This window comes from Collinsella sp. AF02-46-1, assembly GCF_003465825.1.
Taxonomy (GTDB): domain Bacteria; phylum Actinomycetota; class Coriobacteriia; order Coriobacteriales; family Coriobacteriaceae; genus Collinsella.
Genome location: NZ_QSBV01000013.1, coordinates 1 through 56,156, shown reverse-complemented (window position 1 = coordinate 56,156; position 56,156 = coordinate 1). Strand labels below are relative to the sequence as shown.

At 59.5% G+C, this 56,156-nt stretch carries 57 protein-coding genes and 1 riboswitch; of the genes, 39 read left to right on the top strand and 18 right to left on the bottom strand.

Annotation, left to right across the window (positions count from 1 at the left end):
- Positions 1-18 precede the first annotated feature (18 nt).
- Positions 19-630: a DUF4143 domain-containing protein gene (locus DWV20_RS06745; RefSeq protein ID WP_233503776.1), complete on the top strand. Its 612-nt coding sequence runs from the start codon at positions 19-21 to the stop codon at positions 628-630.
- Between the two features lie 139 nt (positions 631-769).
- Here the strand turns inward: DWV20_RS06745 and DWV20_RS10130 are convergent, their stop codons facing one another.
- The gene (locus DWV20_RS10130; protein ID WP_255413317.1) at positions 770-895 is read right to left on the bottom strand and encodes a hypothetical protein; all 126 of its coding nucleotides are present in this window, start codon (positions 893-895) and stop codon (positions 770-772) included.
- A 258-nt stretch (positions 896-1,153) separates the two neighbouring features.
- Here DWV20_RS10130 and DWV20_RS06735 point away from each other — a divergent pair, with 258 nt between their 5' ends.
- Entirely contained in the window at positions 1,154-1,888 is a 735-nt protein-coding gene (locus tag DWV20_RS06735; RefSeq protein WP_118256655.1) for a 3'-5' exonuclease, read from the top strand.
- A 224-nt stretch (positions 1,889-2,112) separates the two neighbouring features.
- On the opposite strand, the gene DWV20_RS06730 is transcribed toward DWV20_RS06735, so the two are convergent.
- From DWV20_RS06730 to DWV20_RS06710, 5 genes are read right to left on the bottom strand one after another with little or no spacing between them, the layout of a single operon-like run.
- Positions 2,113-5,025, bottom strand: coding sequence for a type I restriction endonuclease subunit R (locus tag DWV20_RS06730; protein WP_118256654.1), 2,913 nt, complete (start codon positions 5,023-5,025; stop codon positions 2,113-2,115).
- On the bottom strand, positions 5,018-6,154 hold the full coding sequence (locus DWV20_RS06725) for a restriction endonuclease subunit S (RefSeq protein ID WP_118256653.1): 1,137 nt from the start codon (positions 6,152-6,154) through the stop codon (positions 5,018-5,020). Before DWV20_RS06725 ends, DWV20_RS06730 begins: the two co-directional genes overlap by 8 nt.
- Positions 6,151-6,690, bottom strand: a complete 540-nt coding sequence (locus DWV20_RS06720) for a restriction endonuclease subunit S (protein ID WP_199586795.1) — start codon at positions 6,688-6,690, stop codon at positions 6,151-6,153. Before DWV20_RS06720 ends, DWV20_RS06725 begins: the two co-directional genes overlap by 4 nt.
- A gap of 1 nt (position 6,691) precedes the next feature.
- Entirely contained in the window at positions 6,692-8,182 is a 1,491-nt protein-coding gene (locus tag DWV20_RS06715; protein WP_118256651.1) for a class I SAM-dependent DNA methyltransferase, read from the bottom strand.
- Positions 8,172-9,671 carry a class I SAM-dependent DNA methyltransferase gene (locus tag DWV20_RS06710; RefSeq protein WP_118256650.1) on the bottom strand — a complete coding sequence of 500 codons (1,500 nt, stop codon included), beginning with the start codon at positions 9,669-9,671 and terminating at the stop codon, positions 8,172-8,174. Before DWV20_RS06710 ends, DWV20_RS06715 begins: the two co-directional genes overlap by 11 nt.
- A gap of 130 nt (positions 9,672-9,801) precedes the next feature.
- On the opposite strand from DWV20_RS06710, the gene DWV20_RS10190 reads away from it, so the two are divergent.
- Positions 9,802-10,353 carry a restriction endonuclease subunit S gene (locus tag DWV20_RS10190; RefSeq protein ID WP_118256649.1) on the top strand — a complete coding sequence of 184 codons (552 nt, stop codon included), beginning with the start codon at positions 9,802-9,804 and terminating at the stop codon, positions 10,351-10,353.
- Here DWV20_RS10190 and xerA read toward each other — a convergent pair.
- On the bottom strand, positions 10,322-11,305 hold the full coding sequence (gene xerA, locus DWV20_RS06700; protein ID WP_118256648.1) for a site-specific tyrosine recombinase/integron integrase: 984 nt from the start codon (positions 11,303-11,305) through the stop codon (positions 10,322-10,324). The two genes, DWV20_RS10190 and xerA, sit on opposite strands and share 32 nt — an antisense overlap.
- 421 nt (positions 11,306-11,726) lie before the next feature.
- Positions 11,727-12,260 (bottom strand): hypothetical protein, encoded by a 534-nt coding sequence (locus tag DWV20_RS06695; RefSeq protein WP_118256647.1) that lies wholly within the window; start codon positions 12,258-12,260, stop codon positions 11,727-11,729.
- A gap of 8 nt (positions 12,261-12,268) precedes the next feature.
- Positions 12,269-12,359, bottom strand: a riboswitch (SAM riboswitch).
- 268 nt (positions 12,360-12,627) lie between these two features.
- Here DWV20_RS06695 and DWV20_RS06690 point away from each other — a divergent pair.
- Positions 12,628-13,950, top strand: coding sequence for an ATP-binding protein (locus DWV20_RS06690; protein WP_118256646.1), 1,323 nt, complete (start codon positions 12,628-12,630; stop codon positions 13,948-13,950).
- A 37-nt stretch (positions 13,951-13,987) separates the two neighbouring features.
- Here DWV20_RS06690 and DWV20_RS10155 read toward each other — a convergent pair whose 3' ends face one another.
- Positions 13,988-14,974 carry a hypothetical protein gene (locus tag DWV20_RS10155; RefSeq protein ID WP_158566338.1) on the bottom strand — a complete coding sequence of 329 codons (987 nt, stop codon included), beginning with the start codon at positions 14,972-14,974 and terminating at the stop codon, positions 13,988-13,990.
- 123 nt (positions 14,975-15,097) lie between these two features.
- A complete protein-coding gene (locus DWV20_RS06675) occupies positions 15,098-15,751 on the bottom strand; it encodes a transcriptional regulator (protein WP_233539791.1) in 654 nt (217 codons plus the stop codon).
- Between the two features lie 277 nt (positions 15,752-16,028).
- On the opposite strand from DWV20_RS06675, the gene dpaL reads away from it, so the two are divergent.
- The 5 genes from dpaL to hydA all read left to right on the top strand — a co-directional run bounded on the left by dpaL (position 16,029) and on the right by hydA (position 22,249).
- Positions 16,029-17,243 carry a diaminopropionate ammonia-lyase gene (dpaL, locus tag DWV20_RS06670; protein WP_055252227.1) on the top strand — a complete coding sequence of 405 codons (1,215 nt, stop codon included), beginning with the start codon at positions 16,029-16,031 and terminating at the stop codon, positions 17,241-17,243.
- A 74-nt stretch (positions 17,244-17,317) separates the two neighbouring features.
- Entirely contained in the window at positions 17,318-18,703 is a 1,386-nt protein-coding gene (locus tag DWV20_RS06665) for a YgeY family selenium metabolism-linked hydrolase (protein ID WP_055252228.1), read from the top strand.
- Between the two features lie 201 nt (positions 18,704-18,904).
- Entirely contained in the window at positions 18,905-20,107 is a 1,203-nt protein-coding gene (gene ygeW, locus DWV20_RS06660; RefSeq protein WP_055252229.1) for a knotted carbamoyltransferase YgeW, read from the top strand.
- A 150-nt stretch (positions 20,108-20,257) separates the two neighbouring features.
- Positions 20,258-20,872: a nucleotidyltransferase family protein gene (locus DWV20_RS06655; RefSeq protein WP_158566336.1), complete on the top strand. Its 615-nt coding sequence runs from the start codon at positions 20,258-20,260 to the stop codon at positions 20,870-20,872.
- Between the two features lie 9 nt (positions 20,873-20,881).
- Positions 20,882-22,249 carry a dihydropyrimidinase gene (gene hydA, locus DWV20_RS06650; protein ID WP_117786812.1) on the top strand — a complete coding sequence of 456 codons (1,368 nt, stop codon included), beginning with the start codon at positions 20,882-20,884 and terminating at the stop codon, positions 22,247-22,249.
- A gap of 79 nt (positions 22,250-22,328) precedes the next feature.
- Here hydA and yqeC read toward each other — a convergent pair whose 3' ends face one another.
- The gene (gene yqeC / locus DWV20_RS06645; protein WP_118256641.1) at positions 22,329-23,066 is read right to left on the bottom strand and encodes a selenium cofactor biosynthesis protein YqeC; all 738 of its coding nucleotides are present in this window, start codon (positions 23,064-23,066) and stop codon (positions 22,329-22,331) included.
- A 102-nt stretch (positions 23,067-23,168) separates the two neighbouring features.
- On the opposite strand from yqeC, the gene yqeB reads away from it, so the two are divergent.
- From yqeB to DWV20_RS06525, 24 genes are all read left to right on the top strand, one after another.
- The gene (gene yqeB, locus DWV20_RS06640) at positions 23,169-23,963 is read left to right on the top strand and encodes a selenium-dependent molybdenum cofactor biosynthesis protein YqeB (protein ID WP_118256640.1); all 795 of its coding nucleotides are present in this window, start codon (positions 23,169-23,171) and stop codon (positions 23,961-23,963) included.
- 9 nt (positions 23,964-23,972) lie between these two features.
- Positions 23,973-25,016: an XdhC family protein gene (locus DWV20_RS06635; RefSeq protein WP_118256639.1), complete on the top strand. Its 1,044-nt coding sequence runs from the start codon at positions 23,973-23,975 to the stop codon at positions 25,014-25,016.
- Between the two features lie 127 nt (positions 25,017-25,143).
- A complete protein-coding gene (locus tag DWV20_RS06630) occupies positions 25,144-26,457 on the top strand; it encodes a uracil-xanthine permease family protein (RefSeq protein ID WP_158566334.1) in 1,314 nt (437 codons plus the stop codon).
- 307 nt (positions 26,458-26,764) lie between these two features.
- Entirely contained in the window at positions 26,765-27,322 is a 558-nt protein-coding gene (gene rplE, locus DWV20_RS06625) for a 50S ribosomal protein L5 (protein WP_006235260.1), read from the top strand.
- Positions 27,323-27,401: 79 nt separating this feature from the next.
- On the top strand, positions 27,402-27,587 hold the full coding sequence (locus DWV20_RS06620) for a type Z 30S ribosomal protein S14 (protein ID WP_022094280.1): 186 nt from the start codon (positions 27,402-27,404) through the stop codon (positions 27,585-27,587).
- Between the two features lie 119 nt (positions 27,588-27,706).
- The gene (gene rpsH, locus DWV20_RS06615; RefSeq protein ID WP_006235262.1) at positions 27,707-28,105 is read left to right on the top strand and encodes a 30S ribosomal protein S8; all 399 of its coding nucleotides are present in this window, start codon (positions 27,707-27,709) and stop codon (positions 28,103-28,105) included.
- A gap of 33 nt (positions 28,106-28,138) precedes the next feature.
- A complete protein-coding gene (rplF, locus tag DWV20_RS06610) occupies positions 28,139-28,675 on the top strand; it encodes a 50S ribosomal protein L6 (protein ID WP_006235263.1) in 537 nt (178 codons plus the stop codon).
- Positions 28,676-28,750: 75 nt separating this feature from the next.
- A complete protein-coding gene (rplR, locus tag DWV20_RS06605; RefSeq protein ID WP_006235264.1) occupies positions 28,751-29,119 on the top strand; it encodes a 50S ribosomal protein L18 in 369 nt (122 codons plus the stop codon).
- A gap of 14 nt (positions 29,120-29,133) precedes the next feature.
- Positions 29,134-29,658 (top strand): 30S ribosomal protein S5, encoded by a 525-nt coding sequence (gene rpsE / locus DWV20_RS06600; protein WP_055252236.1) that lies wholly within the window; start codon positions 29,134-29,136, stop codon positions 29,656-29,658.
- 2 nt (positions 29,659-29,660) lie between these two features.
- Positions 29,661-29,843 (top strand): 50S ribosomal protein L30, encoded by a 183-nt coding sequence (gene rpmD / locus DWV20_RS06595; protein WP_006235266.1) that lies wholly within the window; start codon positions 29,661-29,663, stop codon positions 29,841-29,843.
- Positions 29,844-29,846: 3 nt separating this feature from the next.
- Entirely contained in the window at positions 29,847-30,296 is a 450-nt protein-coding gene (rplO, locus tag DWV20_RS06590; RefSeq protein WP_006235267.1) for a 50S ribosomal protein L15, read from the top strand.
- A complete protein-coding gene (gene secY / locus DWV20_RS06585; RefSeq protein WP_035137447.1) occupies positions 30,290-31,576 on the top strand; it encodes a preprotein translocase subunit SecY in 1,287 nt (428 codons plus the stop codon). The genes rplO and secY overlap by 7 nt, the downstream gene beginning before the upstream one ends.
- 18 nt (positions 31,577-31,594) lie before the next feature.
- Complete coding sequence (locus DWV20_RS06580; protein WP_006235269.1) at positions 31,595-32,221, top strand: adenylate kinase; 627 nt, start codon at positions 31,595-31,597, stop codon at positions 32,219-32,221.
- Positions 32,218-33,006 (top strand): type I methionyl aminopeptidase, encoded by a 789-nt coding sequence (gene map / locus DWV20_RS06575; protein WP_006235270.1) that lies wholly within the window; start codon positions 32,218-32,220, stop codon positions 33,004-33,006. The genes DWV20_RS06580 and map overlap by 4 nt, the downstream gene beginning before the upstream one ends.
- Positions 33,007-33,110: 104 nt before the next feature.
- Positions 33,111-33,329, top strand: a complete 219-nt coding sequence (infA, locus tag DWV20_RS06570) for a translation initiation factor IF-1 (protein WP_035137443.1) — start codon at positions 33,111-33,113, stop codon at positions 33,327-33,329.
- A 150-nt stretch (positions 33,330-33,479) separates the two neighbouring features.
- The gene (gene rpmJ, locus DWV20_RS06565) at positions 33,480-33,593 is read left to right on the top strand and encodes a 50S ribosomal protein L36 (protein ID WP_006363204.1); all 114 of its coding nucleotides are present in this window, start codon (positions 33,480-33,482) and stop codon (positions 33,591-33,593) included.
- A 14-nt stretch (positions 33,594-33,607) separates the two neighbouring features.
- The gene (gene rpsM, locus DWV20_RS06560; RefSeq protein WP_022094275.1) at positions 33,608-33,982 is read left to right on the top strand and encodes a 30S ribosomal protein S13; all 375 of its coding nucleotides are present in this window, start codon (positions 33,608-33,610) and stop codon (positions 33,980-33,982) included.
- Between the two features lie 14 nt (positions 33,983-33,996).
- On the top strand, positions 33,997-34,401 hold the full coding sequence (rpsK, locus tag DWV20_RS06555) for a 30S ribosomal protein S11 (protein WP_006235274.1): 405 nt from the start codon (positions 33,997-33,999) through the stop codon (positions 34,399-34,401).
- 19 nt (positions 34,402-34,420) lie between these two features.
- Positions 34,421-35,017, top strand: a complete 597-nt coding sequence (gene rpsD / locus DWV20_RS06550) for a 30S ribosomal protein S4 (RefSeq protein ID WP_006235275.1) — start codon at positions 34,421-34,423, stop codon at positions 35,015-35,017.
- Between the two features lie 32 nt (positions 35,018-35,049).
- Positions 35,050-35,991: a DNA-directed RNA polymerase subunit alpha gene (locus tag DWV20_RS06545; RefSeq protein WP_006235276.1), complete on the top strand. Its 942-nt coding sequence runs from the start codon at positions 35,050-35,052 to the stop codon at positions 35,989-35,991.
- Positions 35,992-36,021: 30 nt separating this feature from the next.
- Entirely contained in the window at positions 36,022-36,489 is a 468-nt protein-coding gene (gene rplQ / locus DWV20_RS06540; protein ID WP_055252240.1) for a 50S ribosomal protein L17, read from the top strand.
- 92 nt (positions 36,490-36,581) lie between these two features.
- Positions 36,582-37,406, top strand: a complete 825-nt coding sequence (gene truA, locus DWV20_RS06535; RefSeq protein WP_117854451.1) for a tRNA pseudouridine(38-40) synthase TruA — start codon at positions 36,582-36,584, stop codon at positions 37,404-37,406.
- 203 nt (positions 37,407-37,609) lie between these two features.
- Entirely contained in the window at positions 37,610-38,608 is a 999-nt protein-coding gene (locus tag DWV20_RS06530; protein ID WP_147346312.1) for a glycosyltransferase, read from the top strand.
- A gap of 132 nt (positions 38,609-38,740) precedes the next feature.
- A complete protein-coding gene (locus tag DWV20_RS06525; RefSeq protein WP_006235280.1) occupies positions 38,741-39,178 on the top strand; it encodes an arginine repressor in 438 nt (145 codons plus the stop codon).
- 184 nt (positions 39,179-39,362) lie between these two features.
- Here the strand turns inward: DWV20_RS06525 and DWV20_RS06520 are convergent, their stop codons facing one another.
- Positions 39,363-41,579, bottom strand: a complete 2,217-nt coding sequence (locus DWV20_RS06520) for a transglycosylase domain-containing protein (RefSeq protein WP_118256636.1) — start codon at positions 41,577-41,579, stop codon at positions 39,363-39,365.
- A gap of 162 nt (positions 41,580-41,741) precedes the next feature.
- Here DWV20_RS06520 and DWV20_RS06515 point away from each other — a divergent pair, with 162 nt between their 5' ends.
- From DWV20_RS06515 to DWV20_RS06500, 4 genes are all read left to right on the top strand, one after another.
- A complete protein-coding gene (locus DWV20_RS06515) occupies positions 41,742-43,718 on the top strand; it encodes a U32 family peptidase (protein ID WP_158566332.1) in 1,977 nt (658 codons plus the stop codon).
- 97 nt (positions 43,719-43,815) lie between these two features.
- Positions 43,816-45,027, top strand: coding sequence for a tyrosine--tRNA ligase (gene tyrS, locus DWV20_RS06510; protein ID WP_118256634.1), 1,212 nt, complete (start codon positions 43,816-43,818; stop codon positions 45,025-45,027).
- 359 nt (positions 45,028-45,386) lie between these two features.
- A complete protein-coding gene (locus DWV20_RS06505; protein ID WP_118256633.1) occupies positions 45,387-47,207 on the top strand; it encodes an adenine deaminase in 1,821 nt (606 codons plus the stop codon).
- 206 nt (positions 47,208-47,413) lie between these two features.
- Positions 47,414-48,208: a Cof-type HAD-IIB family hydrolase gene (locus tag DWV20_RS06500; protein ID WP_118256632.1), complete on the top strand. Its 795-nt coding sequence runs from the start codon at positions 47,414-47,416 to the stop codon at positions 48,206-48,208.
- A 144-nt stretch (positions 48,209-48,352) separates the two neighbouring features.
- Here the strand turns inward: DWV20_RS06500 and DWV20_RS06495 are convergent, their stop codons facing one another.
- From DWV20_RS06495 to DWV20_RS06470, 6 genes are all read right to left on the bottom strand, one after another.
- Positions 48,353-49,195, bottom strand: a complete 843-nt coding sequence (locus DWV20_RS06495) for a Cof-type HAD-IIB family hydrolase (RefSeq protein WP_118256631.1) — start codon at positions 49,193-49,195, stop codon at positions 48,353-48,355.
- An 87-nt stretch (positions 49,196-49,282) separates the two neighbouring features.
- Entirely contained in the window at positions 49,283-50,701 is a 1,419-nt protein-coding gene (locus DWV20_RS06490; protein ID WP_118256630.1) for a citrate synthase, read from the bottom strand.
- 77 nt (positions 50,702-50,778) lie between these two features.
- Positions 50,779-51,066, bottom strand: coding sequence for an ACT domain-containing protein (locus DWV20_RS06485; RefSeq protein ID WP_006235289.1), 288 nt, complete (start codon positions 51,064-51,066; stop codon positions 50,779-50,781).
- A 396-nt stretch (positions 51,067-51,462) separates the two neighbouring features.
- A complete protein-coding gene (locus DWV20_RS06480; RefSeq protein WP_255413318.1) occupies positions 51,463-52,170 on the bottom strand; it encodes a site-specific integrase in 708 nt (235 codons plus the stop codon).
- Between the two features lie 18 nt (positions 52,171-52,188).
- Entirely contained in the window at positions 52,189-52,440 is a 252-nt protein-coding gene (locus DWV20_RS06475) for a helix-turn-helix transcriptional regulator (RefSeq protein WP_006235292.1), read from the bottom strand.
- Positions 52,441-52,449: 9 nt separating this feature from the next.
- Complete coding sequence (locus DWV20_RS06470; protein WP_006235293.1) at positions 52,450-52,962, bottom strand: DUF2975 domain-containing protein; 513 nt, start codon at positions 52,960-52,962, stop codon at positions 52,450-52,452.
- A gap of 135 nt (positions 52,963-53,097) precedes the next feature.
- Between DWV20_RS06470 and DWV20_RS06465 the strand changes: the two genes are divergently transcribed.
- Both DWV20_RS06465 and DWV20_RS06460 read left to right on the top strand, forming a co-directional pair.
- Positions 53,098-55,320: a hypothetical protein gene (locus tag DWV20_RS06465; protein ID WP_118256628.1), complete on the top strand. Its 2,223-nt coding sequence runs from the start codon at positions 53,098-53,100 to the stop codon at positions 55,318-55,320.
- Positions 55,321-55,325: 5 nt separating this feature from the next.
- Positions 55,326-56,066 carry an ATP-binding cassette domain-containing protein gene (locus tag DWV20_RS06460; protein WP_117769450.1) on the top strand — a complete coding sequence of 247 codons (741 nt, stop codon included), beginning with the start codon at positions 55,326-55,328 and terminating at the stop codon, positions 56,064-56,066.
- The last annotated feature ends 90 nt before the right edge of the window (positions 56,067-56,156 follow it).

Genomic DNA, 56,156 nt, shown 5'->3' with positions numbered 1-56,156 from the left:
CTTTTGCGAGCTCTTGCCATGAACGAGAGCCAGGCTGTCACGTACAAGACGCTCATAAAGGACGCCTCGTACGGTGAGGCGGGCCCCGACGAGAGGACCATCGCTGCGCACCTGGATCTCTTCAACAGGCTCAAGCTGACCGAGGACCTGTGCGGATGGGAGCCGCCCATGCGCTCGAAGGCTCGCGTTCGCGTGCGCCCCAAGCGCTACTTCTGCGACCCGTCATTTGCGGCGGCGTTGCTGGGGGCTACCCCTGAGCGGCTGCTTGGCGATATGCAAACGCTGGGGATGCTCTTTGAGGACCTCGTTCTGCGCGACGTGCGCGTGTTCCTTTCCACCTACGGCGGTGTCGACAACAGTGTCCATTATTTCCGAGATGAGAAGGGCCTTGAGGTCGATCTGATCGTTGAGCACGACGGGCGCTGGGGAGCTATCGAGGTCAAGCTGAGTGATGCGAAAGCAGACGATGGAGCGAGAAATCTCAAGGCGCTGGAGAGGAAAGTGCTCTCCAATCCTGCCGCCCAGAATGCCGCGCCGGCGTTTTTGGCGGTCGTGGTTGGAAAGGGGAGCATTGCCTACACACGCGACGACGGCGTGGCGGTGATCCCCATGGCGGCACTTGGGGCGTAGCGGTTTTGCGGGCGTGCCGTGCTTCCTTTACCGAAAATCCATTTGGTAAACCCGGCGCCCGTGGGTAAAATAAGGTCGACGGCAGCCCAAGTAGTGAAGAGCTGGGCAGCGCCGTTGCTTGGATTAAGGGGTCATCGCCTTAGCGGCGTCGACCCCTCTTTTTATGCTTCGTACGCTGCTTGAGTGCCTCGGTAAGTCCGATAAGCGCCGTGAGGAGCGAGACCAAAGCGGTCAGGAGCTTCACGAAATCAGTCAGATCGGTCATGGGCATCACCTCCCGTCGCATGGAGGGCGCTGCCCGGCACATGGAACTGCCGTCAACAATAACCAGTCTATCAAACTGCAGCCATAAATACGAATATATGTTCGATAATAACAACGACGTGACCATTTCAAAGCGCAGCCTTACGCAAGGATGTCGGAAAGCTGCACTGTGCGATTTCATGTCCGCACGGACACTTATCCTTACGGCAATGTAGCTGCCTGTGAAACAGGCGGCAGTTGACGGAGAAAGGCCCTCACCGTGCCAGACAAAAAGACGCCGTGTATCTCGGCTATCGATACGACGAACTTTGCGCGTCAGATTGTGCTCGACTTCGAGTTTGCGCCGGTGTCAAGGCAGCGCCAGCGCCGCGGGTTGCGCAACGAGATTATCGAGGTCGGCGCGGTTAAGCTCGATAACCGCGGCAACGTGATGGGCGAGTTCTCGCAGTTTGTGCAGACGGAATATGCCGAAGGCGTTGCGTTCCCCGTTCGCGAGCTTACGGGGATATCGGCCGTGGACACCGCGATGGCCGATCCGCTCTACATGGTGATCAAAAGGCTCAGCGATTGGATCGGTCGCTACTCCGCCCAGGTGGTCTGTTGGAGCGGGGCGGACCGTCGACAGCTTTTGACCGAGTGCCAGGCAAAGCACATCGATCTTTCCGCATTTCCTGCGGACTGGGCCGACCTGCAGGCGTTTTACACCTCGATCATGGACGTGGGCAGCCACGGGCGCGTCTCTTTGAGTGACGCGGCAGCGTGGTTTGGCATCGATTTTGACGAGTCGACGGGCCACGCCCACAGCGCCCTTGCCGATGCGCGCGTAACCGCCAAGCTGCTCAAGCAGATGATGGACGGGGACTACCGTGTGAGCCCGCACGCCCAGGAGATCCGCCAGCGGTGGGGGATGGGCGAGCGAGCCCAGACGCGCCTTTCCAGCAGGTGCCCCGAGCTGGGCGACCTGCTGCTAAAGCTGAAGGCGGAGGGAAGGTAGGGGGCGGACATCATTGTCGTTTTCGCCTGCGAAGAAGGAATCAATTAACTACAAAGTGTGGATGGCTTCTAGTGAAGACTTAACCACCAGATTATGAAAGGGTTAGCGGGCCATTGGGGTTGCAGTGTTCACCCGTCGCAAGACGTCGCTCGTTCAAATTGGGACGCTCCGCATCCGATGAAATGGTTGATGCGGAGCGTCCCTAGAGACCTGTCTTCTGTTGCCTAATAGTAGAGTTCAATATACGAATACGCCTTATCAAAAAGAGCCTGGTCTTTGAGCTTGTAGCGCATCCAAAGAATGGCGCGTAGCTGCTTCTTGACTTCTTTGACGCCTGCTGTGGTTGCCTGCCAACCGTCGAATCGGGTGATCTTAACGATTTCGTCGATGTCGCCGACGATGTTTTCGACGATGATTGGCGTGTCCCCATTCTTTACACCATTGAAGAGTTCTGTGAGGGCCGCCTTGCCCTTGTCCTCCTCTTCTTCGGGCACGACTTCCTTTTCGGCCGCTCGAGCCTCTCTGGCGAGGTCGATGAGCATCTTGAGGAACTCGACGCTGTTGATGAGACCTTGCTCGTGACGTTCCCTCAGGTCCTCCAGGCGCTCGCCGAGCTTCTGGAACTTGCCATTCTTATCGTGCCTGCGGATTCGGGCGACGAGATCTATCTCCAGCTTACGCGTGATCTTCTCGGTATTGCTCTTGTCGTTGATGAAGTGCTCGATCATGTCCTCGTCGAGTTCAAGGATGTCGTCATCGTCTCGGACTCTCTCGACGGTGATGTTCTCGTGCACGAGCTCGATTGTCTTGGGCCCGAGCGCTGCCCAGATGAGCTTCCCGCGATTGTCTACCGGTCTCACGGAATCGTAGACCTGCGAGAGCCAGATGAAATCGGGCTTGTAGGGATTGAGACATGGGTCGGGCGAAAGGGCTTCCCACGCTCTGTTCAAGACCGAGAAGTCGGCCCCAAACTGGTCTTTCACCTTTGTCGTTGGCAGGCATTGTTGAGCTTCGAGAAGTGACTCCCAATCCGCGCTGCGGCGGTCTCTGACCGTTGAGAAGTACTCAAGACAGCAATGCATAAGCCCGGGTAGCTCGGCCTTTACCTCGTCGATGTTGGTTATAACCTTCTGCACCTCGGCCTCGTCGAAGTGCAGAGACTTGGCGACGTTGTCGAAGAGGCCGATATAGTCGACAATGAGACCGAATGTCTTCTTGTCGTTGTAGACGCGGTTGGTTCGACAGATTGCCTGCAACAGCGTGTGGTCGCGCAAGGGCTTGTCAAGGTACTGAGTTTGCAGGATGGGCGCATCGAACCCCGTGAGCAGCTTTGCAGTGACGATGAGAATCTTGAGCGGATCGTCCGGGTCGCGGAAACGGTCAAGGAGCTTTTCCTCGGCATCGCGATCTCGACGGTATGCCTTGTAGCGGTCTTCCTTGTCGTTGTTCGTGTCCATGACGATGGTGACTGCGTCAGTGCCCAAGAGCTTGTCGAGCTCCTCCTTATACAGCAGGCAGCACTCTCGGTCGTAGCAGACTACCTGCGCCTTGAAGCCGTCGGGCTCAACCTTTGACTTGAAGTGCCTGGCGATGTGCTCGCATACCTTGTGGATGCGGTCGGGGGCCTTCATGACGGACTCGATCTTGACGCGCCTGGTGAGTTCCGCCTTGTCCTCTTTGCTGAGGTCTCGGGTCATTTCGTCAAAGGCGGCGTTCACGACCTCTTGGTTGACGTGGAGCTCGACGGGAACGGTTTCAAAATGGAGCGGCAATGTGGCGTGGTCGCGGATGGAGTCGGCGAAGGAATAGCGGCTCATGTAGCCGGACTTGTCCTCTTTGGCACCGAAGGTGTGGAACGTGTTCTTGTCGGTTCGGTTGATGGGCGTGCCGGTCAAGCCGAAGAAGAAGGCGTTTGGCAAGGCGAGTCGCATCTTCTCGCCGAGGTCGCCCTCTTGGGTGCGGTGCGCCTCGTCGACCATGAGGATGATGTTCTCGCGCTCGTTGAGCGTCCCCGCAACCTCGCTGAATTTGAAGATGGTGGTGATGAGGATCTTTCTCATGTCCTGCTTGAAGAAGGACTCAAGCTCCTCCTTGCTGCCGGCGCTTGCGAGGTTGGGGATGTCGGATGCGTTGAAGGTCCCCGTGATCTGGGTCTCGAGGTCGATTCGGTCATCCACGATGACGACGGTCGGGTTCTTGGGTTCGGGGACCATGCGCAGCTTCTGGGCAGCGAATACCATGAGCAGTGACTTTCCTGAGCCCTGGAAATGCCAAATGAGGCCACGCTTCGGGTATCCTGCGCGGACGCGGTCCACGATGAGGTTCGCGCCCTCGAACTGTTGGTAACGACAGATCAGCTTGATGCGTCGATGCTTCTTGTCGGTGGCGAAGAGCGTGAAGAACTGGAAGATGTCCATGACGTTCGTGGGGGTTAGCATGGACGCCATGCTTCTCTTGACGTCGGCAAGTGTGCCCTCGCTCTTCTTGTCGCCCTCATGCCAGGGTCCCCACATCTCGGGAGGCATGTTCACCGACCCGTAGCGATAGCATTTTCCTTCGCTGGCGAAGTTGATGGCGCTACAGACGAACATCTGCGGGATGCTCTTCTCATATTTAGCGATGTCGCCAGCGCCGTCGAGCCAGGTTATCGAATCGCGCACCGGCGTCTTGAACTCGCCGATGACGAGCGGAAATCCATTGACAAGAAGGACGAGGTCGAGGCGCTTGCCGCCCTGCTCCTGGGGGTAGACCCACTGGTTGGTGACGATGTACTCGTTTTTGTCAAGATCGCCGTCCGCCGCCGTGCCAAAGAAGCGGATGGGGACCATGCGGCCGTCTTTGCCGTAGGGGAATGAGTTCTCCTCGATGACGAGCTTTTTGAACCGCTCGTTGGTGGAGACCAGGTTCTGCGGACTTGTGGACTGAATGAGGGCCCTGAGTCGGTAGATGATCTCGTCGGCGCGATCGGGGTCTTCTGCGATCTCCGGGTTAAGCCTGATGAGGGCGTCCTTGACCATGGGCTCGACCATGACGTCGGCATGGCGGCGCGGGAGGTCTTCGGCAGCAACGTATCTCCAGCCAAGGCTGGCAAGCGCCTCGACGCTCATTTGCTCGATGGTGTTGTCCTCGTTAAACATCTCCGAGTCCTAACTCCTGGTTCAAGATTTTCTTCGTCGTGGCGTTTAGCTCATCGAGGGCCTTTTGTACGGCAAATTTCGATTTGTCGACCTGAAGCACGAAGTCGGTGAACTCCTCCTGGAGTTCGAGCGGGGGAACTATAATGCTCGTCCTTCCAATTACGTTTAGATGGAGGTGTTTTACAGCAATCCCCTTAACGCCGCCTGTAAATTGGTCCTGCACTCTTGCGCTTTTTAGTTGTTCTCGTAGGAATACTCCATCAAGAATGTCGCGACGGTATTTGAGGACAGCGAGACTTTCGAATAGACCGATTGGAAAATCGACATCGACAATAGCCGGCATACCAAGTGATCCACTTTTTGTAAGAAGCACATCGCCGATTTGGGTTTCACAACGGTTTTGAATGGACTCATATTCATCCGTGCTTATATGCTTGATGTCGCTGAAATCTAGCTTGCCATCTGATGTGACATTCTTCGCAGAAATGAATGCAATTCCAGCTTCTTGATATTGGGGCGTTTTATGGGTGCCATCAGTAATTTTCGTGCATGCTTGCGAGAGGGGAATCAGCGGAAACTCTTTCTTGGAAAAAATTTCGACAAATTGTGATTTGACGACGTCGTCGCAGGTCGTGAGCAGCTTACGATAATGCCCCTTGAGGCTCTCGGCTTCCGAGAGGATGCCGGCAAGCTCGCGTTGTTTTCCCGGCGAGGGCAAGTCAAATTCCAAGGTCCGGAGATCTTTCCAGTTTGCCGTCGGCGAAAGAGAGCCGACGGAGACCCGTATTGCCTCGTCAAGGAACATGTCGGAGCTGATGAAAAACGGGAAGAACATCGGATCGACGACATCGGCCTTCGGGCGCAGCACCATCCCGTGAGCCGAGAAGATGCCATCGAAGGGTGCTATGCCGACCTTCTTCTGATAGGCCCTTCGGCGGCCGAACAGGACATCGCCTTTCTTCATGAGCAGTTTGTCGCCCTTGGGAGTAACCTCGGCGCCCCAGCGGGTCACCTCAAGAGTGCCCGGATCAAGGTGCTCCAGTCCAACGTACCGGTTGCGATCGCTTTCCTCGGGTTTTTTCTTGGCGGTGCTGTTCTCGGCTATCTGGTCGAATCTATACCTTGTCATGCCGCGCACCCCCAGCAGCTAAATTGTGATTTGACGACGTCATCGCAGGCTGTAAGCAGCTGCCTGTAGTGAGACCGCGTTTCTTGTGCGGTCCAGAGTATGTCGGCAAGTTCTTCTTGCTTAGCGATGTTGGGGAGCTCGAACTCAAATTGCGAAAGGCTCTGCCACTTGACTCTTGGCGAGAGGGAGCCTGCCGAATTGGTGACGGCGTGCTCGAATAGGGCGTCATTCTGGATGATGAACGGGAGCAGTCTCGGAGAGAGGTTGTCCTTGGGGGCGATGACGGTGATGTCTCCGGAGCAGATTCCGTCGAATGGGGCGACGGCTGCTTTACGTAGGTAGGCCCTACGACGCCCGAATAGCACCTGCCCCTTTGAGAAAGCCTTAGTGAAGGTGGTCCTGACACCTTCGTCCCAGTGGGCGAGTTCGACCTCGCCGGGGTCTAGATGCTCAAGGCCGACCGTCGGCAGCTCTTGCCCCGCAGGGACCTTCTGTTTTATTTCGCGGGCCACATCGCCCAGGCAAACGTGGGTCATGTTACTCACCATCGTTTTCATGCAATTTCGCAGCAATATTATCGAGCAGGGACGCGGCCTCTGTGGAGGCGGCTCTCCAGCTTTCTACCGTCTCCTCGATGCTTCTATCGTCAGCATTTTCATCATTGGCGGGCTTCACGTACAGAGGGATGGAGAGCGAGAAAGCGTTGTCCTCGAGCTCACTAAACGATGCGTGGGATGAGAAACCTTCGATGTCCTCGTCAGATCGGTAGGCATCGACGATTCTCTTGATGTGTTGAGGCTCAAGGTAGCTTTGCGCGTTCTTGCGGGTTACCTCGGCAGAGGCGTCTACGAACAGTATTTTCTTGCTTCGATTCGGCGCTTTCTCGCTGCGGCAGATGAGGATGCAGGCCTCCATGGGCGAGTTGAAGAAGAGGTTTGCGCCGAGTCCGATGACCGCCTCAACGAGATCGCTTCTCACGAGCCTTTCGCGCATCTCCGATTCCTCGTTGCGGAAGAGTACGCCATGGGGAAGAAGGATGGCGCACCTTCCACTCCTCGGGTCCATGCTCTTGAGGATATGCTGTATGAAGGCATAGTCGGCCCGCCCCTGCGGCGGGGTGCCGAGGAAGTTGCGGCCGTAGGGGTCCGACGCGAACGCCTCGCGGTCCCATTGCTTGATCGAATAGGGAGGATTAGCGAGCACCATATCGAAGGTGCGTAGCTTTCCCGCCTCGAGGAAGGCTGGGTGCCGCAGCGTGTCGTCGTTTGCAATCTCGAAGTCCTCGACGCCGTGCAGGAATAGGTTCATGCGTCCGATGGCGGAGGATAGCTGGTTGATCTCCTGTCCGTAGGCGTGAACGTTACGCCATTCCTCTCCGTGCTGTTTGAGGTGGGCGATGGAGGAGATGAGCATGCCGGCGCTGCCGCAGGTGGGGTCGTAGATGGACTCGCCCGGTTTGGGTTGGAGGATCTCGGTCATCAGATGGACGACCGTGCGGTTGGTGTAGAACTCCTGTGCCGTGTGCCCTGAGTCGTCTGCGAACTTCTTGATGAGGTACTCGTAGCCCTGACCGAGTTCGTCCTCGGGACAATTGGCGATGGAGAGCGTTATAGCGCTGAAGTGCTCGATGAGGTCCTTGAGCAGGCGGTCGGGAAGTCGTTTCTTGTTAGTCCAGGCGGCGTCGCCGAAGATGCCACGCAGCTTGGAGCCGTTGGCCGTCTCGATGACGCGGAAGGCGCCTACGATCGCCTTACCGACGTTTTCCGTTGCCTCACGGATATCGCACCAGTGGGCGCCGTCCGGGATTGCGAAGCTGTGGTTCTCGGGAAGGGCTGCGAACTCCGCATCTCCGCCGGAGGCTTCCAACGCTTCGGCGGTCTCCTCGTCGTAGACGTCGGAGAGACGCTTGAAGAACAGCAGCGGGAAGATGTACTGCTTGTACGACCCGGCATCGATGTAGGTGCGTAGCAGAACGGCCGCGTTCCATAGATGGTTGTTTAGCTCTTCCTGGGGGATTCTACTCTCCATCGACATAGCCTCCCTTCGTTAGCAGATCGAGGAGCCTCTCCTCGGATTCCTTCGTTTGCTGGAGGAGGTCGTAGAAGCGTTTTCTTGTCTCCGTCGGCGGCTCGACCTTCTCGCGTTTTCTTTCGACGTAGTTGTTCGCCGAGAGCACGTATCCCTCGCGTTCGATGTCAGCGAGCGTTGCTATGGCGCATTTTTCGACGACGGGCTCGTAGGAGCGATAGAGGGAGAGCATCTCCTGCGCATTCTCTTCCGAGATCACGTTCTGCGCGCGCTGAGCAGTGAAGATCTTGCTGCCGTCGATGATGCAGACACGCCCTTGGTGCTCGGCGGGTTTTTCGTTTCTGAGAAACAGCACACAGGCGGAGACACCGGTGCTGTAGAAGACGCCGCTCGCGAGCGAGATCACTGCCTCGACCTTGTCCGACTTGAGCAACTCCTTGCGGATGGTGCCCTCCTTGCCGCCGTGGAACAGTGCGCCCTGGGGCAGCACTACAGCGCAGCGACCGCTCTTCTCGTCCATGGAGCAGACCATATGCTGCACCCATGCGAAGTCCGCCGACTTGTCCGTGGGGACGCCCCAGATGTTGCGGCCCCACGGGTCCGAGGAGAACTCTGCGGATCCCCAGTTCTTAAGGGAGAAGGGCGGATTGGCGAGGACGCAGTCGAATGTCCTGAGGGCATTCCCGGCAAGGAAGGCGGGGTCGCGCAGGGTGTCCCCCTGGGTGATGCGAAAGTCCTTCGCACCGTGGAGGTAGAGGTTCATGCGTGCTATGGCAGACGTGCTTAGGTTCTTCTCCTGGCCGTAGAGCTTGCCGTAGGCGAGCCTCGAGTTGTCCATCTGACGTACTGCCTCGATGAGCATGCCTCCCGTGCCGCATGCGGGGTCATAGACGGTCTCTCCGGGCTTTGGCTCGAGCAGGGAGACCATCATCTTCACGATCTCCCTCGGGGTGTAGAACTCGCCGGCGTTCTTCTTCTGCATGTCGGCGAACTTCTTGATCAGGTACTCGTAGGCGTCGCCCATCATGTCGGCGTTATAGCTACTGTTGCCGAACTTCTTTGCAGAGAAATGCTCGATGAGGTCTTTCAGGCGTTCGTCGGAGAGCTTGCCCTTGTCCGTCCAGCTCGCGTCGTCGAAGCTGCTGAAGAGGCCGCTGAGGGTATCGGGGTTAGCGCGCTCGATACCCACCATGGCGTCAACGATTGCTTTGCCGACGTTCGCGCCGGTGTTGCGCACATCCTGCCAATGGCAGCCGTCCGGCACCGCGAAGCTGTGGTTTTCAGGCAGGGCGGCGTAGTCTTCGTCTCCGCCCGACATCTCTAGAGCCTCGGCGGCCTCCTCGTCGTAGACGTCTGAGATGCGCTTGAAGAAGAGCAACGGCGTGATGTAGCTCTTGTACTCGTCCTGGTTGATGGGGCCACGCAGGATATCGCAGGCTCCGAGTAAGTGGTTTCCCAGCTCGGATTTACTTATCGGTTCTTCAGTCATTCAGGTACCTATGAGCTTAAAAATACAAATTACAGCTCTTGTGATTATACCGTCATATTTGCCGAGGTAAATGAGCTGAGCATCGCCGACCATTCAGACATCCTGCGCCTGTAAATCACAATTTGTCGAGATGTTCGGACGTCTGAATAGCACGGACTTGAAGCCTCTCAAGGATGTGTGTTCAATTATTACTGATGGAACGCACCAGCCCCCGAAGTTCGTTGACAGGGGAATCCCGTTTCTTTTTGTCAGCAATATCACCTCAGATACTGTTAACTACGATACGAATAAGTTCATTTCCGTAGAAGACTATGAGCAGCTTATCCGTCGAACTCCGATTGAGGTCGGTGATGTCCTTGTTTCTGCCGTGGGCTCGTTTGGCCATCCTGCGATTGTCGAAGACGATAGGCCATTTTGTTTTCAGCGCCATATCGCATACCTAAAGCCTCGGCATGATTTGATCGACAGCAATTATCTACACGCTGCCTTACTTTCTGAGGACGCACAAAGATATATGGATCGGTGCGCAAAAGGCGCCGCCCAACGAACCGTAACTTTGAAGAGTTTCAAGGAAATGAAGGTCCCGGTTCCCCCGTTTTCCCTCCAGCAGGAGTTCGCTGACTTCGTCGCCCAGGTCGACAAATCGAAATTTAAGTTAGGTACCTGCGGTGGGATGCTTTGACGTTGCGCTGGTCGACCATCGCGTACCTTAATGTGGTGTCTATTTTTTTATGGCCAAGGAGCACCTGGACTTGTTCGATGGGCATTCCTTTGTCGATTGCCTTTGTAGCAAGCGTTCTTCTGAACTTATGAGGGTGGACCCTTCCTAAATCAAGCTCGCGCCCCAGTTTTCTAAGCAGCGCCTCGACGCCGCCAATTTGTAGCCTCTCGTGTGGCGCCTTGCTCGATACGAAGAGTGCTTCCGAGCTGTCCATTCGGGTTGACAGGTAATTCTCAATATGGACTTTAGTCTTTGCGTCAAAATATACGATGCGGTCCTTATTTCCCTTGCCGTGTACGATGCACTCACGATTGATGGTGTCGATGGAGCTCCTGTCCAACGAGACAAGTTCGCCCACACGCATGCCCGTGGAGCGCAACAGGTCGATCAGGGCAAGGTTTCGGGGCGACCCGCAGTTATCGCAAAGAATCTCAACGACTTCATCGCTATACGTTTCCTTTATGGGTTGCGGAGCCTTGACTCTTTTAATGCGTCTAACCGGGCTCTTAATGATATGGTCCTCGTCTTCGAGCCATGAGTAGAAGCTTGAGATGATTCTTCGGACATTGTCGACGGTGACGCGACTGACGCCGGCTTTTTGCTGATAGTCGGAAAGATAGGACCTAATCTCTTCGGTTCCCAGGTCGCAAGCTGGTGTATCGAATGATTCAAGCATTTTATTGATGGTGGTTTCGTAGTAGGAGATGGTCCTATCCGAGCAGCCTTCGAGGCGTTTTGCAGACAGAAAAAGATCCAGGAATGATTCGCTTTCACCGTCGCCGCAGTCTTCAGCTAATTGGCTTTCATCGAAAAGGCAGTGCGATAAAACCTTTTTGAGCTGGCGGTTCTGCTGCGTGGTCAGGTAGGGGAGCATGAGACGGGTAATTTCTCTAGCCGTTTTCGTGAGATCCATGGTGGCGTCCTTCCTTGCACGGTGGGTGGCGCTATTTCCCTTTGTTTACCCGTGCGTTATGGAAGGGATGCCGGGTGGCACTTCCGCTGGGCCGCGTCAAGGGAACCCGTGAAACCCCGCGCAGACCTCCGCATCACTCCGGTGCGGCTTTGCCTGCAGAGTGAGATGTTCAGAAGCGTTTTATTAACGGGGGATGTCTTTCGGATTCTTTTGATGGGGATGTGGAAACACTGATGAAGTTTACGAATAGCGAGGTTGAGGGGTTCGCCTGTGCCCATCGCCTCTCGTGTGCGGATGGATGGTGCCGGTGGTTGTTTGAGACTGCAGTCGCGCCGACGGGATTGGTTGGGGTCGGTACAAGGCGAGCACGCCCCATGCCGTTATGGTAGATGCATCTTTGTCGATAGAGCGCTCGATTAATCTACGCGGGAGCGCTGAGAAGATCTTCCAGCATCGGGTCTACCCCGGCGGCGACCATGCCCTCGATCAGGTGCTGGGCGTGGAACCGACCAACTGTCCATGCGATATATGAAAGCATCTGATAAGCGCGCTCCTTGATATCAAATGCAGCTTTGCTTAGAACGATTGCCTCTGCGATGTCGGCAAATGCGTCGTGATCTCCCCATGTCTTACAGGCTTGTATCATGCCCTGGTCGATAGCATCCATAACAAAGGCGCCGGATCCGTCCGCAACGCACGCGCCGTCGGCGAAGAGCTTCCAGCTGGACGGCTCACGCGAGTCATCTCCAAGAAGCTTAATCTGCAACACATGCGGATTGCCAGCAACGCAGAGCTCCTCCTCGAGCTTCTGTACCGTAAAGCGCATCTGGTGGGAGAGGCTGCTCTTGACCATGGACGAGGCGTAGCCGCTCGGCTTGTCCAGAAGATGTATTCGTTTTGGCTTGGCTGCCAGGTTGTGGAAGTTGCGCTCACTGCTCACGGAGAAATTGTCCATACGGACTCCTTTCATCGATGTTGGCAGGGCCACCGTGCCTCTTGGCCGGTTGGCGTCGGGGTCGTGGAGCCAACTCTCTACCCCGACTCTGGATAAAACGTGCCCGCTCCTTGCAGGCACGGTGGAGTCTATCAGCGCGCGCGGACACAAATCAAGCGCGCTTGCGAAATGACGCGCGGGCGGCGCTTGATTTCGCCGGCTGCTGTTAGGCTTAAATTCGAAAAAATGTCGAAATATCCCGTGTAAAAGTACGGAAAAGTGTCGTGATACACACTTTAAAACCTCGAAAAAGTGTCGAAATGAGCACCTAGCAACCACGGAAAAGTGTATCCTAGTGCTAAAACAGCACGTAATAAGGGGTACGCTTATGCTGCAGAGAAAAGCGAAAGCACAGTTTGAATCTTGGCTTGCCTCGTCGCCTAACAAGGCTCTTTTGGTCAAGGGCGCCCGACAGGTGGGAAAGTCATATTTGGTCAACGTCTTTGCAAGCGAATCGTTCGAAAATGTCGTGACGTTCGACCTTATCGCCGACGCGTCCGTGCGCGATTCGTTTTTGGCGGCAAAAAGCGCGGATGACCTGCTTATGCGCATGTCTATTGCTGCAACGCAGCCGATGGTTGCGAACAAGACCGTTGTGGTTATCGACGAGGTGCAGCGATGCCCCAACGTGGTGACGTTTATCAAATATCTGGTCCAGCGCGGCGACTTTCGATACATCCTTACCGGATCGCTCCTTGGCGTTGAGCTCGAGGGCATCGATTCCCTGCCGGTGGGGTATGTCGAGCAGGTCCAGATGTGCCCGCTCGACTTTGAGGAGTTTTGCTGGGCAAATGGCGTTGGTGCCAGCGTGTTTGACATGCTCAGAGACCGTCTAAAGGATGAGGGGGAGCTCCCCGGCTACCTGTATGACCGCTTGTTCGATCTGTTCCATCAGTATGTGGTGGTGGGAGGCATGCCCGACGCGGTCAATTCCTTCTTGGCGACGCGCAATGTCGACGAGGTTCGAAACATCCATCGCGATCTTCACGCCCTGTATCGCGATGACATCGCAAAGTACGCTCCGCCCGAGCTACGCTTGGTTATTCGCGATATCTATGATTTGATTCCCAGCGAGGCCGGCTCCAAAAACAAGCGATTCAAGCTGTCGTCGATTAACGGTGTCAAACGTTTTTCGCAGGTGACAGATCATTTTCTCTGGTTGTCGGAGGCGGGTGTCGCGCTTCCCGTGTATAACGTAACGGCGCCCGTGGCACCCCTTTTATTGGGGGAGCAGCGAAATCTATTTAAGCTGTTTTACTTGGACACCGGAATGCTCATGTCGTCGTATTCCAAAAGGGTCGCCCAAGGCGTTTTTGATGGGGAGGCGGAAGACGCCTTTGGCATGAACATGGGGGCGGCGTTTGAGGGCTTCGTTGCCCAAGAGCTCAAAGCCCACGGATTCAGATTGCGCTACTTTACGTCTAAAAAAGTCGGCGAGCTCGATTTTGTGGAGGAGACGCTCGATGGGGAGGTCCTTGCCATCGAGGTCAAGTCGGGCAAGAGCTTTAAGTCCCATGCGGCGCTCGACAACGCGCTCGCGACGAAGGGCTACGGAATCGATCGCGCCCTGGTACTTGCGGAATGTAATCTTCACCGCGATGGTGACGTGCTGTATCTGCCCATCTTTATGGCAGGGCTTTTGGAGCCGTAACATGCCGCCGGCTCTTCCGGCCCTCCCTTAACCCTCGCTACTCGTCGTCTCCGTCGTTGGGGTCGCCCTTGAGGGTGTTGATGTCCAGGTACTGGTTGTCGTCCTCTTTTTGCTGGGTCTCCGACTCCGCTTGGGTGGGGCCGGAGAACAGCTGGAATCCCTCAAACGCAATGACGCCGAGCAGGGCAATGACAATGGCGATAAAGGCAACCTTGACTGCCTGCGGAAATTCCGAGAAACGCAGCGCCTTTTCCTTGGCGTAATAATCGGCGAAGCGCTCTTCGCCCGTGCTTTTGGTATACGCCGGTGCGGACGCGGCCTCCGGGTCATATTCCGGTGCAGGCGTGGCAGCGTACGGATCGTTGAGATAATCGCTCGATGCGGTGCCATAATCCTCGGTCTCGATGCGACCGGCGTCAGCATAGCCATCGGAATAATCGGAATATGCCGCACCGCCCTCATAGTCCGCGGCGCTCGTGTTGGCGGCAAAAAGCGGGTTAACTGGAACGTCGAGCGCCGGCATGCCGGTAGAGGTCTCATCCAGATCGGCTGCAGCCCAGGAATCGTAGGCAACCTGATGGGCAACGGGCTCATCGAGCCTTGTGACCGGAGGCTTGCGTGCCGCAGGAACAGGCAACTGCTGGGCGCTGTACATAACGGTGCTGTCGGCCGATTTGCCCTGCGTCGCTGCAGCGAGAAATGCCGCCGTCTCGGACGGGTCGCTTGCGGGGCGGGGAGCGGGTGTGGGCGCCGAAGTGGGTGTGGGTGTAGGCGCGGGCGTCGAAACGGGCGACTGCGCAGGAGTCGGCGCAGATGCGGGCTTAGGCGCAAGTGCGGGATTGGGGCTTGACGGGCGAGCCCCGCCGCCCATGAGTTCGTCGGCGGTCCACGGGCGATCATCCATCACGTCGTCAAGGCTCAGCGAAAACAGGTCGTCTTCGCCCTCATCGAACATGCGGTGCACATGTCCACCAATTGCCGGAATCAATCCGCGACCGGTGCATGATGCCTTGCTCAACGCCATTCTGTTCCATCCTTTCGAAATACTAATGACATCGATTATATGGAACTTCCCAAGCGGCTCGGTCTTGGATTCGTGCTTTCCAGAACTCGCGCCCAAAAGGGGAGGGGCAATCCAGGCGAGTGCCTACTTGTCGCCTGTTGCCGCCTTGGCCTCATTGAGGTAGCTATAGAAGCTGTACTTGGAGATGCCAAAGAACTCGCAGGCGCGCTCGCTCGACTTGGAAATGAGGAAGGCGCCGCGACGGTCGAGGTAGCCAATGGCACGAATGCGCTCGTCTTTGGTCATGAGTGCCGCGGGCTTGCCCACAAACTGTTCGCACTCGTGCAGCAGGTCCTCGAGCAGGTCGCCGATGTTCTTGGTAATGGGCTCGGGCTCGGTGTAGCCCGTGCCGCCGGTGCCGGTAAAGGCGTCGAGCGAACGCTCAAAAGCCTTCATAAGCGTAATGTCAAAGTTGATGCCCAAAATGCCGACGGGCTTGCCCTCATCGTTGCGGATAAAGATCGTCGACGATTTGAGCAGCTTGCCATCGGCGGTTTTGGTGAGGTACGGCTCGCGGTCGTGCACGTCGGCGGTGCCCTCGTGCATGGATTCAAGCACAATATGGCTGGGGCCATCACCCAGTTTGCGCCCGCTGACGTGGCCGTTTTCGATCACTACGATGGAGCGGTCCACGTCCTCGGTCTCCAGGTCGTGGACGACGACTTCGCAGTTGGGGCCAAATTGGAGCGCCAGGCCGTGTGCAAGGCGCTTGTAAAACTCAATCTGTGCGGGGGTCATGGGTGCCTTCCTAAAAATTAGTTTGGGCACACTTTGCCATAAACCACACTTGACCGCAAACAAATCCATCAACAAGGCAATTCATGACCGTTCGGCGCCGAAAAAGTACCGATTACGGCAACAAACAATTTGTTAGGTTTACCAATCAAAAAGTGTGATAGAACAGTGCTAACAAACTTTTTGTTTGGCATCCACATAAAAGTTCAGCCGTGTGAATGGGATCGGGCTGAAACGCGTATGCGGGGGCCGGCAAGAGAGAACTTAAGGAGTTCACCGTATGGCCGATAAGATCCAGTGGGCGGGCAACACGATGCCCAAGAGCGATGACAAGCACTTGGGAATCATGAGCCTCGACCACGTGAAGAAGGCCCGCGCCTTCCACCAGTCGTTCCCCCAGTACACCGTCACTCCGCTTGCCCGCCTGGATGGCCAGGCCGCGCGCCTGGGCCTGTCCAACCTGTGCGTTAAGGACGAGAGCTATCGCTTTGGCCTCAACGCCTTTAAGGTCCTGGGCGGTTCGTTTGCCATGGCCAACTACATTGCCGACGAGACCGGCAAGGACGTTGCCGAGTGCACCTTCGATTACCTGACCTCCGATCAGCTTGCCAAGGACTTTGGCCAGGCTACCTTCTTTACCGCCACCGACGGCAACCATGGCCGCGGCGTGGCATGGGCTGCCAACAAGCTGGGCCAGAAGGCCGTCGTGCACATGCCCAAGGGTTCCACCAAGCCCCGCTTTGATAACATCGCCGCCGAGGGCGCCACGGTGACCATCGAAGAGGTCAACTACGACGAGTGCGTGCGCATGGCCGCCGCCGAGGCCGATGCCTGCGAGCGCGGCGTCATCGTTCAGGACACCGCCTGGGAGGGCTACGAGAAGATCCCGTCCTGGATCATGGAGGGCTACGGCACCATGGCTTCCGAGGCTGCCGAGCAGCTGCGCGAGATGGCCATCAACCGCCCGACGCACGTGTTTGTCCAGGCTGGCGTGGGTTCGCTCGCCGGCGCCGTGGTGGGCTACTTCACCAACCTGTATCCCGATAACCCGCCCACCTTCGTCGTGGTCGAGTGCGCGCCTGCCGCCTGCCTGTACAAGGGCGCTGCCGCCGGCGACGGCGACCCGCGCATCGTGGACGGCGACATGCCCTCCATCATGGCCGGCCTGTGCTGCGGCGAGCCCAACATTCTGGGCTGGGATATCCTGCGCAACCACACCACCGCCTTCGTGTCCTGCCCCGACTGGGTCACCGCTCGCGGCATGCGCACCCTGGGCGCTCCCGAGAAGGGCGACCCGCGCGTCATCTCTGGCGAGTCCGGCGCTGTGACCACCGGTCTGGTCGAGACTCTCATGCTCGATCCCGAGTACGCCGAGCTCAAGGAACTCATCGGCCTGGACAAGACGAGCTCCGTGCTCTGCTTCTCCACGGAAGGTGACACGGACCCCGACCAGTATCGTCGAATTGTTTGGGAAGGCGAATATCCCACTTGCTAATCGTTGGGGCGGAGTAAATAGGTATCGCTCCGCCACCTCACAGGTAGATTCCTTCGTTTGAAAGGTTATGAACAATGGCTAAAGAACTCGATTTCGACGCTATCAAGGCTGCTGCTGAGTCCCATCGTGCTGATATGACTCGCTTCCTGCGCGCTATGATCTCCCACCCCTCTGAGTCTTGCGAGGAGGGTGAGGTTGTCGCTTGCATCAAGGCCGAGATGGAGAGCCTTGGCTATGACGAGGTCAAGGTCGACGGCCTGGGCAACGTTATGGGCTTTATGGGCGAGGGCGACAAGATCATCGCCATCGACTCCCACATCGACACCGTCGGCATCGGCAACATCGAGAACTGGGACGCCGATCCCTATGAGGGCTACGAGACCGACGAGATCATCTACGGCCGCGGCGGCTCTGACCAGGAGGGCGGCATGGCTTCTGCTACCTATGCTGCCAAGATGATGAAGGACATGGGCCTCATCCCCGAGGGCTACAAGATCATGGTCGTCGGCACCGTCCAGGAAGAGGACTGCGACGGCATGTGCTGGCAGTACATCTACAACAAGGACGGCATTAAGCCCGAGTTCGTCATTTCCACCGAGCCCACCGACGGCGGCATCTATCGCGGTCACCGCGGCCGCATGGAGATCCGCGTCGACGTTCACGGCACCTCCTGCCACGGCTCCGCTCCCGACCGCGGTGACAACGCCATCTACAAGATGGCCGACATCATCGCCGACGTCCGCGCCCTCAACAACAACGGCTGCGACGAGTCGACCGACATCAAGGGCCTTGTCAAGATGCTCGACCCCAAGTACAACCCCGAGCACTTCGAGGACGCCCGCTTCCTGGGCCGCGGCACCTGCACCGTCAGCCAGATCTTCTACACCAGCCCCAGCCGCTGCGCTGTCGCTGACTCCTGCGCCATCTCCATCGACCGTCGCATGACCGCCGGTGAGACCTGGGAGTCCTGCCTGGACGAGATCCGTAACCTGCCGGCCGCCAAGAAGTACGGCGACGACGTGAAGGTCTCCATGTACATGTACGATCGTCCGTCCTGGACCGGCGAGGTCTACGAGACCGAGGCTTACTTCCCCACGTGGATCAACAAGGAGACCGCTCCGCACGTCAAGGCCCTCGTCGACGCCCACAAGGCCATGTTCGGTGACGAGCGCATCGGCTGCGAGCCCAGCATGGACAAGCGCACCGGTCGCCCGCTGTGCGACAAGTGGACCTTCTCCACGAACTGCGTTTCCATCCAGGGCCGCTATGGCATCCCCTGCGTCGGCTTCGGCCCGGGTGCCGAGTCTCAGGCTCACGCTCCCAACGAGGTCACCTACAAGGACGACCTGGTCACCGCTGCCGCCATGTATGTGGCTGCCCTGAACCTCTACGATCCGAGCCAGGCCGATGGCGACGCCACCGTGTTCCGCGCCGGTCTGACCAACAACAAGATCGATTAGTCCCATTCCTCGATCTTGTTGAGCCGGGGACAGCTCGTGTCCCCGGCACCCCTTGTTGACTTGGGGCCCGCGGTCGTTATCTCCCATGCTTCCTCAACGGTAGCGGGTCCTCGTCATAGTGCTCTGCATGTTCTAGCCACACGCGCATGCCGGAGCACATCTACTCATTGCAATCGTTTCATCTTTGGAAAGGATATTTACATGGACGCCAAGTTTACCGAGCTCGTCGAGCAGCTGAACGGCCTCGATTTTAAGGGCATGTACGGCAGCGACTTCCTGCACACCTGGGATAAGACCACCGATGAGCTCAAGGCGCTCTACATCGTCGCCGACGCCCTGCGCGAGCTGCGCGAGAACAACGTTTCGTCCAAGATCTTCGATTCGGGTCTGGCCGTCTCCCTGTTCCGTGACAACTCCACCCGTACGCGCTTCTCCTTCTCTAAGGCAGCCAACCTGCTCGGTCTTGAGCTGCAGGACCTGGACGAGAAGAAGTCCCAGATCGCTCACGGCGAGACCGTCCGCGAGACCGCTACCATGATCTCCTTCATGGCCGACGTCATCGGCATCCGTGACGACATGTACATCGGCAAGGGCGACGCCTACATGGCCGAGGTCTCCGAGTCTGTCCAGCAGGCCTACGAGGACGGCGTTCTGGATCACCGTCCCACGCTCATCTCCCTGCAGTCCGACTCCGATCACCCCACGCAGTCCTCTGCCGACATGCTCTACCTCATCAACGAGTTTGGCGGTCTTGAGAACCTCAAGGGCAAGAAGGTTGCCGTCACCTGGGCCTACTCGCCCTCTTACGGCAAGCCGCTGTCCTGCCCGCAGTCGCTGATCAGCCTGCTGCCCCGTTTTGGCATGGACGTCACCCTGGCCCACCCCGAGGGCTACGACCTCATGCCCGAGGTCGTCGAGCGCGCCAAGGGTTATGCCGCCGAGTCCGGCACCACCTTTAAGCAGGTCAACACCATGGCCGAGGCCTTCGAGGGCGCCGACATCGTGATCCCGAAGAGCTGGGCTCCGTTTGCCGCCATGGAGAAGCGCACCAACCTGTACGCCGAGGGCGACGACGCCGGCATCGCTGCACTCGAGAAGGAGCTGCTCGCTCAGAACGCCACGCATCAGGATTGGTGCTCCACGACCGAGCTCATGGAGAAGACCGCCAACGGCCAGGACACCATCTTTATGCATCCGCTGCCTGCCGACATCTCCGGTGTCTCTTGCGAGCACGGCGAGGTCAACGCCGACGTCTTCGACATGCACCGCGTGGGCATGTACAAGGAGGCCAGCTACAAGCCGTACGCCATCGCAGCCATGATGTTCCTGCAGAAGGTTGCCGATCCCGCCGCTACCCTCAAGGCCCTCGACGAGCGCAACACCGCCCGTTGGTTCCAGGCCTAAAGCTGGGTTGAGGTAAGCCATGTAAAGGGGGCGCTCTGCCAACCGGCGGGGTGCCCCTTTTTGCATCGTGGGCGTGCGGGATAAGCGCTTTCGATGTAGATGCCCCGCGACGCGAGTTATGGGTACGATGGTTTCAGGGGAGGTATCGCCATGAAACTTGGTTGCGTCATTATGGCTTCGGGCGAGGGCAAGCGATTTGGCTCTAACAAGATGCTCGCCGATATCTATGGCGAGCCGCTGATTGCCCGGACCATTGATTCGGTTCCCCGGGGCTTTGACGTTGTGGTTTCGACGCGTTGGCCCGAGGTCGCTCAGATTTGTGATGACAAGCATTGCCCGTGCGTGCTGCACGATGGCGAGCTGCGCAGCGAAAGCGTCCGTGCGGGCCTTTCGTGGGGAGTCGAACGTAACTGGAAAGGTTGCCTCTTTTTGCCGGGCGACCAGCCGCTCGTGAGTTCGGATTCTTTTGAGGCTATGGTTCGTGCATTTGACGAGCGTGGCCGCAAGCATCCGGTGCGTCTTGCGTGCAACGGTGAGCCTTCGAGCCCGGTGCTCTTTCCGGCGGAACTGTTCGATGCACTTATGTGTCTTGAGGGTAAGGACGGCGGCGGTTCGATCCTCAAAGGCCGCGTCGACGTGGTGCTGGTCGAGGCGCGTGCCTACGAGCTGTGGGACGTCGATACCGTCAAGGGACAGCGACGCATAACGGAGCATATCGCCGCCTGCTCGTATTTTGATCGCGTGGCCAACTGCATCAATCAATAAGGAGCAATTATGATCATCATCAAAAACGGCGCACTCGTGACGCCCCAGGGGCTTCGCCGCGCCGATCTTGCCATGGATGGCGATAAGATCGTGCGGATTGCCGCGGCGATTGAGCCGGCCGAGGGCGATACCGTCGAGGATGCTGCGGGCTGCTGGGTGTTCCCGGGCTTTATCGATGGGCACACGCACATGCAGTGCTGGACCGGCATGGATTGGACAGCCGATAGCTTTGAGACCGGCACGCGCGCGGCTGCCTGCGGCGGCACGACGACCATTGTGGACTACGCGACGGCCGATCGCGGCGTGACCATGCCCGATGCCTTGGTCGAGTGGCGTCATCGCGCCGACGGCACCTGCACCGCCAACTATGCCTTCCATATGGCGCTTGCCGAGTGGAATGAGCGCAACCGCGCCGATCTTTCGGCCATGCGCGAGGCGGGCGTGTCGTCGTTTAAGACCTACTTTGCCTACGACCATCTGCGCCTGGACGATGCCGAGACGCTCGAGGTGCTGGAGGAGCTCAAGCGCGTGGGCGGTATCCTGTGCGTGCATTGCGAGAACGGCACGTTGGTCAACGCGCTGCAGAAGCGCGTGTTTGAGCAGGGTATCCACGGGCCCGAGGGCCATGCGCTCAGCCGTCCGGACGTGTGTGAGGCCGAGGCCGTGAGCCGCCTGCTGTATCTGGCGCACTTGGCCGGGGACGCTCCGGTCAACGTGGTGCACCTTTCGACCAAGCTGGGGCTCGAGGCCATTCGCGCTGCCAAAGCGCGCGGGCAGAAGAACATCTATGTCGAGACATGCCCTCAGTATCTGATGCTCGACGACACCTGCTATCTGGAGCAGGGCGAGGACGGCTTTGCGGGCGCCAAGTATGTGATGAGCCCGCCGCTGCGCCATGCCGGCGACCGTGCAGCCCTGCGCGAGGCGCTTGTGGCCGGCGAGATCGATACTATCGCCACCGACCACTGCAGCTTTAACCTGCACGGGCAAAAGGACCGCGGGCGCGACGACTTCCGCGCGATTCCCAACGGCGGGCCCGGCGTGGAGCATCGCCCCGTCGCGATCGCTACGAGCTTTGAGGGACAGCTGGGTCCCGAGGATCTGTGCCGCTTGATGAGCGAGAATCCGGCGCGCGTTTTTGGCATGTATCCGCGCAAGGGCTGTCTTGCCGAGGGCGCCGATGCCGACGTGTGCGTGTGGGATCCGTGCGCGCGTTGGACGATCAGCGCCGCGACGCAGCATCAGGCCGTGGACTACACGCCGCTCGAGGGCTTTGGGGCACATGGCCGCGCCAAGGCCGTGTTTGTGAACGGCGTGCTGGCGGCACGCGACGGCGAGCCCACCGGAGCCCAACCCGGCCGCTACGTGCCCCGCTAACAGGAAGACCGCCGGGGTAGCTAATTTGGGAGATGATTTTTCGGGACGGGGTAGCAAAAAGAGCCCCGTCCCAAATTTGCTACCCCTGGAGGCTGGTGGCGATGAGGGGGCGGTTGAGGGCTGCCTCGAAGCGATCTGCCATTGTTGGGTCGGCAAGCGTGTCGGCTTGGTTGAGCATGACGCGTGCGGTGCTGAGTCCCAGCGCCTGCATCTCGGCATTGAGCACCTGGGCGACGCGCTCGGGCGTGGCGATGTCGGTAGGCTCGCAGCCGCAGCGCTCGCAGAAGAGCTCGGGGCGGTGGACAACCTCGGCGACGGGCCTGCCCAGCCCCGAGGCGCCGACGACCCAGACAACGTTTGCCGTGGCGGCGGGAATTACCGGCTCCCAGGCGGCATGCGCCTTGAGCGGGAGTCGCTTGCTGCCATCTGCCTCGGCCAACACATAGTCAAAGCGCTGCGCCAGCTGGTCGATCGGCTCAGCGGGGGCGGAGAGCTTGCCTGTCTCCGGGTTCAAAACACCCGCCTGGCAGATACTTCCGCGGACAAGTCCCGCGCATGCCTCGCAGGTGCAGCCGGGAACATGTAGGGTCCCCGGCTTCCAAGGCGCGGCGTCCAGGCGACGGCTCGACCCATCCCATGACACGCCGGCGACGGGAAACATGTGCGTGGTGGTACAGAGGAGCACGCGGCCGCCAGCGCGCATGAGCTCGAGACCCAGCGTCTTCAGCAGCGTCGACTTGCCGCCACTGCCGATAATCGCGGTAATGCCCGACTCGATCCTGAGCGCGGAGGCAAGATTGCCGCTAACCGTTTCCATCTGTTCACCGCCGTATAATACTGTGATAATAAATAATCATCAGAGTAGCGGCCGAACCGCTTTTGCTCTGCTCAAACCGTAGCACAGGGAGGTGCCCCGGGAATGCTCGTTTATGTTCGCGGCGCCGGCGATATCGCCACGGGCGTCGCCGCTCGCTTGGTGCGCGCCGGCGTTTCGGTCGTTATGGCCGATATCGCGGTTCCCACGTGCATCCGCCGCACAATCTGTTTTTGCGAGGCCATTCGCCTGGGCGAGGTCGAGGTCGAAGGCATTCGCGCTCGCTTGGCACGGACGCCGGCTGAGGCGCTTGAGATTACCGAGGCTGGAGACGTCGCCGTTGTGGTGGACCCTCAGGCCAAGATGCTCGGCGAGCTGAAACCCGCGGCTGTGGTCGACGCGATTTTGGCTAAGCGCAACTTGGGCACCACGCGCGACATGGCGCCTGCCGTCATCGCTGTGGGGCCGGGCTTTACCGCGCCGGTTGACTGCGACGCCGTGGTCGAGACCATGCGCGGGCATTTTCTCGGCCGTGTCATTACCCAAGGTTCGCCCCAGCCCAACACGGGCGTGCCGGGCATTATCGCCGGCTATGGCAAGGAACGTGTTATCCACAGCCCCACCGCCGGCGTGTTTCGGTCCGACCGCGCAATCGGCGACATCGTGAGCGCCGGAGACGTGATTGGCTACGCGGGCGATACGCCCATGTGCACGCAGATCGATGGCTGTCTGCGCGGGCTTTTGGCGAACGGCGTGCAGGTGACTGAGGGCTTTAAATGCGCCGATGTCGACCCGCGCGGCGATGCCAGCTATATCAACTACATTTCGGACAAAGCGACGTCGGTCGGCGGCGGCGTGCTCGAGGCACTCGCTATGCTCACCGATGTCTTTAGAGGATAGAAGGCGGCAATGGAAAAGCTCGATGTTGTGAATGCGGCGCTTGCCGCCCTGCGTGCTGGCGAGACGTGCGAGCTGGTGGTCGTGGCCGGTACGGCGGGGTCGTCCCCGCGCGGTGTGGGCGCCTGGATGGCCGTCTTTGCCGATGGCAGCCAGGCGGGCACTATCGGCGGCGGCAAGATTGAGCTCTTTGCGCTGGATGAGGCGCGCGAGCTCCTGAGCGCGGGACAGTCGCGTCTGGTCCGCTACACTATGGGCGGCGAGAACTCCGATACCGGCATGATCTGCGGCGGAGCCATCTGCCTGTGCTATCTGCGCCTGGATGTATCGCAGGCGCCGTTGTTCCAGTCGGTTGCCGACATCTTGGCCTATCGGCGCATCGGCGACTTCGTCATCGACTTTGAGCCGTTTATCGCGAGCGTGCTCGAGGGCGATGTGGCCGAGTACCATGGCGAGGAATCGCGCCGCACCATTGCGGGCTGCCCCGGGCTTTCGCTGGTGGAGGAGGGGAGTAAGGTCACCTACACCAACGCCGCCTCCGAGATTCCCACGGCGCACATCGAGACGCTCTGCCCCGAGGGCCTGACCTATATCTTTGGCTGCGGCCACGTGGGCGCTGCGACGGCGCGGGTGCTCACGGCGGCGGGCTTTGCCGTCGTGGCTTGCGACGACCGTCCCGGCACGCTGACCCCCGAATGGGTGCCCGGTGTCTACGACCGTCGTTTGGTCGACTACAAGAACCTGAGCAAGCAGTGCCCTATCGGCCCGCGCGACCTGGTGGTCGTCGCCACGGCGGGTCACAAGTCCGATATCGACGTGGTGATTCAGGCCATGCGCGCCAAGCCCGCCTATCTGGGCTGCTTGGGCTCGCGCCGCAAGACTGCCTTTGTGCGCGCCCGCCTGGAGCAGGAGGGCTTTACGCAGGAGCAAATCAACGAGCTGCACCTGCCGATCGGAGTCGCCATCGAGGCCGAGGACCCCGAGGAAATCGCCATCTCCATCGCCGCCGAGATGATCCACCTGCGCCGCACCAAACTCGTCCCCCGCAAGCGCTAGTCGCATCCCAAATGAGCTGCCCCAGCCCTCTGCCGCATGCGGGTCAAAATGCTACCTGTGCCATATGCCCTATAATGTCCGACCGTTGAGCGGTATGGGGCCGCTGCCTAGGGTATGGGAGGCGCAAATGGCAGAGTCGGCAGCAGGGGATGCCCTGTTCGAGCGTACGGGAAAAGTTTCGTTTGTGCAGGTATTACCCCATGCACTGCAGCATGTGCTGGCGGCATTCGCGGGTATCGTCACGCCCGCCATCATTATCGCGTCGGTCTGTGGCTTTACCCCTCAAGAGGAAGCCGCTGTCATCCAGGCGTCGCTCGTCCTCTCGGCGCTTGACATTTTCCTTCAACAGTTTCCCATAAAAGGTGTCGTCGGTTCGGGCCTGCCCATTGTGATGGGTGCGAGCTTTACCTTCGTGCCGGCGCTCAAGGCAGTCGGTCTTGAGCTTGGTTTTGAGGCCGTACTGGGCGCCCAGGTAATCGGCGGCGCGCTCGTCGCGCTCTTCGGCCTACTGTTTAGGCGCGTGAGTTTTCTGTTTCCGGCCCCGGTGCTTGGCACCGTTATCTTTGTCATTGGCCTGTCGCTATGCCCAGTGGCAGTTGCCTCCATGGCGGGCGGGGAGGGCGCGGCCGATTTTGGCAGTGTCACCAACTGGGCCGTCGCACTCGTGACGTTCGTCGTTACCTTTATGGCCGGCAACTACGGCAAGGGCGCGCTTAGGCTGGGCAGCATCCTGGCTGGTATCTGCGCGGGCTTTGTTTTGGCTGCGGTGTTGGGCATGGTCGATTTCTCGGCCATCGCGACTGCCAGCTGGTTCGCCCCGCCGGCCCTGGGCGCCCATCGCCTGGTGTTCGACCCGGCCGCGTGCGCCGTCGTGGGCGTCGTCGCCATTGTCAACGCCGTGCAGGTTATGGGTGAGTTTGCCGCTGTCTCGTCCGCTGCGCTCGATACCCCTGCGACCGATAGCCAGATCTCGGGTGGCCTGATCGCCAACGGCCTGGTCGGTATGCTGTCGGGCTTTTTTGGCGGCGTCCCCACGGCAACCTTTGGCCAGAACGTGGGCATTATCGCCGAGAACAAGGTCGTCAACCGTATGGTCTTTACGCTTGCCGCCGCCATCTTGCTCATCGCGGGTCTGCTACCCAAGTGTGCGGCAGTGCTCACGTCCATTCCGCAGCCGGTAATCGGCGGCGCCACGATCGGCGTGTTCGCGACCATCGGCATGAACGGCGTTGTCATGTTTGCCCGTCACGGCCTGTCTCAGCGCGATACCACGCTCATGGGTCTCTCTATCGCCTTTGGCACGGGCATTGAGCGCACGGCCGGCGCGCTTGCTGGCGCTGGATTCCCCGCATGGGTCGGCACCGTCTTTGGCGGATCCTCCATTGCCGTCGCCGCACTTGTTGCCGTCGTCCTCAACCTGGTCCTGCCTCGCCAAAAATAACGCCCCATATATGAGTTGCGTTGAAATACGGATTGTTTAAGCCTGTTAGGCCGCCAAACAGTCCCTATTTCACCGCAACTGCTTGTTGAGACCAATTTGTGCGGGGGAGTTGTGGAGTTGTGCAGGCAGACGAGGTTTTTCTGGAAATACTCTCCCGATGCGCGTATAGTACCGATTGTTTTGTCGGCTCCTGCTGCGTCGAGTCCAAACCGCAAAATGCCATGAGCGGCGCGGATGCAGCCAGGAGGCACGAGGACAACCCATCGTGGCCACGCCCCGTGCTTAAAACCCCAAGAAGGAGTGAACAATGGCAGAAGAGAAGTATGTGCCGCGTCTGAAGACCAAGTACAACAACGAGGTCAAGCAGCAGCTTCAGGACAAGTTCCAGTACGAGAACGTCATGATGATCCCCAAGTTTGAGAAGATCGTCGTGAACATGGGTGTCGGCGAGGCCGCTACCGATTCCAAGGCCATCGACGGTGCCGTGCGCGACCTGCGCGCCATCACCGGCCAGCAGCCGATGATCACCCGTGCCCGCAAGTCCATCGCTACCTTCCGCCTGCGCGCTGGTATGCCGATCGGCTGCAAGGTTACCCTGCGTGGCGACCGTATGTGGGAGTTCTTCGATCGTCTGACCTCCGTCGCGATCCCCCGTATCCGCGACTTCCGCGGCATCTCCGCCAAGAGCTTCGACGGCCGTGGTAACTTCTCCATGGGCGTCACCGAGCAGCTCATCTTCCCCGAGATCGACTTCGACTCCGTCGATCACCAGCGTGGTATGGACATCACTTTCGTGACCACCGCCAACACCGATGAGGAGGCCAAGGCCCTTCTGGACGCCTTCGGTTTCCCGTTCAAGAAATAGGTTCACCTGCCCTATGAGCGCCGTTCCCACAAGGGGGCGGCGCTTGGGGCGAACAATACTCTATGTGAGGAGGATATAAGTGGCTAAGACATCGATGATCGTCAAGTGCAATCGCAAGCAGAAGTTCTCTACTCGTGAGTACACGCGCTGCCAGCGCTGCGGCCGTCCGCACTCTGTGTACCGCAAGTTCGGCCTGTGCCGTGTCTGCTTCCGCGAGCTTGCACTCAAGGGCGAGCTTCCCGGCGTTAAGAAGGCCAGCTGGTAAGTCACTACCAGCGTTTCAAGCATCAGTTTGGAACAGGGAAAACGCGCTAAAAAGGCTTTGCCGTTAAGGGCGGCGAAGAACCAAGAGCACGTGTTCATCAAGAACGAAGGAGAATCTGTATGAACCTTACAGACCCGATCGCAGATATGCTTACGCGCATCCGTAACGCTAACTCTGTGAACAAGGCCACGGTCTCCATGCCGAGCAGCAAGAAGCTCGTCGAGATCGCTCGTGTTCTGCACGAGGAGGGCTACATCGAGGGCTACGATGTCGAGGACACCGTTCCCCAGAAGACTCTGCACATCACGCTTAAGTATGGTCCCAAGAAGGCTAAGGTCATCAACGGCATCCGCCGCATTTCCAAGCCGGGCCTGCGTAAGTACACCGGCGTTGCCGACATGCCCCGCGTCCGCGGTGGCCTTGGTACCGCCATCATTTCCACCAGCCATGGCGTCATGACCGACCGCGATGCTCGCAAGCACAACGTCGGCGGCGAGATCATCGCTTACGTCTGGTAATTCGCTCGGTAGGTAGAAGGAAAGGAGATCACCGTGTCTCGTATCGGTAATAAGCCTGTCCAGATTCCCGCCGGAGTCGAAGTGGCAGTCAACGGCAACAACGTTGTCGTCAAGGGCCCCAAGGGCCAGCTCGAGCTCGATGTCTTTGAGAAGCTCGCTATCAACGTCGAGGACAACGTCCTCACCGTTTCCCGTCCCGACGACGAGCGTGAGACCCGTGCCCGCCACGGCCTCACCCGCGCCCTCATCCACAACATGGTTGTTGGCGTTTCCGAGGGCTTCGAGAAGAAGCTCGAGCTCGCCGGCGTCGGTTACCGCGTGCAGCAGAAGGGCAAGAACCTCGAGTTCTCCCTGGGCTTCTCGCACCCCGTGATCGTCGAGGCTCCCGAGGGCATCACCTTCGAGGTTCCCGACAACACCCACGTGAACGTCAAGGGTATCAACAAGCAGCAGGTCGGTCAGATCGCCGCTGAGATCCGCGGCCATCGTCCTCCCGAGCCTTACAAGGGCAAGGGTATCCACTACGTTGGCGAGCACATCCGCCGCAAGCTGGGTAAGGCCGCCAAGTAGTCGTAACCGACTCACTCGCATAAGACCAGCACCCCGTCAGGTGCTGGCAAGATCAACCTTTTTAGGAGTTTACGTATGAACAAGCATAAGGCGAAGCTGGAAGGCCTCAAGCGTCGTCAGCGTCGTGTTCGCGGCAAGGTCTCGGGTACCTCCGAGCGTCCGCGTCTTCGCGTGACCCGTACTAACGCCAACATCTATGCCCAGATCATCGACGACAGCAAGGGCTCCAGCCTGACGCTCGTCTCTGCCTCGACCCTCGAGGCCGAGTTCAAGGGCACCCACACCTCGAACAAGGAGGCTGCGGAGAAGGTCGGTCAGCTCGTTGGCAAGCGCGCCATCGAGGCCGGCATCACCAAGGTCGCCTTCGATCGCGGTGGCCGTATCTACCATGGCCGCGTCAAGGCCCTCGCCGACGGTGCTCGTGCCGCCGGTCTCGAGTTCTAGGAGGTATGTAGCACATGGCTCGTAATCAGAAGCAGCAGCGCGAGGCCTCCGAGTTCGAGGAGCGCGTCGTTTACATCAACCGCGTGTCGAAGACCGTCAAGGGTGGTCGTCGCATGAGCCTCGTCGCTCTCGTCGTCGTTGGCGACGGCAAGGGTAACGTCGGCGTTGGCATGGGCAAGTCCGCTGAGGTGCCCCTGGCCATCTCCAAGGCGTCTCTCGATGCCAAGAAGAACATGTTCCACGTGCCGGTGACCGAGCAGGGCACCATCCCGCACGAGGTTCTCGGCCACTTTGGTGCCGGCCGCATCATCATCAAGCCCGCTGTCGAGGGTACCGGCGTTATCGCCGGCGGCGCTGTGCGTCCCCTCTTTGAGCTTGCTGGCATCAAGAACGTCCTGTCCAAGTCCCTCGGTACCGACAACGGCCTCAACATCATCAAGGCTGCCGTCGAGGGCCTCAAGGAGCTCTCCAGCCCTGAGGACGTCGCGGCTCGCCGTGGCCTGACGGTCTCCGAGATGTTCGTCGGTAAGGAGAACTAAGCATGGCTGACACCATCAAGATCAAGCAGGTCCGCAGCACCAACGGTTGCAAGCAGGACCAGGTCCGTACTGTCCGTGCCCTCGGTCTCCACAGGATCCGCGAGGTTCGCGAGATTGCTGACAACGAGTCCGTCCGCGGCATGATCTTCAAGGTCAAGCACCTTGTCGAGATTGTAGAGGAGTAGCAAATGCAGCTTCACGATCTTACTCCCGCGCCCGGTTCCACCAAGAACCGTAAGCGCGTCGGCCGTGGCAATTCTTCGGGTCACGGCACCACTTCTGGCCGCGGCCAGAAGGGCCAGGGTTCCCGCTCTGGTGGCACCAAGGGTGCCGGCTTCGAGGGTGGCCAGACTCCGCTGGCTATGCGCCTGCCCAAGCTTCCGGGCTTCCGCAACCCCCGTCGTATCGAGTACACCGCTGTTAACGTTGAGCGTCTCGAGCGTAAGTTCGAGGACGGCGCTGTAATCGACGGTGCCGCTCTTAAGGCCGCTCGCATCACCAAGAGCGAGTTCGAGCCCGTCAAGGTGCTCGGCAATGGTGAGCTCACCAAGAAGTTCACGGTCAAGGTCGACAAGGTCAGCGCTTCTGCGCAGGCCAAGATCGAGGCCGCTGGCGGAAAGGTCGAGCTGCCGTGCTAAATGGTCTTAAGAATGCTTTCCGCATCAAAGAATTGCGCGAAAAGATTCTTTTTACCATAGCTATGCTCGTCGTGTACCGCATTGGTGCGCACGTTCCTGTGCCCGGCATTCCCTTCCAGGGGATGCTGGGCCTTTTCTCGACCGATAACAATTCGGTCGCCGCAGGTGCTATGGCCCTCCTGAATCTTTTCTCTGGCGGCGCGTTGAGCTATGTGTCGGTGTTTTCGCTGGGCATCATGCCTTACATCACCAGCTCGATCATCCTCCAGATGCTCCAGGCCGTCGTGCCTTCCCTGCATGAGCTTGCCCGCGAGGGCGAGGTCGGTCAGACCAAGATTACGCAGTATTCGCGTTACCTCACCCTGGCTCTGGCAATCCTCAACTCCGTGGGTTACCTCTTCCTCTTTAAGAGCTTCGGCATCAGCTTCAATGGCGCCGGCGCTCCCGAGATCATCTTCGACCTCATGATCGTCGGTACGCTCACCGCAGGCGCTATGCTGATCATGTGGATTGGTGAGCTCATCACCCAGCGCGGTATCGGCAATGGCATGTCGCTGATCATCTTTGCGAACATCATGGCCGGTCTGCCGCAGGCGATCTTCTCCAGCACCGAGGGCAATGCCGGTGGCATCATCACCATGGTGATCATCTGCGCCATCATCCTGCTGGTTATCCCGCTGATTGTTTTCCTTGAGCGCGGCCAGCGCCGCATCCCGGTCTCTTACGCCAAACGCGTCGTGGGCCGTCGCATGATGGGTGGCCAGACCACCTACCTGCCCATCAAGGTCAACACCGCGGGTGTCGTGCCGATCATCTTCGCTTCGGCGCTGCTGTACTTCCCGGCTCAGATTGCCGTGTTCTTCCCCGGCATCGGCTGGATTCAGGCAGTTGCCTCTGCGCTTTCGACCGGTTGGCTCAACTGGGTGCTTAACGTTGTCCTCATCGTGTTCTTCGCGTACTTCTACACCTCCATGGTGTTCAACCCCGATGACACGGCCGATAACCTTAAGAAGCAGGGCGGCTTTATTCCGGGCGTGCGTCCGGGTAGGGCTACCGCGGCCTACATCAAGAACGCGCTCAACAAGATTACGCTTCCCAGCGCTGTCTTTTTGGCGCTCATCGCCATCGTGCCTTCGATCATCTTCTCCTTCACGGGTAACCATCTGATCCAGGCATTTGGCGGCACGTCCATCCTCATCATGGTCGGCGTCGTGCTCGACACGGTCGATAAGCTCGAAGGCCAGATCAAGATGTATGATTACGATGGATTCTTTAAATAGGCTAGAGGAGGATTGCTCATGAACCTCGTATTGCTCGGAGCTCCGGGTGCCGGTAAGGGCACCGTCGCACAGGAGCTCGTCGCCGAGTTTGGCGTCGCCCACATTTCCACGGGCGACCTGCTGCGTGCTGCCGTCAAGGGCGGCACCGAGCTTGGTATTCAGGCTAAGAAGTACATGGACGCTGGCGAGCTCGTTCCCGACCAGCTCGTGATCGACCTTGTCAAGGAGCGCCTTGCCGCCGATGACGCCCAGCAGGGCTTCATTCTCGACGGCTTCCCGCGCAACACCGCCCAGGCTGTGACGCTCGATTCCGAGCTCTCCGCCATGGGTCGCGAGATCGATTGCGCCCTTCTGGTCGATGTGGCCCCCGAGGTCATTATCGATCGTCTGTCTTCGCGTCGCACCTGCCGCGCCTGCGGTTACACCGGCACTGCTGCCGATGCTACCTGTCCCAAGTGCGGTGGCGAGATGTATCAGCGCGACGACGACAAGCCCGAGACCATCAAGAACCGTCTCGACGTCTACGAGAAGTCCACGAGCCCGCTCGTCGACTACTATCGTGGCCAGGGTCTGCTCAAGTCGGTCAACGGTGACCAGGCTCGCGAGACCGTGTACGGGGATGTCAAAGAGGCTCTCGGTCTATGATCAAGATTAAGTCTGCAACGCAAATCGAGCAGATGAAGAAGGCAGGAGCGCTATCTAAGATGGCGCTCCGCCACGTTGGAGCCATGGTGCGCCCTGGTGTTTCGACCTTTGAGCTCGATCAGCTCGCGGAGCAGATTATCCGTATGCATGGCGGCACCCCGGCCTTTAAGGGTTACGGCGGGTTTCCCGGTACCATTTGCGCATCGATTAACGATGCCGTGGTCCACGGCATTCCCAACCCCGACATGATCCTGCGCGATGGCGATATCATTTCCATCGATACGGGAGCCGTTGTCGACGGTTGGGTCGGCGATAACGCTTGGACGTTTTTTGTCGGCACACCCACGCCCGAGGCCAAGGCCCTGTGCGAGGTTACGCGCGATTGCCTTAAGGCTGCCATCGAGCAGGCTGTTCCCGGTAACCATATCGGGGACGTCGGTTATGCCGTTCAGTCCCTCGCTGAGTCTCACGGTTACGGCGTGCTTCGCGACTATGTGGGCCATGGCATTGGCCGCGTGATGCACGAGGACCCCAACGTTCCTAACTATGGAAAGAAGGGGAGGGGCGTTCGCCTCCAGGCTGGCATGGTCATTGCCATCGAGCCGATGGTTACGATGGGTTCCAACCATGTGAGCACGGGCTCCGACGGTTGGATTGTTACGACCAACGACCACCTGCCCGCCGCGCACTACGAGAACACCGTCGCCATTACCAATGACGGTCCGGTGATTCTCACCACCGACGCGCAAGGTGCTTGGTGTTCGCTCCAAGGCGGAGAAATGTAACAAGTTTCATTTAGTTGTGGAGCCATTACGAAGTTATTACGATGCGTGCATACGTGTTGTAGAATACTCAATCGCTGTCGTTTTCTAGAGAAAGATGATTGCTTGTGAAGAAGGAAGACGCAATTGAGCTCGAGGGTACGGTAAAGGAACCGCTGCCCAACGCCATGTTTAAGGTCGAGCTCGAGAACGGTCATTCGGTTCTGTGCAACATTTCTGGCAAGATCCGAATGAATTACATCCGTATTCTCCCCGGTGACAGGGTTGTCGTGGAGCTTTCCCCGTACGACCTGACCCGCGGCCGCATCACCTATCGCTACAAATAGCGGCACGCATACACGCACTCCATTTCCGACTGCAGGCTTAGCTCAACCTACGGTCGGATTGTGTGTGAAGACCAGCCATAGTTTTAAACGCCTGCGGCTGGGCGAGTAGATAGTAGGGAAGTAGTTTGAGCGCTACCGAAAGGAAGAACGATGAAGGTACGTCCTTCGGTCAAGAAGATGTGCGATAAGTGCAAAATCATTAGGCGCCATGGCAAGGTCCTCGTTATTTGCGAGAACCCCCGTCATAAGCAGCGTCAGGGTTAAGAGAGGAGACTACGTTGGCCCGTATTAATGGTGTCGACCTCCCGCGTGAGAAGCGCGTTGAGATCGGTCTGACCTACATTTACGGCATCGGCCGCACCACTGCGACGAAGATCTGCGTCGAGTGCAACGTTAACGTGGATACGCGCGTTAAGGACCTCACCGAGGATGAGGTTAACGCCATCCGCGATTATATCGATAAGAACCAGATCATGGTTGAGGGCGACCTCCGCCGTGAGCGCAACCAGAACGTCAAGCGCCTTATGGACATCGGCTGCAACCGCGGCCTTCGTCACCGCAAGGGCCTCCCGGTCCGCGGCCAGCGCACCCACACTAACGCTCGTACCCGCAAGGGCCCGAAGCGTCAGATCGGTGCTAAGAAGAAGAAATAAGGAGCGCTAGATAGATGGCTACTGCTAAGAAGAACGTTCGCGCTGCCCGTCTGAAGCGCGCGGACCGTAAGAACATTTCCGTGGGCCAGGCTCACATTCGTTCTACGTTCAACAACACGATCGTTTCGATCACCGATCCCCAGGGCAACGTCATTTCCTGGAAGTCGGCTGGCCAGGTGGGCTTCAAGGGCTCCCGTAAGTCCACGCCGTTCGCTGCCCAGATGGCTGCCGAGGCTGCTGCCAAGCAGGCCATGGAGCACGGCATGAAGAAGGTTTCCGTCTTCGTCAAGGGCCCCGGCTCCGGTCGTGAGACCGCCATCCGCTCCCTCCAGGCTGCTGGCCTCGAGGTCTCGAGCATCCAGGACAAGACCCCCATTCCGCACAACGGCTGCCGCCCCAAGAAGCGTCGCCGCGTGTAACTGAAAGGATCGTATCAATATGGCAATCGACAGGACTCCTGTTCTTAAGCGCTGCCGTCAGCTCGGGATCGATCCCGCTGAGCTCGGTTACAGCAGCAAGAAGGAATCTATCCGTCAGCCCAAGCGCCGTCGCAAGGAATCTGAGTACGGCATGCAGCTGCGCGAGAAGCAGAAGGTCAAGTTCATCTATGGCGTTCTGGAGAAGCAGTTCCACGGCTACTTCAACAAGGCCCGCAAGATGAACGGCGTCACCGGTGAGAACCTCATGATCATCCTTGAGTCTCGCCTCGACAACGTCGTCTTCCGTCTTGGCTTCGCCCGTACCCGCAAAGAGGCTCGTCAGTCCGTCCGTCACGGTCACTTCACCGTGAACGGCAAGCGCGTGGACATCCCGTCCTACCGCGTCAAGGCCGGCGACGTCGTCGCTGTCGGCGAGAAGTTCCGTGACCTCCTCCCCATCAAGGAGGCCCTGATTTCCTCCGAGCGCTTTGAGGTCCCTGGCTGGCTCGAGGTCGATATCGAGAAGCTGTCTGGTAACGTGCTCGCTCTGCCGACGCGTGAGCAGATCAGCGGTGATATCAACGAGCAGCTCATCGTCGAGCTCTACTCTAAGTAGTCCATCCGGGCTGCTGAGGCTGGAGGTAATACATGTCAGAATTCATTAGGCCTCAGGTTCAGGTCGAAGAGATCAACGAGACGTCTGCTCGTGTCTCCGTCGAGCCGCTCGAGCGTGGTTACGGCGATACGCTGGGTAACTCCCTTCGTCGCGTTCTTCTGTCCTCGCTCGAGGGTGCCGCCGTCGAGGCTATTCAGATCGATGGTGCGCAGCACGAGTTCATGACCATCCCTAACATGGTCGAGGATGTCACCGACATCGTCCTGAATGTCAAGGGTCTTGTCTTCAGGGCTCTCGGCACGACCGACGAGGCGACCGCCACCATCTCGGTTGACGGCCCCTGCGAGGTCACCGGTGCGGACTTCTTTATTCCGTCCGAGTTTGAGCTGGTCAACCCCGAGCAGCACATCGCTACGCTCACCGAGGGTGGCCATCTCACCATGAGCATGCGCATCGGCTATGGCCGCGGCTATGTTTCTGGCGAGGCCAACAAGCGCGACAACGATCCCATCGGTGTGATCCACGTCGACTCGCTGTACTCGCCGGTTTCCCGTTGCGCCAAGCTCGTTGAGGCTTGCCGTGTCGGTCAGCACACCGACTACGACCGCCTTGTCCTCGAGATCGAGACCAACGGCTCCATCGCCCCGCGCGACGCCGTGGTCCAGGCTGCCAATATCATCAACCAGCATATGGCCGCCTTTATGAACCTTGCCGAGACCCCCGAGGTCGAGGAGGAGGCTTCGATCTTCGCTCCCGAGGTCACCAACGACAACGCCGAGCTGGACAAGCAGATCGAGGATCTGGACCTTTCCGTCCGTTCCTACAACTGCCTTAAGCGCGCCAGCATTCACTCGGTCCGTCAGCTCGTTGAGTTCTCGGAGAACGATCTGCTCAACATCCGTAACTTCGGTGTTAAGTCGATCGAGGAAGTGAAGGACAAGCTTGAGTCCATGGGCCTGAGCCTGAAGGCTTAATGCTTCGCATATTTGAGGAGAAACTAGACCATGCGTCACAACGTTAAGAAGGGCCTGAAGCTCGGCACCGATGCGAGCCACACCAAGGCCATGAAGAAGAGCCTTGCTAAGGCCCTCTTCGAGAACGACCGCATCAAGACCACCGAGACCCGCGCTAAGGCGCTGCGTTCGGTCGTCGATCCGATCATCACCTGGGCCAAGAAGGGCGACCTGCACTCTCGTCGTCTGGCTATCGCCAAGCTCGGCGATAAGCAGCTCGTTGCCGAGATCTTCGACAAGGCTGCTCAGGGCATGTGGCAGGACCGCAACGGCGGTTACACCCGCATCATGAAGCTCGGTAATCGTAAGGGCGATAACGCTCCCATCGTTATCATGGAGCTCGTCACCGAGCCTTGCACGCCTAAGGCCAAGAAGGCTGCTCCGGCCCCCAAGAAGGCCGCTGCTCCCAAGAAGGTCGAGGCTGTCGAGGAGACTGCTGCCGAGGAGACCGCTGAGTAGACATTCCGTCTGCATAGGCTATATTCGAGGGGTACGTTCGCGTACCCCTCTTTTTTTGTCGCGATACCGTTGCTTGTTTGTTGGGAGCGCCCATGACTGCGCCGTCTGATTTCAATTCGATTTCCGAGCTTGACGCCACGCTCGTATTTCGCGTGGCCTATGATGGCTCGTCGTATAGCGGATTTGCCGAGCAGCCGGGACAGACGACGGTTGCGGGTGAGCTACGTCGAGCCATCGAGACGCTGCTTCGCCGCCCGATCGATCTGACGTGCGCGGGGCGTACCGATGCCGGCGTGCATGCCGTGGCTCAGTACATCAGCGTGCCCGTAACGGACGCTGAGCTCGCTTGTACGCGCCGTAGGTGGCTGAGGGCTATGGATGCCCTCCTGCCCAAAGATATCGCCATAAACGAGGTCTACAGGGCCCGTAAAGGCTTTTCTGCACGCTTTGACGCGCATTCCCGTACGTATACATACCGTATTGCCGATCGCGATGCGCGCCCCGTGCTGTCCCGCGGTGCCGTGTGGTGGCATCGCTATCCCTTGGATGTTGAGGCTATGTCTTCTGCCTGCCCCGCGCTGCTGGGCGAGCAGGACTTTAAAAGCTTTTGCAAGGTTGCCTCGGCCGTTGGCAAGCCCACGCATCGCTGCGTGATGCGTGCCGAATTTGGCCATGAGGTTGCGTTTGGCGAGGACATCCTGACGTTTACCATCGAGGGCAATGCGTTTCTGCATTCGATGGTCCGTACGATCGTGGGCACGCTTGTCGAGATTGGCATGCATCGCCGTGAACCCGAGTGGATGCGCGAGGTTATCGATGCTTGCGACCGTACCGCTGCGGGCCCCACGGCTCCTGCCTGCGGCCTTACGTTTATGGGCGTGGATTACGATCCCGCCGAGCTTGTCGTGCTCGACTAGGGGAGGGCTTGACGTGTCGTGCGTCGACACCTGTCATCTGTGGGCTGCGCGTGTGCAACATCTGTTCTTGGCGTGCAATGCAACCGGTGTCTCATTGCTTTTATTGCCGGGGTGTACCATGAACATCGGTTTGATTCATTGCTGTCGAGAGGACGGATAATTTGGTTCGACGTGGTTCGCATCCGCGACTTTCGGTGATCCTTGTGGTAGAAGGTTCGCCCAGCTATGCGATGCGTGCGCTCGAGAGTATCCAGAACCAAGACCTCTACGATTTGCAGATTGTCGTTGTCTGCCGCGATGCTGCGCCCGGTGTGCGCCATTCGCTTCAAGTTACTGCCGACAGGGACATCCATATTGATTTGATTGACGTCGAGGACGCGAAGCGCGGCGCTTGTCTTCGTGCCGGTTTTGATGCCTCGCGCGGCTCTCAAATCATCGCCATGAACGCCGATGAGTGGTTTGCTCCGCAGGCCCTTTCCAAGATGGTCGATATCGCGTGCGATACTGCGGCAGACATTGTGCTCCCCTCGGTGTCGCTCGATCGATACGATGCGCATCGCGAGCGTCATTCGCGCGTCTTGGATGCTGCCTCTATTGCCATAGAAGACGAGTCTTCTATGGTGACTGGGCTGCCCCAGTTGATTTTGGGCGGCCTAGTCGCTCAGACCTCTGGCGTGATGTATAGCCGTCCGCTGTTTGAGGCATGCCTGTCGCGCGGCAAGGCGTACCGTACGGTTGAGTTTATGGCTTATGCGCTCTCGCAGGCACGATTCGTGTCCGGCTGCGGCGACGCTTGTTTCCACGCGGCGGCACCTAAGCTTACAGATGCCTTTGATCCCACCATGTATGCCAGGATATCCGATGACACTCGAGCGCTCGACGAGCTTGCGGACTCACTCTCGGAAGCAGATAGCGGTGGTCGGCTCAAGCTGGCAAGCCAAAAGTTCTACTTTGCCGGACTGGTCGCCTGCATCGAGAATTTGTGTCTGAGCCCGCATGGGGTGTCGTCAATCGAGCGTTCCGCCCGCATGCGTGATATGCTCGAGGCGCCTCGAACCCGTCAGATGGTCGCCGCGCTCAAGGATAACCATCGGGGACTCGGTCTGTTGTTTGGGCCGATCGCCAGCGCCAAGCCCGCGCGTTGCGTGATGTGTACGCATCTGGCAGCTTTTCTTAACCGGACGGGCGCAAAAACCGCCTAAACGGCTCATTACGAAACAAACTTGCATAGAATTGTTTCGAAATGCGTTCTTATACACAAAAGCCTTCAAATAGCGTTAAACTATTCAATCACTGATTGATTGTCTCCGCCATCTTTTGGAGAGAGGGTTTGTATGGCTAAAAAACGCAATGGGCGCCAGGATGCCATTAGAGATATTGTGCGCAATAAGGATGTCCGCACGCAGCGCGTGCTGGTCGATGAGCTCCGTGCTATGGGCTTTGATTGCACGCAGGCGACTGTCTCTCGCGATATTGCCGATATGGGGCTGCGTAAGCTCCCTGAGGGCATCTATGTTCTGGCAGAGGACCTGCACCTGCAGCGTATGGTTTCCGAGCTCGTAACGGGCGTTCTGCGTACTGATAATCTGGTTATGATCAAGGCTCAGCCTGGCACGGCTTCCGGCATCGCCGCCGCCGTTGATGCGGCAGAGTTACCCGATGTGCTTGGCTCGCTTGCCGGCAACGATACGATTTTGGTTATTGCCCAGACGGCCGAGGACGGCGAGCGTCTCGAGGCGCTGATCAATAAGTTGAGCAATTCTCGCAAGTAGGTGTGCGGGTCGTGCGCTCGGCATTGTGTGCGCTGACATAGTGGCTTGTAAGGGGCATCGACGTTGGTCGGTACCCCTTTTTGTTTGCCGGTATAAAGACCGCCCACCAGGTCGCTTCAAACTAAAAGGCCCCGAGCAGTTCAATAAGCTGCTCGGGGCCTTGTTGGCTTTAGTCGCGTACTTCTTAGCCGACCGTATCGTCAGGCGTGGGCGAGGGGTCGGGAGTGGGCGTAGGCGTAGGCGTAGGCGTAGGCGTAGGCGTAGGCGTGCCGCCATCGCCGCCGGTCGAACCACCAGTGGAGCCACCCGTCGAGCCACCGGTCGTACCGGTGCCGCCGGTGGTGTCGCCGCCCGTGGTCTCGGTGGTCGTGGTCGTCGTGGTAGTCGTTGTGGTGGTTTCCTCTTCCTCTTCGTCCTTGTCCTTGTCGTCGTTCTCCGACTTCTTGGTGTTGTTGGTGCCGTAGAACTTCCAGACGCTGTTGTTCTTGTAGGTGGGCGCCGTTCCGGTCGCAAACTCCTCGCGCTCGGTACCGGTCAGAACGGTGTTCATAAACCGCTTAAAGACAGGCAGGTTGGTGCTGTCGCCCAGCAGGTCCGTGCCGTACTTTTGGATGGGGATCTCGCCCGCGGAATAGCCGGTCCACAGGGCGCACGCCAACTGCGGGGTATAGCCGCAGAACCACAGGTTGGTGGTGTTGTCGGTGGTGCCCGTCTTGCCGGCATAGGGCTGGTTGACACTCAGAGCGCCGGCAGCACCCGTACCGCTGCCCTTCATGACGCCGGACAGAACATCGGTGACCGCGGCGGCCTCGCCCTCGGTAAGCACCTGTGAGGGATTGTCGGTGTGCTGGTACAGCACCGAACCGGTACGAGAGTCAATCTCGGTGATGGCGATCGGCTGGCGATAGTAGCCGCCGTTGGCAAACGTCGCGTAGGCGGCGGCCATCTCGAGCGGCGAGATCGAGCCGGTGCCGAGGGTCATGACGGGAACGTCCTCGATGTTGTCCTTGGCGGGGTCGATGCCGAGCTTTTTGACGAGCGAGATGATCTTGCTGTTACCGACGGCTTCCGCCACCTGGATGTAGCCGGTGTTGGAGGAGTATGCCGTCGCCTGCTTAAGCGTGATGTTGCCATAGCTCTGGTTGGCGTAATTTTGGACCTCGGTCGTGGTGCCCTTGGCCTTGAGCGGCGAGTTGCAGTTGAGGGTGACGTTGGGGTTCATGCCGTTTTGGATGGCAGTTGCCAGCGTAAAGGCCTTAAAGGTGGAGCCGACGGGACGCTTGGCCGTGGCATGGTTTACGTGGTTCTCGTCGGCGTTGTAGTCGTAGCCGCCCACCATGCACTTGATGTAGCCGGTCTTGGGGTCGACGACGACCATGCCCATGTCCAGGCCGTCAAGCGAGAGCGTGTCGAGCTGCTCGCGGACGGCATTCTCTGCCACCTGCTGCATCGTGGGGTCGATGGTGGTCTTGACGGTCAGGCCGCCCTTAAAGAGCACGTCGGTCGAGAACTCCTGCTCCAGCAGCTGCTTGACGTAGGAGACAAAGTAGGGCTGCGAGTATACGTCGACGCCGCTGCCCGAGATTTCGGTCACATTGAGGGTGATGGGTTCGGCCTGTGCGGCATCGTGCTCCTCCTGGGTGATGTGGCCCAGGCGCAACATGTTGTCGAGGACCTTGTTGCGACGGGACAGCGCCAGGTCGGGGTTGACCGTAGGGTCGTACTGCGAGGGCGAGTTGGGAAGGCCGATCAACAGCGCGGCCTCGCTCAGGGTGAGGTCGGCGGCGCTCTTGGACAGATAGGTCTCGGCTGCGGCCTCGATGCCGTAGGCGCCGTGGCCGTAATAGATGGTGTTGAGGTACATCATGAGGATCTCGTCTTTGGAGTACATGTCCTCCATCTTGATGGCGATGTAGGCCTCGCGCACCTTACGCTCAATGGTCGAGTCGAATTGCTCCTCCTGCAGGATGGTGTTGCGCACAAGCTGCTGGGTGATCGTCGAGGCGCCTTCGTGCCCGCCGCCGAGGGTTGCCACCGCAGCACGCGCGATACCCCACAGGTCGATACCGCCGTGCTCGTAGAAGCGCTCGTCCTCGACGTCAACGGTGCCCTGCAGCACGTAGGGGGAGACCTCGTCCTTGGTGATGGACTTGCGGTTTTGCGTGTAGAAGCTCGCGATCTTGTTGCCGTTACAGTCGACGATCTCGGTGGGCTCGCTCACCAGATACGCGTTGGCGTCGGTGTAGTCGGGCAGATCGGACAGCCAGCGGTTGACGTTACCGACCATGCCGATGCCAAACGCCACGCCCGCAATCAGCAGAAAGCCCAAAAACGAGAGCAGGATTATGGGCAGGGCGTGCGTCTTTGAACGGCTGTGTCCCTGTCGTTGGCGAGGACCCATATATTGACCTCCAGGTATGTCGTGCCAGACGGTGGATGTGCCGTCGGGGCAGGATGGACATAAGTTATTACACGATAAACCAAACGGGGCGCGCGAGGCCTCGTGTATGCTGGAAGACGGCATTTTTCAGAGTGAATGCATACCTTGGTAAGGAGTTTGTCGATGGCGATTCGGACGATGGGGCCGAGCGGACAATACGAGACTGGATTGGATGCTGCCGGTGCGGCGCTGCCCGAGCTGCTGGCGCCGGCGGGCGGACTCGACCAGATGCTTGCGGCCATCGCCGCGGGTGCCGATGCCATCTATGCGGGGTTGGGCGGCTTTAACGCCCGTGTGAGCGCCCATGGCTTTACGGATAACGAGTTTGCGCGCGGCTGCGCCGTGGCGCATGCCCATGGCGTGCGTGTGTACGTAACGCTCAACGTGTTCGTGTTTGACGATGAGTTGTCCGACGCGGTGGCGTTGGGAGCTCATGCACTGGAGCTGGGCGCCGATGCTCTGATTGTCGCCGATGCCGGGTTGGCCTGCGCGCTGCGCGCGGCGATTCCCGGGGTCGAGATTCACCTGTCCACGCAGGCGGGCGCTCATAGCGAGGGTGCCGTGCGGCTTGCCGCCGATGAGCTGGGGGTCGAGCGCGTGACGACGGCACGCGAGCTGACGGTCGACGAGATTGCGGCGCTATGTGCCACGGGCGTGCCCATCGAGGTATTCTGCCACGGTGCGATTTGCATCGGCTATTCGGGGGCGTGCGAGTTCTCGGCCCTGCGGCGTGGGCGCTCGGCGATGCGCGGCGACTGCACGCAGCCGTGCCGTCTGGCGTACGACCTAGTGGACGAGGCGGGGCAGAGTGTTGTTGCCGTCGAGGGAGACCGCCTGCTTTGTCCGCGTGACTATCTGGGTATCGCGCACCTGCCCGAGCTTGTTGCCGCCGGCGTGGCATCGCTCAAGATCGAGGGACGCATGAAGAATCCCGATTACGTATTCAACGTGGTGAGGGTGTGGCGTCGGGCACTCGATATGCTGTGCGACGGCGCGTGGGACTCCGGTGCCGTGGAAGAGCTTGAACGCGAGCTGGGAAGGTCGTTTAACCGTGGGTTTACCGATGCTTACCTGCGGGGTCGTTCGGGTGCCGAGCTCATGAGCTTTGAGCGCGCGATCAACCAGGGCGTGCGCGTGGGGCGCTTGGTCGCTGTGGGCCACGAAGAGGTGACCGTTGAGCTCGATGCCGCCGTGGCGGCGGGTGACACGCTCGAGATTCGGTTCTATCCGGGTGTCGACGCGCGTCCCGATGTGCCCAAGCGCTGGCCGCAGGTGCCCTGCCCGGTGGATGCCGCAGCGGGGAAGTGCGTCGTCGTGCATTGCAAGCGTAAGGTGGACGCGGGCTGCGAGGTCTATCTGATTCGCAGCGCCGGCGTGTTGGATCAGACGACGGCGGTGTTGGAGCGCATGCGGGCCGAGGCGGATGCGATTGCGCCCGTTGCGCGTGCCGTTGAGGTGCTGCCCTTTGAGGACGCTGCGGTGGATGGCGGCGCGTCGACGGAGTTGGCGGGGTCGGCGGGGCCGGCAAAGCGCGAGGATTTTGCTCGTATGGTCTTTGCCTGGGAGCTGATGGATGTGGGTCCGCGCGATGAGCGAGATCTGTCCGATACAACGGTGGTGCTCGACGAAGTGTGCCGCGCGGGCGACGCCGAGCGGACTCGGGCGCTTATGCAGCGTGCCGGGCGCGTCGTCTGCCGCAATCTGGGACAAGTGGCGATGGCCCGCGAGCTGGGCACAACGTTTGACGTGGCGGCGCCGGTGTTCTGTGCCAATCGGGCCACGCTTACCTGGCTGCGCGGACTCGGTGCGGGGCGGGTGTGCTTGTCGGCCGAGTTGCTCGGCAATGATGCGGAGCGTGTTGCCGAACTTGCCGCTTGCCCCGGTGTCTTGGGGCCTGTCGATGCCGACCGTCCTGAGCTCATGGTGTGCGAGCACTGCTTGCTGACTGCCGAGGGCGCCTGCGCCACGGATGCAACGGGGCAGGTCCGTTGCCGTGACTGCTCGCGCCGTCAGCAGGCGCGCTTTTTGGTCGAACGTGACGGCACGCGTTTGCCGGTCGTTATCGACGCGTGCGGCAGGACGAGGATTTTCCTGTCGTAGGTGTTCGGCCGCGCCGTTTTGGTTATTATGAGTGGGTTTATGAACTTCCAGCACCGCCGTATCCGGTGAGGGTGCTATAGCAAAAGGAGGATACCCAATGCTGTCTGTTGACGAGCAAATGCGTATCATCACCTCGGGTGCAGCGCAGATCGTCCCCGAGGCCGACCTTCGCAAGAAGCTTGAGAAGGGCGAGCCCCTCAACATCAAGCTCGGCGTCGATCCCACCAGCCCCGACCTGCACCTGGGCCATGCCGTGCCCCTGCGCAAGATGCGTCAGTTCCAGGACCTGGGCCACAACGTCACCCTTATCATCGGCAACGGCACTGCGCTGATCGGCGACCCCTCGGGCAAGAACTCCACCCGCCCGCAGCTTTCGCAGGAGCAGATCGAGGCCAACGCCGAGACCTACGTGAGCCAGGCCATGAAGATCCTGGACCCCGAGAAGACCACCATCGTGCACAACGGCGACTGGATCCTTTCGATGGACCTGGCCGGCCTGCTGCAGGTGTGCTCCAAGTTCACCGTCGCCCGCATCCTTGAGCGCGACGACTTTACCAAGCGCTACCAGTCCCAGACGCCGATTGCCCTGCACGAGTTTCTGTACCCCGTGATGCAGGCCTTCGACTCCGTTCAGATCAAGGCCGACGTCGAGATGGGCGGCACCGACCAGCTCTTCAACCTGCTCGCCGGCCGCGAGCTCATGGAGAAGATGGGCATGGAGCCGCAGATTGCGCTTACCATGCCGCTGCTCGAGGGCACCGACGGCGTGCGCAAGATGTCCAAGTCCTATGGCAACTACATCGGCCTGACCGACGCTCCCAAGGATATGTTCGGCAAGACCATGTCCATCCCCGACGAGATGATCGGCAAGTACTATCGTCTGGCCAGCTCGCTCGCCCCGGCCGAGGTCGACAAGATCGATGCCGCCCTGGCCGATGGCTCCGCCGACCCCTACGAGCTCAAGCGCGCTCTAGGCCGCGACCTGTGCGACACCTACCACGGTGCCGGCGCCGGCGACGAGGCTCAGGCCGAGTTCGACCGTGTGTTCAAGGAGGGCCAGCTTGCCGACTTCCCCGAGAAGCACGTTGAGCTGACCGTCAACGACGAGGGCCAGATTTACCTCGCTGGCCTGCTCAAGGACCTGGGCCTTTCGGCCAGCGCCGGTCAGGCCCGCCGCGACATCGACGGCGGCGGCGTCAAGATCAACGGCAAGGCTGTGGCTTCCAAGAGCTACAACATCGATCCGAGCGCCCTCAAGCTGGGCGACACCCTCTCCGTGGGCAAGCGCAAGGGCTTTAAGTTGATTTAGTTCCGCCGTTCTAACGAACGGCGGACCGGCCGACGCTGCGCGGGCCGCATTTGGACAATCTGACGTTCAACTTCAAGGGCGCGACCAGAAGGTCAGCGCCCTTTCGTTTCGCGTCACCTTGCCTCAAATGCGGCCCGCTCGCTGGCGTTGCCAAAATATCGGCGCTGCCGTTGTTGGCACTTTGGGACACTCCTTGTCATTGGTACAAAGCAACCTGTCCCCATTGCGCCAAGCGGCGTGTGCCGTTAAGCGGAGGGGGTGTATTCCCGACCCATCGTTTGGGCATACAATGGCTATTGTCTTGCTGCGGTGAAGGCCTGTCCGCTCCGCAGCTGTTTTCTACGGTTAAAGGAGAATGTATGTCCGTTGAGGTCATGAGGTCTGTGATCGAGGCCGCCGAGGGCCGCGTGCCCGTCGACACGCTGTTTACCAATGCGCAGATCGTCGACGTGTATGGCCAGCGTGTGGCGCCCGGTAGCGTTGCCGTCAAGGACGGTGTGATCGTCGGCGTGCTCTACGATGGTCGCGACGATGCCGCTGGCACCTACGAGGCAACTGAGGTCGTCGACTGCCAGGGTCGCTATCTCGCTCCCGGTTTTATTGACGGGCATCTGCACATTGAGTCCTCGAACATCCGTCCCGCCGAGTATGCTCGCATGGCCGCGACGCGCGGTACTACCACCGCCATTGCCGACAGCCACGAGATTGCCAATGTTGCCGGTCTCGACGGCCTGCGCTTTATGATCGAGGATGGTCGTCGTGCGCCCATCTCCATCAAGTACATGATGCCTTCGTGCGTGCCCGCACTGCCCGACGAGCAAGCGGGCGCTGTGATTACCGCCGCTGACATGCAGGCGTTTTTTGCCGAGCATCCGGGCGATGTCTTTGGTCTGGGCGAAATGATGAACCTGCCGGGCGTCTTTATGGCCGACCCCGAGACCTGTGCCCGCATCGATGCTGCCAACCAGACGCCGTCCAAGCAGGTTGACGGCCACGCGCCGCTCGTTGCCGGTATGGACCTCAACGCCTATGCCGCAGCGGGCATTATCGCCGACCACGAGTCGACGATTCCCGAGGAGGCGCTCGACAAGCTGTCCCGCGGCATGTATGTGATGCTGCGTGAGGGCACGTGCAGCCACGACCTGGCCAATTTGTCTCCGATGCTGCTGGAGAACCCTGCCCGCGCCCGCCGCTGCTGCTTTGCGACCGACGACCGCGCTCCCTCCGATGCTCTTTCGACCGGTATGATCGACAATGCCTGCCGCGTGGCCATCGAGGCCGGCATCGACCCGGTGGTCGCCATCTCCATGGCGTCCCTTTCCACGGCTGAGGCATTTGGCCTGGACCACGGCTGTCGCGACCCGCATGAGCTCCGTGGCGCGATCGCCCCGGGCAAACGCGCCGACCTGCTGTTGCTCGATGACCTGACGTTTGCCAAGGCTCCGCATCGCGTATATGCCGCCGGTGCTCTGGTGGCGCAGGACGGCACCTTTGTGGGCGAGATCGCACCCGAGATGGCCGAGGTCGCAGCGCTTGCCGATGAGCTGCGTGCTTCCGTTAAGCTGCCGAAGCTATCGCTCGACGTGTTCGACTATGCCTTTAAGCCGGGCGAGGCCGTTATCGATGTCATCCCGGGTATGGCTATCACGGGTATGGTTCGCCCCGAGAGTGCCGAGGGCCTGCGCCGCATTATGCTGATCGAGCGCCACGGCCGCGGCGTGTCGCTGCAGGCCGAGGGCGCCGACGGTGACGGCCCCGCGGGTCTGGGCTTGGTTGGCAAGCATATCGGTCGCGGCTGGGTGCGCGGCTTTACCATCACGGGTGGCGCCATTGCCTCCACGATTGGCCACGACTCGCACAACGTGTGCGTGGTGGGCGACAATGCGGCGGATATGATGGCTGCCGTTGAGGCCGTGGGCCAGGGCGGCCACGTGCTGGTGCGCAACGGCGAGGTCGTGGCGCGCATTCCGCTGGCGCTCGGCGGCCTGATGAGCGAAGGCGCTGCCGAGGACGTGGCCGCACAGCATGACGACTTTATGGTCAAGGCGCGCGCCATGGGCATTGAGCCGCCGCTCGATCCCATCATGGGCATCATCTTCCTGCCCTTGCCGGTTATCCCGACGCTCCGCATCCGCCCCGAGGGCATGTTCGACGTCACCACTTTCACCTACGCCGACTAGTCATCGGGGACGTTCTTAAACGACTAGTCATCGGGGACACTCTTTGGCGGGCTGCCTGACGCCGCGACCGTAGGACCCCTGGCATGTGTGAGCTATTTGCCAGGTCTATGTAACGTTTACGACTGCGGCGTCTTATTTGAGCTCCCTTTGGGTACGTTGGAATCGGATACACGTTCGATTCCAACAAGCCCGAAGGGAGCTTTTCTATGTTTAAACTGATTGCATCCGATATGGACGGCACACTGCTTGACGAAAACGGCCAGGTGCCTCCCGAGACCTACGAACTGATTCTGGCGCTACGCGAGCATGGCGTGCATTTCGCCGCATCGTCAGGTCGTCGCTACGATCGCCTGTGCGAGTTCTTTGCGCCCGTTCGCGACAAGATGGACTTTGTCGCCGCTAACGGCGCCCAGGTCTACGCCGACGGTAAGATGGTAGACCGTGAGGTGTATTCCCACCTGGCGATTCGAAGGCTCGCCCAAGCCGTCAGGACGTTTCCCAATCTGCATCTTGCGCTCTTTGACCGAACCAAGTCCTTCCTGCTCGATGACGAGTGCAAGTTCGTGCGTGAGGTCGATAAGGACCTTCCCAATGCCGAGCGCATTTGGGAGCTGCCCGATCCCAGCGTAAATATCATCAAAGCGAGTATCTTTTGCGACGACGGTGCGGTTATGGACAGTGCGTACGTGCTACAGCGCGAACTTGGTCAGCTCTTTACTTTTGCGCCTTCGGGCAACGCGTGGATCGATGCCATGCAGCCTGGTGTGTCGAAGGCCTCGGGTATCGCGCAGCTCGCGGAGCATTACGGCATTGGACGCGACGAGGTCATGGCGTTTGGCGACTCGATGAACGACTACGAGATCATTCGCTTTGTCGGCACGGGCTGCGCGATGGAAAACGCGCGCCCTGCGCTCAAGGCCGTTGCCGATCGTGTGGTGGGGTGCAACCGCGACCACGCCGTCCAACAGGAGCTCCGCCGCATGCTGGAGAGCCTCGCCTAGACTGGCATTTGGGGACGTTCCTTTCCTGCCGGCAGTTTGGGAACGTCCCCAAGTGCCGGCAGGTTGGGACAGTCCTTGTGGCTTTCGCGAAGAACGTCCCCAATGACTAGTCGTTTAAGAACGTCCCCAATGACTGGCCGATGACTAGGCGAGGGCGGCCATGATGGTGCGGGCGACGCCGTCGTGGTCGTTGTCGTATTCGGTGATGGCGTCGGCGGCCTCGCGATCTTCGGGCTCGGCGTTGATCATGGCCATGCCATGGCCCGCTGCCTGCAGCATGGGGATGTCGTTGATGTTGTCGCCGAACGCCCAGGCGTCGGCGAGACGCTCGCCCAGATGCTCACACAGCCACGTGAGGGCCGTTCCCTTGGTGGCGCCTTCGCCCATAACCTCGATATTCATGGCGTACGAACGCGTGACCTCAATGCCTCCGAGCGTGTCGAGCGCCGCCGCGATGGCGTCGCGATCGGTGGGGTCGTGCCAGTACATGGCGATGCGTTCGAGCGTCTCGACCTCGTCGATCTTGCTGTCGATATCCATGTCGATCGGTGTTCGTGTGCGCTTGAGCGAAGCCGCGATGTGAGGATCGCCGCCGCAGAATTCGTCTAGGCGCGTGTAGAGCGAGCGGGGGAGGAAACACTGCCCGTCCGCGAAGATATCGAAGGTGACGTCATGGCCGGTGGCAATGCTATGGACGTGGTGGGCGATGGCGCGGTCGAGCGGTCGGCTCAAAATGCGCGTAGCACGTGAGGCATCGGTGGGCGTATCGTCGTCGAGCTGCCAGACGCTGGCACCATTGGCGCAGACCGCGTAGTGCACGGCGGGATGGGCGAGGATGGGCTCAAAGACGCCTGACAGTGGACGGCCTGTGCAGGGCACAAACTCAATACCGCGGCGCGCAAGCTCGTCGAGCATCGCCCAGGTGGCGTCGCTCATCTGCTTATCACTCGTCAGCAGCGTTCCATCCATATCGGAAAACACAATCATTTGATGCAGCCCTTTCTGCTGGCATAAAAAGCGTGGCCGAGGGCGGCGATGCCCTGGCCACGCTCGAGTTCTATAACGGTCCGCGTCCTAGCGGTCAGCGAGCGGCTTGTACTCCAACGGCTCGATAACCGGGCGATACGCGGGACGGATGATGCGGTGCGCGCAGAAGAGCTCTTCCATGCGGTGCGCCGACCAACCGGCCATGCGGGCGACGGCGAACAGCGGCGTAAAGAGCGTCTCGGGCACGCCGAGCATTTTGTAAATAAAGCCCGTGTACAGGTCGATGTTGGCGCAGATGGGCTTGGTCATGCCGTGGTCGCGCATCACCTGCGGGGCCAGGCGCTCGATGCGCTCGATGAGCGCGAACTCCTCGCCCAAGTCCTTCTTGGCGGCAAGCGAGCGCGCGTAACGGCGGCAGACCTCGGCGCGCGGGTCGCTGAGCGTATAGACGGCGTGGCCCATGCCGTAGATGAGGCCCGTGCCGTCGAAGGCCTGCTTGTCGAGGATCTTGCCCAGGTAGGCCGCGACCTCGTCCTCGTCCTCCCAATTGGAGACATGCGCACGGATGTCCTCGTGCATGGACACGACCTTGGCGTTGGCGCCGCCGTGGCGCGGGCCCTTGAGCGAGCCGATGGCCGCGGCGTAGGCGGAATACGGGTCGGTGGCCGAGGAGGACAGCACGCGGCAGGCAAACGTGGAGTTGTTGCCGCCGCCGTGCTCTGCATGCAGCATGAGCATCACGTCGAGCAGCATGGCTTCGTCGCGGTTGAATGCCATGCCGCCGCGCAACACCTGCAGGATGGTCTCGGCGGTGGAGAGGCCGGGCGTGGGGTGCGGCACGTGAACCTCGGAGCCGCGAAGCTTGGCGATCGAGGCCATGTGTGCGAAGGCGGCGATGCGCGGGAGACGTGCGAGCATGGAAATAGCCACGTCGATCTCATGCTCGGGCGTGATCACGTCTGGTTCGGCATCGAAGGCGTAGAGCAGCAGCACGGCGCGCTGGAGCACGTTCATGATGCTCGACGACACCGTGGTCATAGGGAACTCTTTGACGTACTCGTCGCTCAGATGTCTAAAGGCGCCCAGGCGCTCGCAAAAGCCGTCGAGCTCTTCCTTGTTGGGCAGCGAACCCGTGATAAGCAGATAGGCGACTTCCTCGTAGCCGTAGCGATTCTCGGCCTGGGCATTGTTGACCAGATCCTCGATGCTGTAGCCGCGAAGCGTGAGCTTGCCCTGATCGGGCACGACCTTTCCGTCGACCTTGTTGTAGCCGTGCACATCCGAGATGCGAGTGAGGCCCGCGACCACGCCCGAGCCGTCGGCATTGCGCAGGCCGCGCTTGACATTGTGCTCAACAAACAGGCCCTCGTCATAAGGGTCGGTCGGCAGGCCGTGGTAGAGGCTTTCGCTCTCAGGCGAAATCTGGCGGCTTGCTTCGTAATCCAGAACCAGGCGGCTCAAGTGGTCATCGAAGCGGTAATAGATTTTCTTGGCGTCGTAGGCCATGCGCGCTCCTCTCCGGGCCGCATCGGGGTGACTTGCATGGGCATGCGCGCGTCAGGCTATCCCCAGCGGCTTGCTCGCTACAGGCGGTACATAAAGTTAAAGACGTCCTCGCGCTGGATGGACACGTTGACGCCCGAAAGCTCGCCGGCCTCGGCCAGGGCCTTCTGCAGCTCGGCAAAGTCGAGCTTGGACTCGGCGGTGTCGGCCAGCATGGTCATGGTGAAGATGTCCTCGATAATGGACTGCGTGATGTCGCGGATGTCGACGTTGGCCTCGCCCAGGACACGGGTGACGCCGGCGACGATGCCGGGGCGGTTCTTGCCAAGGACGGTGATGACGATACGGGAGGACGAGATCTCGGCCATGGGAAACCCTTTCGCGTGGTCGCGGCGCGCGCGGGGCGCTCCGCTACGGTACAGTGTTCATCATTGTACCTGTCTGGCGCAAAAAAGGCGCGCTCGCTGCGGCGTTACATGCCTGCAACATGAGCGTAAGGGGGAAGGCCGCACGGGGAAGAGCCGTCTGGCGCGTGTCCGGCTCGTGTTGGGTTGATTTCCGATCTCAGCCGAACACATTGAGCGGACAGGCCGTTCCCGCAGTCAGCCGAACGCCTCCGACGGCTGATTCCGAACTGGAAGCGGAGGGCATCCCCGCCCTTCGGTAGGGGATACCGCTCCGCGGCGCATGCCGCGGGCGGCGCCCCTATCGGACCACCGTGACCTCAGTTGGGATGGGCCCAGCACTGCCGCGTACTCGGTGAGCTAGAGCCAACTGTTCGTCTTCACGTCGCGTATGGCGATATTTCGGTCGTCCGGCTCGGTGATGCCGTAGCCGAACGCCTGGAGCGTCTCGATGGACTCCTGGATCCTCTGTTGGAACATGGGACCCGGATCGACCCTCGGCCCGAGGTGCCCGCGCCAAAGGCACGGCGTGGCGCGCAGCATGTTATGGATTTTGGAGATGGGCTCGATGTCGGCGTAGACGTTGAGCGTCGCCATGGCGTCCTTGTGGCCGAGGATCGATTGGAGCGCCTTGATATCGCCGCCTTGGCGGATCCACTGCGTTGCGAACGTGTAGCGAAGGCCGTGGAACGTGATCAGCTCGTCGTTGGTGCCCATGAGGCCGTTGGTCTCCGAGAACGTCTTGAACGCCCTGCGGATATAGCTTGTCGTCGCGAAGGTCGCGCCCGGCTCCGACAGGATGTAGCAGTCCCCGATCTCGACCGCCCCGGTAAGGCCGCGCAAGCGCAGCTTTCCGCAGTCGATCTCGTGGGTCTCCTTCAGGAAGGGGAGTAGGCCGACCGGGTCGATGGGGATACCCCTGGCGTCATGGGTCTTGGTGTCCTTGATGAACGAACCCATTCCCTTCGCGTACGCCACCGAGTGTCTGATCGAGATCAGGCCCGTCTCGAAATCCACATCGCACCACCGAAGGCCGCAGACCTCGCCGATTCGCATCCCCGTGTGCAGGGCGAGTACGACCGCCCTCTAATCCTCGGCGGACCAATCGAGTCCGAACTCCTTTCGGGCATCCTCTTCGCTCATGACTTCGAGAAGGTCTCCGGGTTGGCAACGAAGGGCGAGGCATAGCTGCTCGAGTGTGTTGAAGCGAATGCCGCGAATATGCCCTTTTTTAATACGGGACAGGTTCACGGGCGTGGTTCCAATCCTTTCGGCAAGTTCGTTCGAGGAAATCTTTCGCTCGGCCATGATCTTGTCGAGGCGAACAATTACGGGCATGGCGTTTCCTTACGCAATCTCGTCGGAGTCGAGGTACAGCTCTCGGGCGTACAAGAAGAGCTGGGAAAGCATGAACAGGACGATGCCGAGAACCAGAGAGGTCCAATCGAATGATGAAGCGATCTCTTGGGCGCCGACGGCCCCCTCGCCGCCAAACATCGAAACGGAGGTTTTGAGTGAGCCGGCGTAGAGGCTGGTGGCAGCTTGAACAACGAAGAGAATGCCGAGCACCTTCAAGCATGTCGCAGACCCTTTCTTGAAGGGGTCTCCGCTCTTGATCGTCCACACGAGAACGGCGCTGAGGATGGTCGTAGCGATACCGATGACGGCAGGGACCAATGTCGAGATCGCAAGGGCTGGATACGCGGGGGAGTCTGCAATTACAGGGTTGTCGAGCACTTCGATTGCTGGCTTTAAGGAGAACGCCACTTGTGCGATGGCGGTGGCGCAAAGGGTCGCAGAGGCTATCGCACATGCGATGCGGAAGGAATGAAGCCGGGGAGTGCGATTGTCGGAACTCATAATAACCTCCGAAGAATTTAAAAAACTCAGGTTACTTTTTAACAGTTTATGTTAAATTGACTTTGCCGGCAAGTAATAAGGGCCGAGCATTTTGTTCGGCCCCTCTGTTCCGACTGGATGAGGTTAAGGTTGGCGATGAATATGCTCAAAATCTCGAAGGCGATCTTTAGGTCGCTTCTCTCCTCCAGGTCGCTCTGTGTTGTCGTTGTTGCGTTGATGGTTCTTTGTGCTCTGCCCGTCTTCAGGAGCGCGGCTGGCATCGACGGACGGGTCGAATACCTCGAGTCGGGAATAACCCGTGTTGAGCAGGAATTGTCAGCATCCTATGCGGATGCGCTTGTGAATGCGGGGGAGGACGGTGTCTATACCTCTTCATCGAGCATGCCCGCGCTTCTGTACCCTCTTGCCGCGGGACGTCTTATCTTGGCACCGCTCTCTCCCCTACTTCCGTTTCTGCAGATATCGGATGGAGAGTACACCTATTATGACGGATCGAAGGAGTACTTGCTATGGGTCGCAACGGCCGTTGCCGTCTCGTTCCTTGCCGCGCGTCTTAACAAACGTGAAAAGCTCATCATCCAGGCACCGATGGGCGAGCTGGGTAGACTTGTTGCATCGAGCGTATGGGCGAGTGTTTTTGCAATGCTTGCCGTCCTCGCCATCAATCTTCCAGGGATAATCGCCGCGCTTGTGAAGAATGGCCCGGGCTCGCCGTTCTATCCGATAGGCTACATTCAATATGCGACTCCGGTTATCAAACCGGCTTGGCTGGTGTTCGCGCAGACGGCCATCTTGCAATTCTTGGTGGCAGCGTTCATCTCGCTTGTCGTTCACCTTGCCGTGAAGATTGCCAATAACCCTACGCTTGGAATCGTGTTCGTATGTGCCCTGATGGGGGTGACGATGGTTCCCGGGTATTACGGAAGATCCATCGCTTTACGTGAGTTTGCCCTGTTGAATCCCCTTACGTATGCGAACACTGAGTTGACCGTCGGCGCCTATAGCCCGTACCCGACAACGCAGATAGTGAATCTGCCTGGACTTTGCTTCGAGCGTGGCGCGATTGCCCTCGTATGCGCAATCGGGATCGAGGTGCTGGCAATTAGCCTGCTTTGCGTTGCTGGAAAGAGCGGCTGCGCGTGCCCGATATCCCCGATTTGTCTTGAGAGAGGTTCCTTCACTGCATCGAGAACGGCAACTCGTTCGAGCGCTTGTGCCTCCGCCGTTGCATACGTAAGAACGATGGGGAAACTGCTCCTGCGTTCTCCTACCCTCGCCGTATGCGCGATTGCAATGTCGACGACGATGCTGGCCCCGGCTCTGGTCGAGATGTTTCCTGACGCTGATAACGTTTCCGCTGTTCGGTATAGGGATGGGGAGCTCCGTTCAATAGATCGGTATTTAGAGCAGAACGCTGCGAATATGGACGTCGAGGGCAAAGCGGCCCTGGAAGACATGCGGGATGCTCTTTCGGGTTTCGTGTACGCGCCTATGCCTGCGGAGGGGTTTCGAAGCCTTGCGACGTACGAGCGCGCTCGAGGTGAGCTGGGCGCGGCAGATGCGACTCTCCTGCAATCGATCGGAATCGAGCCGGAGACTCCTTCTCGTGCGGAGGCGCGCGCCCTTCTGCTTGAGTCGATCGCGAGCTTGCCGGACCCCAAGGTTTACGAGTTAAGTACGAAGATGCCCCCATTAATCCACCTTTCGTATCTCCAGGCAGCGCTTCCCTCCTTATTTTTGCTGTTGCCCGTGGTTGTCACATCGCTCGCGTGCACCCACCTGCAGTGTCGTTCCCTTCTGGTTCTCCAGATCCCCGCAACAGCGCATGTGCGTTTTCTGACGGCTGTTGCGCTGGCTCTCCTGCTTGGCTTGGTGCTGCTTTTGGTGTCGATGGTTCCCGCTGTCGTTGTGTCCGTGATTAAGAACGGTGCGGGTGGATCGGAGTATCCCGTCGCTCTCATTCGGGCGGGAGCTTCGACAACGTCCATGGTGGGGGAGGCGGTGTTGTGCAGTATTCCGTTGCTGGTCATGGCATACGGCGTGATTTCCGTCGTCGCTGCGTTGACAGCAGCGATTAGCCGCAACCCCGTTGTCACCGGAATGGTTTGCGCGGTTCTCTTGGTGTTGGGTTCGTTGAGCGCTCATGTTGAAAGCGTGGGCATGGGCGTCGCGCTGCTGGCTCCATTCGCCTCGTTTGATCCCGCTTCCCAGGTGGGGACGATTGGGTTCCTTGGGCGAGGGACGAACGCGATGCCTTTTGGAGAGGTCGTCGGCGCATCGGGCGCTCTGCTGGTGGTCTTGGGCGCCGTATCTCCGTTGATGGTGCGCCTGAGTGTTCCAAAGATCGAAAGGGGATGATCTCGATGATTGACCTTCAAACGCTGACGATCTCTTATGGAAAGAAGGTGCTCGTAGATTCGGTGAACGCTGAGTTTGCCCCGGGTACGGTCTACGGTCTCGTCGCTCCGAACGGGCATGGAAAGACGACGTTGCTGCGTGCGATGGCAGGTTTGCCGGGTCCTCGCGTGGACGGGAGCATCGTTCTGGATGAGGTGCAGGGTACGGGTGCGAGAGAGGTCCGTTCTATGATCTTCTATGCACCTGGTGAGGGGACGCTGCTGTATCCCGGATTGCGTGCGGAAGATCACCTCAAGATGGTTTGCGATATGTGGCCGCATGCTCGCGATATCGAAGAGATAGTGGAACAAACGCAGATAGGCGAGTTCGCGAAGATGAGGATCCGCACTCTGAGCCAGGGCATGAAGCAGCAGCTTACCCTGGCGATTGCGTATGCGACGGGCGCGCGGTACCTTCTATTAGATGAGCCCATGAACGCGCTCGACCCCAGCAGGGTGGACTTGCATTCCGAGATTCTCAGGAAGCTGGCCGATTCTGGTACGTGCATCATCATGTCATCCCACATCTTGGATTCGGTCGATAGGCTGTGCGATGAGATTCTGTTTTTGAAGGATGGGAGGCTCATTAGAAGCATTCCGCAAGATGATGCTGCGCCGAAGTCTCCTGGATCCCATTTCGCAAAGCCTGCCGGACGCGCCGAGGGTGCGCTAAGCACGTATCGGCGACTCTACGAAAAGGGCGGGTAGAAATGCAAGTTAAAAATCTATGTGGTCAATGTGATACCGTTGAACCTGTATATCGATACCGCTCAGCCATTCGCCTCGCCCCCGTCGCAC

Excerpts from the sequence above, each read along its gene's own strand:
- rplR (WP_006235264.1), top strand. The coding sequence starts at position 28,751 with ATGAACAAGCATAAGGCGAAGCTGGAAGGCCTCAAGCGTCGTCAGCGT.
- DWV20_RS06520 (WP_118256636.1), bottom strand. The coding sequence starts at position 41,579 with ATGGGTCCTCGCCAACGACAGGGACACAGCCGTTCAAAGACGCACGCC.
- rpmJ (WP_006363204.1), top strand. The coding sequence starts at position 33,480 with ATGAAGGTACGTCCTTCGGTCAAGAAGATGTGCGATAAGTGCAAAATC.
- DWV20_RS06695 (WP_118256647.1), bottom strand. The coding sequence starts at position 12,260 with ATGGACAATTTCTCCGTGAGCAGTGAGCGCAACTTCCACAACCTGGCA.
- DWV20_RS06675 (WP_233539791.1), bottom strand. The coding sequence starts at position 15,751 with ATGACCCCCGCACAGATTGAGTTTTACAAGCGCCTTGCACACGGCCTG.
- DWV20_RS06745 (WP_233503776.1), top strand. The coding sequence starts at position 19 with ATGAACGAGAGCCAGGCTGTCACGTACAAGACGCTCATAAAGGACGCC.
- DWV20_RS06475 (WP_006235292.1), bottom strand. The coding sequence starts at position 52,440 with ATGCCCGTAATTGTTCGCCTCGACAAGATCATGGCCGAGCGAAAGATT.
- DWV20_RS06515 (WP_158566332.1), top strand. The coding sequence starts at position 41,742 with ATGGCGATTCGGACGATGGGGCCGAGCGGACAATACGAGACTGGATTG.
- rpsH (WP_006235262.1), top strand. The coding sequence starts at position 27,707 with ATGAACCTTACAGACCCGATCGCAGATATGCTTACGCGCATCCGTAAC.
- rpsK (WP_006235274.1), top strand. The coding sequence starts at position 33,997 with ATGGCTACTGCTAAGAAGAACGTTCGCGCTGCCCGTCTGAAGCGCGCG.
- DWV20_RS06730 (WP_118256654.1), bottom strand. The coding sequence starts at position 5,025 with ATGTTTAACGAGGACAACACCATCGAGCAAATGAGCGTCGAGGCGCTT.
- yqeB (WP_118256640.1), top strand. The coding sequence starts at position 23,169 with ATGCTCGTTTATGTTCGCGGCGCCGGCGATATCGCCACGGGCGTCGCC.
- DWV20_RS06715 (WP_118256651.1), bottom strand. The coding sequence starts at position 8,182 with ATGGAGAGTAGAATCCCCCAGGAAGAGCTAAACAACCATCTATGGAAC.
- DWV20_RS06720 (WP_199586795.1), bottom strand. The coding sequence starts at position 6,690 with ATGACCCACGTTTGCCTGGGCGATGTGGCCCGCGAAATAAAACAGAAG.
- tyrS (WP_118256634.1), top strand. The coding sequence starts at position 43,816 with ATGCTGTCTGTTGACGAGCAAATGCGTATCATCACCTCGGGTGCAGCG.
- rpsD (WP_006235275.1), top strand. The coding sequence starts at position 34,421 with ATGGCAATCGACAGGACTCCTGTTCTTAAGCGCTGCCGTCAGCTCGGG.
- DWV20_RS06465 (WP_118256628.1), top strand. The coding sequence starts at position 53,098 with ATGAATATGCTCAAAATCTCGAAGGCGATCTTTAGGTCGCTTCTCTCC.
- DWV20_RS06655 (WP_158566336.1), top strand. The coding sequence starts at position 20,258 with ATGAAACTTGGTTGCGTCATTATGGCTTCGGGCGAGGGCAAGCGATTT.
- rplO (WP_006235267.1), top strand. The coding sequence starts at position 29,847 with ATGCAGCTTCACGATCTTACTCCCGCGCCCGGTTCCACCAAGAACCGT.
- dpaL (WP_055252227.1), top strand. The coding sequence starts at position 16,029 with ATGGCCGATAAGATCCAGTGGGCGGGCAACACGATGCCCAAGAGCGAT.
- rplQ (WP_055252240.1), top strand. The coding sequence starts at position 36,022 with ATGCGTCACAACGTTAAGAAGGGCCTGAAGCTCGGCACCGATGCGAGC.
- DWV20_RS06545 (WP_006235276.1), top strand. The coding sequence starts at position 35,050 with ATGTCAGAATTCATTAGGCCTCAGGTTCAGGTCGAAGAGATCAACGAG.
- DWV20_RS06725 (WP_118256653.1), bottom strand. The coding sequence starts at position 6,154 with ATGACAAGGTATAGATTCGACCAGATAGCCGAGAACAGCACCGCCAAG.
- DWV20_RS06460 (WP_117769450.1), top strand. The coding sequence starts at position 55,326 with ATGATTGACCTTCAAACGCTGACGATCTCTTATGGAAAGAAGGTGCTC.
- map (WP_006235270.1), top strand. The coding sequence starts at position 32,218 with ATGATCAAGATTAAGTCTGCAACGCAAATCGAGCAGATGAAGAAGGCA.
- DWV20_RS06665 (WP_055252228.1), top strand. The coding sequence starts at position 17,318 with ATGGCTAAAGAACTCGATTTCGACGCTATCAAGGCTGCTGCTGAGTCC.
- DWV20_RS06690 (WP_118256646.1), top strand. The coding sequence starts at position 12,628 with ATGCTGCAGAGAAAAGCGAAAGCACAGTTTGAATCTTGGCTTGCCTCG.
- ygeW (WP_055252229.1), top strand. The coding sequence starts at position 18,905 with ATGGACGCCAAGTTTACCGAGCTCGTCGAGCAGCTGAACGGCCTCGAT.
- truA (WP_117854451.1), top strand. The coding sequence starts at position 36,582 with ATGACTGCGCCGTCTGATTTCAATTCGATTTCCGAGCTTGACGCCACG.
- DWV20_RS06630 (WP_158566334.1), top strand. The coding sequence starts at position 25,144 with ATGGCAGAGTCGGCAGCAGGGGATGCCCTGTTCGAGCGTACGGGAAAA.
- hydA (WP_117786812.1), top strand. The coding sequence starts at position 20,882 with ATGATCATCATCAAAAACGGCGCACTCGTGACGCCCCAGGGGCTTCGC.
- DWV20_RS10130 (WP_255413317.1), bottom strand. The coding sequence starts at position 895 with ATGACCGATCTGACTGATTTCGTGAAGCTCCTGACCGCTTTGGTCTCG.
- DWV20_RS06490 (WP_118256630.1), bottom strand. The coding sequence starts at position 50,701 with ATGGCCTACGACGCCAAGAAAATCTATTACCGCTTCGATGACCACTTG.
- DWV20_RS06525 (WP_006235280.1), top strand. The coding sequence starts at position 38,741 with ATGGCTAAAAAACGCAATGGGCGCCAGGATGCCATTAGAGATATTGTG.
- DWV20_RS06500 (WP_118256632.1), top strand. The coding sequence starts at position 47,414 with ATGTTTAAACTGATTGCATCCGATATGGACGGCACACTGCTTGACGAA.
- rpsE (WP_055252236.1), top strand. The coding sequence starts at position 29,134 with ATGGCTCGTAATCAGAAGCAGCAGCGCGAGGCCTCCGAGTTCGAGGAG.
- DWV20_RS06495 (WP_118256631.1), bottom strand. The coding sequence starts at position 49,195 with ATGATTGTGTTTTCCGATATGGATGGAACGCTGCTGACGAGTGATAAG.
- DWV20_RS06485 (WP_006235289.1), bottom strand. The coding sequence starts at position 51,066 with ATGGCCGAGATCTCGTCCTCCCGTATCGTCATCACCGTCCTTGGCAAG.
- DWV20_RS10190 (WP_118256649.1), top strand. The coding sequence starts at position 9,802 with ATGTTCGGACGTCTGAATAGCACGGACTTGAAGCCTCTCAAGGATGTG.
- DWV20_RS06505 (WP_118256633.1), top strand. The coding sequence starts at position 45,387 with ATGTCCGTTGAGGTCATGAGGTCTGTGATCGAGGCCGCCGAGGGCCGC.
- xerA (WP_118256648.1), bottom strand. The coding sequence starts at position 11,305 with ATGGATCTCACGAAAACGGCTAGAGAAATTACCCGTCTCATGCTCCCC.
- rpmD (WP_006235266.1), top strand. The coding sequence starts at position 29,661 with ATGGCTGACACCATCAAGATCAAGCAGGTCCGCAGCACCAACGGTTGC.
- DWV20_RS06635 (WP_118256639.1), top strand. The coding sequence starts at position 23,973 with ATGGAAAAGCTCGATGTTGTGAATGCGGCGCTTGCCGCCCTGCGTGCT.
- DWV20_RS10155 (WP_158566338.1), bottom strand. The coding sequence starts at position 14,974 with ATGGCGTTGAGCAAGGCATCATGCACCGGTCGCGGATTGATTCCGGCA.
- DWV20_RS06710 (WP_118256650.1), bottom strand. The coding sequence starts at position 9,671 with ATGACTGAAGAACCGATAAGTAAATCCGAGCTGGGAAACCACTTACTC.
- DWV20_RS06470 (WP_006235293.1), bottom strand. The coding sequence starts at position 52,962 with ATGAGTTCCGACAATCGCACTCCCCGGCTTCATTCCTTCCGCATCGCA.
- yqeC (WP_118256641.1), bottom strand. The coding sequence starts at position 23,066 with ATGGAAACGGTTAGCGGCAATCTTGCCTCCGCGCTCAGGATCGAGTCG.
- DWV20_RS06580 (WP_006235269.1), top strand. The coding sequence starts at position 31,595 with ATGAACCTCGTATTGCTCGGAGCTCCGGGTGCCGGTAAGGGCACCGTC.
- rplE (WP_006235260.1), top strand. The coding sequence starts at position 26,765 with ATGGCAGAAGAGAAGTATGTGCCGCGTCTGAAGACCAAGTACAACAAC.